Genomic DNA, 55318 nt, shown 5'->3' with positions numbered 1-55318 from the left:
TGCCCGACGGCGCGCATAACCGCCATGTCGTCCTCGCTCCAAAGGAACGGCTCGTTCCCCGCCGCCACGGCGCGCTCCTGCGCAGCGGGCAGGGCATGCTGCTCGATGAGGCGACGCTTTGCGCCACCTCCTGGATGCATGGCATCTTCGGCGCGCAGCTCACCATCGGCAACACCTCCTTCCACAAGCTGTTCTCGATCTCGCGCGATCCCTACAACATCACCCGCACCAGCGGCCTGCGCATCCTCGCCGATCTCGGCCAGGGCTGGCGGCTGCTGACCGTGCCCTCCGTCTTCGAGATCGGCCTGAGCGACTGCCGCTGGATCTATCGGACAGGCTCACGCAGCATCATCGTCGAAGCGGTCGCGGCGGGCAATGACGCGGCGATGCAATGGCGCGTCAGCGTCGAAGGCGAGGCCTGCCGCTTCCTCGTCTTCGGCCATCTCGTGCTCGGCGAGCGCGAGCTCAGCCATCAAGGCCGGGTCGAGATCGACAGGGAGGACAAGCGCATCCGCTTCCGTCCCGATCCGCAATTCCTCTGGGGGCAGCGCTATCCGCAGTCGGCCTATGATCTCGTGACCAGCACGCCCGATGCGGTCGAAGCGGTGGGCGGCGATGAATTGCTCTATGCCGATGGCGTCTTCCGCGGTGGCGCCTATGTGGCCCTGCGCACGGTCGCGACTAAGGAATTCCGCTTCGCCGTCACCGGCTCGCTCAGCGATGCGAGAGAGGCCGACCGGCTTGCGGCGAAATATGCGGCGGGCGTCGACGGCGCGGCCATGCTGGCGCCGGCCCGGCGCTATTGGACTCATGTCACGCGCGGGCTTCGCATCGAGGGCAGCGATCCGGGTCTTCAGGCGCTCGACACGTCATTCCCGTGGCTTGCCCATAATGCGATGATCCATCTCACCGTGCCGCATGGGCTCGAGCAATATACGGGTGCGGCCTGGGGCACGCGCGATGTCTGCCAGGGGCCGGTCGAGTTCCTGCTTTCGCTCGAGCATGACGCGCCGGTGAAGGCGATCCTGAAGATCGTCTTCGCCCAGCAATATGAGAAACGCGGCGACTGGCCGCAATGGTTCATGCTCGAGCCCTATTCGAACATCCAGGACCGCCATGCCCATGGCGACGTCATCGTCTGGCCGCTCAAGGCGCTGTGCGACTATGTCGAATGGACGAACGACCTCGGCTTCCTCGACGAGGAAGTGGCCTGGCGCAATGAGGAGACGCTTGCCCGTACCGAACGCAAGGATTCCATCGCCCGGCATATAGAGAAGCTCATCGCCACGGCGGAAGAGCGCTTCATCCCGGGCACGAAGCTCATCCGCTATGGCGAAGGCGACTGGAACGATTCGCTCCAGCCCGCCGATCCCGGCTTGCGCGACTCCATGGTGTCGAGTTGGACCGTGGCCCTGCTGTTCCACCAGGTGAAGCGTTACATCGAGGTGCTGCGCCAAGCGGGGCGCGGGCCGGAAGCGGAAAGCCTCAAGCGCCTCGCGCTGGAGATGCGGCGGGATTTCAACAAGCATCTCATCCGCGACAAGACCGTCGCCGGCTATGCGATCTTCGCAGCCGGCGAGGAGCGGCCCGAACTGCTGCTGCATCCGAGCGATGAGCGGACCGGACTCAAATACTCGCTCCTGCCGATGAAGCGCGGCATCATCAGCGGCTTGTTCAACGAGGAACAGACGCGGCATCATGTCGAGATCATTCGCGAGCATCTCCTCTTCCCCGACGGCGCCCGGCTCATGGACAGACCGGTCACCTATCGCGGCGGCCCTGAGCACATCTTCCGCCGCGCCGAGTCGGCCGCCAATTTCGGGCGCGAGATCGGCCTCATGTATACGCATGCGCATCTGCGCTATGGCGAAGCGATGGCGACGCTCTGCGAGGCCGACGCGCTGTGGGACGCGCTCCTGAAGGTCAATCCGATCGCCGTGACCGAGGTGCTGGAGCAGGCGTCGCTCCGGCAGCGCAATGCTTATTTCTCGAGCAGCGATGCGGCCTTCCCCGACCGCTATAAGGCGAGCGCCCAGTGGGCACGGGTCAAGAACGGCGAGATCGCCGTCGATGGCGGCTGGCGCATCTATTCATCGGGTCCCGGTCTCTATACCAATGTGCTCTTGCGCCTCGCCTTCGGAAGGCGCCGTCATTTCGGCGAGCGCGTCGATGCGCCGTTGCTGCCCAAGCGGCTCACAGGGGCGAAGCTCACGATGGCCTGATCAGGCGATGTCGAGAACGACATTGCCGAGAACGCGGCCCGCCCCGACCGCCTCATGGGCGGAGGCGATGCCGGCGAGCGGAAAGCGAGCGCCGATCGTATGGCTGAGCGCGCCTTTCTCGAGCAGGGCCTTGAGATCCTCAAGTGCCGCCTTTCGTTCCTCGGGCTTGAGCTCATAGACCAGGAAGAACTGAAGGGTGAGGCTCTTGAACAGGAGATCGCCGAAAGGCACGGCTTGGTCGCCGCGGATGTTGGAGCCATAGCCGACGAGCTTGCCATGCGGCGCCAGGATGCCATTAGCCAGCAAAGGGGCGGTGGTGGAGAAATCCATGTCGATGATGCCGTCGGCCCCCTTGCCGTCGGTCAGGTCGAGCATACGGCGCGCGACATTCTCGGCCTTGTAGTCGATGACTTGGGTGGCGCCGGCGCTCCGGGCGTGATCGGCCCGCGCGGCCGAGGCGGTGGCGATGACGCGGGCGCCGCGAAGGGTGGCGATCTGCGTGGCATAGTGCCCGACCGCCGATGCGCCACCGGTGACGAGCAGCGTCTTGCCCGCAACCGGCATGTGCAAATTGACGGCATGCATGGCGGTGAGGCCCGGTATGCCGAGACAGGCGCCGGCCGTGAAGTCGACGCTCTTCGGCAAGGGCACGGCCTGTTCCGCCGGCAAGGCGATGAACTCGGCGGCCGTGCCGAAAGCGCGCTGCCATTGTCCGTTCCACAGCCAGACGCGCTCACCGATGCGCGAAGCCGGCACATTGTCGCCAACGGCCGCGATCACGCCCGAGCCATCGCTGTGCGGCACCACCTTGGCGCCGGCGAGCGGCCGTCCGGCGCGGCTCTTCACATCGGAGGGATTGACGCCGGAGACATTGAGCTTGACCAGCACCTCGCCACGGGCGGGCTTGGGGTCCGGCAGGTCGCCCACGATCAGAACATCGCGCGCCGCTCCGTTTCTTTCATACCATGCTGCTTTCATCCTGGAGCCCGGGCGCCGCCTTTGAGGACATCGTCAAAAAGCTGCGTCATCGTCCGCCAGTGGCGTTCGCAGGCCGTCTCGTCATAGACCGGCGTGTCGCGCAAGACCAGGATCCCTTCCATGAAGACGAAGACAGCGGCCGGGGCCTTGTTTGGGGCCGATAGACATAGGACGGGCAAAACCCCATCGCGGATCTTGATCTCGATCTTTTGCATGGTCGGGCAGCCTAGCGCGCTTGGGGCCGCCGCGGAATCGCTCAAACGGAATGTGTCAGGATCAGGAGCCGCAGGGCTTCAACGCGCGGATCACGCTCTTTTTCCATGGCGATTGGACGAAGAGCGATATGCGCGTGATCATTTCGCCGGTCTTTTCCAGGCGAACGGTATAGGATTCGCCGGTGGCCAAGCCTTGCTGCTCGGGCCTGATCTCATAGAGTTTCCCCGGCTCGATCACATGCCTGGCGTGGGTCTGGCTCGGAGAAAGATTGGATCCGGAGCGCCCTCGCTCATCGAGCGCCCTGATGATGCAGGATGCTATGCTGTCCATGCTCCTCGAGGATGCCCAGACCCTGTCGGGTTTGTCGAGAAGCTCCGGGTGATGCGCACAGGCGGAGATCAGCAACAGCAAGGGCACCCCAGGCCAGCGCATGCCAACCGCTCGCTCAGCCGCCTTCTCTGTCCGAGTCGCCATTGACCTTACGCTATCCCTTCGAGACTCGCGATGCCAGCAGGAATGACGACCGACCCGATTGCCGTGGCTTCATTGAGAAGATAGGCTTCGCCCATGGACACATCACCCTTCGCCAATGGCGCCGCCTATGTGCGCGGCCGCTATGTTCCCATCGCCGAGGCCAGCATCCCGGTCACCGATTGGGGTTTCACCCGCTCGGACGCCGTCTATGACGTCGTCCATGTCTTCAAGCACGGCTTCTTCCGTCTGGACGACCATCTCGACCGCTTCATCCGTTCGATGGCAGCGCGCCGGCTCAAGCCGCCCGAAGATCGCGCGGCGATCGAAGCGGCCTTGCATCGCTGCGTGGCGCTGGCGGGCCTCGCCGATTCCTATGTCGCGATGGTGGCGTTGCGCGGCCGGCCGCGCGTCGCCGGATCAAGGCGCCCGGCCGATTGCGACAATCATTTCATCGCCTATGCGCTGCCCTGGATCGACGTCATCCCCAAGGACGTGCAGGAGCGCGGCGCGCATCTGTGGATCGCGAGCATTCCGCGCGTGCCCGATGCTTCGGTCGATCCGACGGTCAAGAACTATCAGTGGAGCGACCTGACCTCGGGACTGTTCGAGGCGCATGACCACGGCTTCGACACGGCGATCCTGTGCGACGCGCAAGGCTTCGTCACCGAAGGGCCCGGCTTCAACATCTTCATGGTCAAGGACGGACAAGTGCTGACCCCCGATCGCGGCAGCCTGCAGGGCATCACGCGCAAATCGGTATTGGAGCTGTGCGCGGACCAGGGGATAGAGGCCAAGGTCGCGGCGATCCCGCGCGCCCTGATCGAGGATGCGGACGAGGTCTTCGCCGCCACCACCGCGGGCGGCGTCATGCCGGTCTCGCGCATCGGCGCGCGCATCCTCGGCAATGACCGGCCGGGACCGATCTCGCTCGCCCTGAAGCAGGCCTATTGGCAGCGCCATGAGGAAGGCTGGCACAGGACGCCGGTGCGCCCGCTCGAGCAGGTCGCTGCGGAATGAATCCTGCTTCGCGCCTTATGGAGCTTCGCAGGACTGGAAGGCGGAGCCCTCCGGAGCTTCAGCGAAGGAGGGCGCGCAATGGCTGCCATATGGAGATGTCGCGTTCGCCGGTGAGGAGCGTCGGCAAGGCGTCGTGCCAGGCCTTGCGGTAGGAGCGGTGCAACTGCACCTGCAGCACGTCCTCATGATTTTCCCAGGTCTCATAGAGCATGAAGCGGTTCTGATCTTCGGGGTTCTGATGCAGGACCGCCTCATGGAACATCGGCTCATGCCGCATCTGATCGAGCACGCCATCGAGCAGCGTGAGGAAGGCGCCGCGCTGCTCCGGCCGGACATTGAATTTGATGACATAGGTGATCGCCATGGGCTCGCTCCTTCATCGATGCGTCATGCGGAGTCTGAGCCGCCGGCAGCGCTTGGTCGATTACCTTGGAGGTCATGCAGGGCCTGAAGTCATTCTACACGTTCGCGTATTGACTCCATACCAACTAGTGGGTATGGTCGGGAATGAGCCCGACAATCCTGGCCGAACACCGTTCGAAATCGAAGCTGCTCGCCGCAGCGCTCGATGTGGTGCGCGCCAAGGGCTACAACGCCACGCGCATCGACGATATCTGCGCTGCTGCCGGGGTGACCAAGGGCAGCTTCTTCCATCATTTCGAGAGCAAGGACGACCTGGCGCTCGCGGCGGCGGAGCTCTGGCGCATGCGGGCGAAGGCCTGTCTCGTCCAGACAGACCCCGAGGCGGCCGACCCGGTGGACCAGCTCTTCGCCTATCTCGACTCGCGGAAAGCGATGATGGCCGGCGAGCTTCCCGACTGGACCTGTTTCGCCGGCACGATGATCCAGGAAGTCTACGCCACTCATCCCGCGCTGCGCGACGCCTGCCAGAAGACCATGTCGGAGAACGCGCAAGCGCTGACCGAGATCATCATGGCCGCGATGCGACATCGCAAGATCGATGCCGGTTGGACGGCGGAGAGCCTCGCCCGATATATTCAGACCGTCATCCAGGGTGCCATCATCCTGGCCAAGGGCCAGGGCCAGGCCCAGACGGCGCATGAAAGCATGGATCACTTGCGGCGGTATGTGGAACTCTTGTTCCCCCGTCCGAACAAGAGCTGAAACCGGGAGGCTTGCGATGGAATCGTCCTATCGCTGGGTGATCGTCGCCTTGGGCGCGCTCATGACCTGTGTCGCCATCGGCGCCATGTTCTCGCTCGCCGTGTTCCTCGATCCCTTGTCGACCGACACGCACTGGTCGCGTGCCGGCATATCGAGCGCCATGACGCTCAATTTCATCGTCATGGGGCTCGGCGCCTTCCTGTGGGGCTCGGTCAGCGACCGCTACGGCCCGCGCATCGTGGTGATGATCGGCGCGGTGCTTCTGGGCCTCGCTCTGGTTCTGGCGAGCTATGCGCAATCGCTCATCGTGTTCCAGCTCACTTACGGCATCATCGTCGGCCTTGCCGCGAGCGCCTTCTTCGCGCCGATGATCGCCGCCGTCACCGGATGGTTCGAGACCAATCGCAGCCTCGCCGTCTCGCTGGTTTCGGCCGGCATGGGCGTGGCGCCGCTCACCATCTCGCCCTTCGCGCGCTGGCTCATCACCGCCTATGACTGGCGGACCGCGATGTTCATCATCGGGATCGGCGCCTGGGTGCTGCTCATTCCGGCGGCACTCTTCGTGCGCCGCCCGCCGCAGGCGGCGCCGGCCGCAGGCGCGCCGCAGGCGGCGTCAGGGCCGCCCAAGGGCGCTGTTGCGCAGGCGCTCAGGACGCCGCAATTCCTGGTGCTCGGCCTCACTTTCTTCGCCTGCTGTGCGGCGCATTCCGGCCCGATCTTTCATATGGTGAGCTATGCCATCATCTGCGGCATCACGCCCATGGCGGCGGTCAGCATCTATAGTGTCGAGGGCCTCGCGGGGCTCGGCGGGCGCGTCCTGCTCGGGGTGATGGCCGACCGGATCGGCGTCAAGCCGGTGCTGATCGCCGGTCTCCTCGTCCAGGCGATCGCCATCGGCACCTATCTCGCGGTCAGCGATCTCACGCACTTCTACATGCTCGCGGTGGTCTTCGGCGCCGCCTATGGCGGCGTGATGCCGCTCTATGCCACGCTGGCACGCGAATATTTCGGCCAGGAGATCATGGGCTCGGTGTTCGGCGCGGTGACGATGCTGTCGAGCCTCGGCATGGCCATCGGTCCCTTGGCGGGCGGCTGGATCTTCGACAATTACGGCGGCTATGCCTGGATGTTCATCGGCTCGCTTGCTCTGGGCCTCGGCGCCGCGGCGATCGCGCTCGCTTTCCCGCCGCTGCAGCGCATCAGACTGCAGGCCGCGTGAGCGCGTCCATGCTTGCGCTTGTCGCTCGCCTGACCGCTTTCGCATTGTTGAGCAGTGCCGGGGCAGCCATGGCGGGCGAAGCGCAAGACGGCAAATGCGGCGGTGTCACCGACAAGGCCTTCATCTGCGGGCCCGTCAATGCCGAGGACCTGGCGCGGATTCCGAGAACGGATTGGGTGATTGCCAGCCGCGCGGCAGGTCCGAAAGACACGCAAGGGATGTTCTATCTCTTGAACACCAGGGATCATACCTGGCGCGCGATCGAGATTGACGCCATGGCGGCCGCACCTGACAGTGCCGCCTATCCTCAGTGCGCGGAAAAACCCACGACGGCCACGTACCGTGGCCATGGCATTGCGCTCAGGCAAGATTCCGACGGCCTGACACTGCTGGCTATCGGCCATGGCGGGCGCGAGGCAGTTGAGGTCTTCCAGATCGAGGCCAAGAACGATGTCCCGGCGCTGCGCTGGAAGGGCTGCGTGCCCGCACCGTCAGGCGCCTTCCTCAACAGCGTGGCGGCACTGCCCGATGGCGGCTTCGCGGCGACGAAATTCTTCGATGCCGGCAACAAGAACTGGGGACCCGACCTTGTCGCCGGCAAGCCCACGGGCGCGGTGCTCGAATGGTCGCCGAAAGCGGGATGGCGCGAGATCGCCGGAACCCAAATGTCGGGACCTAACGGCATTGCTGCATCATCCGACGGCAGGATCCTCTTCGTGGCGGAATGGGGCGCCCGGAAACTGCATCGCATCCCGCGCGACGATGCAGCGCCGGCACGGGTGATCGGGACTGATTTCCTCCCCGACAATCTGCATTGGGACGATGACGGCCAGCTCCTGGTGACGGGGCAGTGGCTCACGGGCGCGGACTTCGTTGTCTGCGCCATGAGCGATGCCGCCTCATGCCCGCATCCCTTCAAGGTGATCAAGGTCGAGCCCGAAACCTTGATGGCCGAGACCGTCGTCAGCGAAGCCAAGCCGACCCTGTTCGGATCTGCCAGCACCGCGCTCGATCTCGGCCAGGAATATTGGGTCGGCACCTGGCGCGGCGACCGCATCCAGCGCGTGCCGAAGCCCTAAGCCGGACCGGACGTCGTTGCGGCGAGGATCGGCAGAGCGGAGGCGCCGAGCGCAGCACTACGCTCGCCGAGCTGGCTCAGGCGCAAGCGGTCGTCGCCGAAATCCTGGCGCACCGAGGGCCTGAGCAGGCGCAAGTGGCGGGCGAGCTCTTCGAGAAGGGCGACCGGTGCCGCACCGCCCAAGATGATCCGCTCCGGATCGAACAGGTTCTCGATGGTGGTGAGGCCGATCGACAGCGCCTCGGCGGCGCGCCTGATCCACGCATCGCGCGCGGCGGTCGCATCCTTGCCTTGCGCCTCGGCCAGAGCGAGATCGCGGCGCATCGCGCTCAGCGACAGATATTCGCCGAGGCAGCCGCGATTGCCGCAATAGCAGGAAGGGCCGTTGGGATCGATGACGGCATGGCCGAACTCGCCGGCATTGCCGCGATTGCCACGATAGGGCTCGCCCCTGATGACGATGCCGCCGCCCACACCCTCGCCGATAAAGACATAGAAGAAGTCATTGAGGCTCAAGGCCTCGCCATAGAGCTTCTCGCCCAAGGCCGCCGCCGTCGCATCATTCTCGAGCAGCACGTCGGTGCCGGTCTTGTCGGCAAGCGCCTCGGCAATGGCGCGGCTCTGCAACGCCGGGACGGCGCCCGGTGTCGGGACGCCGGGCCAGGTGACATCGAAGGGGCCGGGCGTGACCAGCCCCAGCCCCAGGCAGCGCTCGGCACCGAAACGTCCCGCGAAATCGGCATAGAGGGCGCTCAGGAAATCGAGCCAGTCGCCTTGCGCCGGAGCAGGGCCTTCGCGCGTTTCGATGATGTCGCCGCCGAGATCCGCAGCGGCTGCATGAAAATGCGACGAGTCGATGCGGATGCCCAGCGCATAGCCGCCGTCCTTGGCGATCTCGATCTCGATCGGCGGCTGGCCGCGCTTCGCCTTGCGCCGTCCGGCCTCGCGGACGAGGCCCGCGCCGATCAGGTCATCGACTATATTGGCGATCGCCTGCGGGGTGAGGCCGGTGGCGCGGGCGAGTTCGGCACGCGACAGGCTGCCCTCGAGACGCAAGGCGTGCAGCAGGACACGGCGATTGTGATGGCGCACCCGGCTGGCGGAATTGGCGCTGAAGCCGGGACGCGGGGAGGGGATTCCGTCAGGCATGGTGTGAGCTTACCTTATTAAAGTAAAACAATGGAATTGATTTATTGACTCGCTAAACGGCTTTTCCTAGTCTTTCTTATAGGAGGGGGAGCCATGGCTGACGGCGCGTTGGTCGAATTGACCGGCATCACCAAGAATTTCGGCGGTGTCAGGGCGCTGAAAGGCGTCGATCTCACGATCGGCCGCGGCGAGGTCGTGGCTCTTGTCGGCCATAATGGCGCCGGCAAGTCGGTGCTGGCGCAAATCATCTCGGGCGTCTTCCCGCCGACCTCGGGCGAGATCAAGGTCAATGGCGCGGCCGTCACTTTCGCCTCACCAAGCGATGCGCGCCGCCATGCCATCGAGACGATCTATCAGACGCTCGCTCTCGCCGACAATCTCGATGCGCCGGCAAATTTTTTCCTCGGGCGCGAATTGCGCACACGCTTCGGCTTCCTCGACAAGAAGACGATGGCGCGCGAAGCGGCGCAGGCGCTGACCGACCTCAATCCCAATTTCACCAATATCGAGCGCCCGGTGCGCCAGATGTCGGGCGGCCAGCGCCAGGCGATCGCCATTGCGCGCGCCATCCATTTCAAGGTCCAGCTCCTGATCATGGACGAGCCGACCGCGGCCTTGGGGCCGCATGAGACGGCGCAAGTCGGCGCGCTGATCCGCCGCCTGCGTGACCAGGGCATCGGCATCCTGCTCATCAGCCATGACGTGCGCGACGTTATCCGCCTCGCCGACCGCATCGTCGTCCTGAAAAACGGCGAGATCGTCGGCGCGCTCCAGGCCCGTGACACGCATGAGGACGAGGTGGTCGACATGATCATCCGCGGCCGCAAGCTTGTCCCTGAGAACGGCGCTTCGCCATGACGAGCGCCACCCTGCAGCATCCATCCTTTCGTCTGATCACGCCGATCTGGCCGGTGCTCCTCGTCCTGGTCGTGGCCGCCTCGCTGTGGTCGGGACCGTTCCTCACGCCCGCCAATCTTGCCGCGGTGCTGCAGCAGGGGGTCATCACCGGCATCGTGGCGCTCGGCATGACCATCGTGCTCATTGGCGGCGAGTTCGACCTGTCGACCGGCGCCACGGTGATGATGGCGGCGGTCATGGCGCTGCTGCTCGGCCCGTCCGACGGGCTAAGCACGCTCACCGCCATCCTCTTGCCGATCCTGACGGGCGGCGTCATCGGCCTCATCAACGGCCTCGCGGTCTATCGCGCCGGCGCCAATTCGATCGTCGCCACCATCGGCATGCAGTTCCTGGTGGTGGGCGCGGTGCTGGCGCTGGTCAGGGGCCAGCATGTGCGCGCCGATGATATCGATCCGCTCTTCACCGCGCTCACCACCGCAAGACTGCTGGGCGTGCCTTTCGCGGTCTATATCTTCGCCGGCCTCGTCATCGGGCTCGCCATCGTGATGAGCGAGACCGTCTTCGGACGGCATGTCTATGCGCTGGGCGGCGATCGCGAGGCGGCACGGCGTGCCGGCATCGGCGTCACGCGCACCGGCGTTGCGACCTATGTCATCTCAGGGATGCTGGCGGCGCTCGCCGGCGTGCTCATCGCCTCGCTCGTCGGCCATGTCGATCCGACGGCGATCCGCGGCTATGAATTCCCCGCCCTCACCGCCGCCGTACTCGGCGGGACGAGCCTCACCGGCGGCGTCGGGCGTCCGGCCGACACAGCGGCGGCGATCCTCGTCCTTGCCGTCATCACCAATGTGATGACGATCAACAACTACCAATATCCGGTGCAGCTCCTCGTCCAGGGCGTGGTGCTGACGGCGGCCGTCGCCTTCTACTCCTGGCAGCGGTCGGGGAGCGCATCATGACGCTCTCCCTTTCGCCCGTCGCGATGCGGCTCTTCATCAAGCCGCCCTTGATCCCGCTCCTGATCCTGGCGATCTTTGTTGACGGCTTCTGGTCCAGTGGAAACCTGCGCACGCTCGCCGAATCGATCTCGACCGACGGGATCATCGTCGCCGGCATGACCATCGTGATGATCGCCGGCGGCTTCGATCTCTCGGTCGGCGCCGTGATGGCGATGGGCGGCGTCGCGGCCGTCGTGCTCCTGCCTTACGGGCTCCTTCCGGCGGCTTTGGGCGCGGCCGTCATGGGCTCTCTCAGTGGGTCCTTGAGCGGCACGCTGGTGACGCGGCTCAGGATCAATCCCTTCATCGCAACGCTCGCCGTGATGGTCATGGTGCGCGGCGCGACGCTCGCTTACACCGACACACGCCCGGTCGTCAGCCTCGACGACACCTTCCTGGCGCTGGGCCAGGGCCGGCCCTTGCCCTATGCCTTCCTGATCATGATCGCCATCATGATCCTGGCGCATGTGCTGCTCTATCACCGCGCCTGGGGCCGCCATGTCTATGCGCTCGGCGCCGATGAGCGAGCCGCGCGCATGTCGGGCCTCGCCGTCAACCGCCTCAAGACCCAATGCTATGTGCTGTCGGGCGTGCTCGCAGGGTTAGCCGGCCTTCTGCTCGCGGCACGGCTCGGCACCGGCTCGCCGATCATCGGCGAGATGACGCCGCTCACCGCGGCCGCCGCGGCCCTCATCGGCGGCGCCTCTCTGCGTGGCGGCGAAGGCTCGATCCTCGGCGCGCTGGCCGGGCTCGTCTTCGTCGGTGCTTTGATCAACATCATGAATCTTCTGGGTGTGCCTTCCTACTACCAGCGCATGACCATTGGCGCCTTGCTGTTCGCTTTGGTCGTGATGGAGGGCCTCCTTGAGCGCTCGCGGCCGCGCTGAAGAAGAAATGCCGCCGGGGCCGGCGTTCCGGCCAGTGAAGTCAAAAACTGTGGAGGAAAGTGTGATGTCTGTAGTGAAGTATCTCAAGGGAGCAGCTCTCGCGGCGCTCGCCGCCGGGCTGATGGCCGCATCCAGTGCGGTCGCGGCGGACAAGATCGTGATCGGCCATTCGCAGCCCAATCTCGGTTGGCCCTATATCGCCGCCGTGACCAATGCGCTCGAGGCCAATGCCAAGGGCGTCGAAGGCGTCGAGGTGGTGACGCTCAGTGCCGATGGCGACATCGCCAAGCAGAGCAGCGATATCGCGACGCTCGTCAACCGCAAGGTGAATGTGCTGCTCGTCACTTCGCTCGACGGCAATGCCGTCATCCCGGCGCTGAAGCAGGCGCATGACGCCGGCATCCCGATCCTTGCCGTGTCGAACGAGCCCGCCGAGCCCGGCCAGGCTCTGCTCGCCGGCTATTCGGGACCCGACGACTATGTGCAAGGCGTGATCGCGGCAGAATTGCTGCAGGAGGCACTTGGCGGCGAAGGCGCCATCGCCATCATCGAAGGCTCGCCCGGCCAGAGCACGACGCTGTTGCGCACGCAAGGCCTCAAGGACGGGCTCGCCAAGCTCAATTCCAAGATCACCGTCATCGGCGCACAGACGGCGGACTGGAATCCGGTCAAGGCGAAGGACGTGGCGCAGGCCTTCCTCACCGCCTATGGCGACAATCTCAAGGGCGTCTTCGCGCAGGACGACAACAGCGGGGCGGCGGCGGCGGAAGTCTTCAAGGCGGCGGGACGCGGCGACATCAAGGTCGTCGGCACCGGCGGCACGATCAACGGCCTCAAGGCGATCCGCGACGGTCTGATGTATGGCACGATGGATCAGTCGCCCACCACCGATGCCAAGCAGGCGCTCGATTTCGCGGTGAAGCTCGCCAAAGGCGAGAGCCTGCCCGAGAAGCGCAACATCATCCCGATGCCCAAGATCACCAGCGCCAATGTGAACGAATTCAAGGGCGAGTGGTGACGCCCGTTAGGACTCTGCCGGCCGGCTCGCCCGGCCGGCACAACTCCCTCTGACAAAGGTTAGTGACCATGCTTGATCCGCGCGTCGGAATGAAGATCTATGACAATGTCTGGTACCTCCGGCACCGGCTCGAGCCCGAACAGGCGGCCGACCTATTGGCGGGCATGGGCGTCACCTATGTGATGGCGCAGAGCAAGCTCCTGCCGATGCAGGACACGGCGATCGAAAGCGAAGTCACACCGGAGGAGAAGGCGCGCTTCGCGACGCTCGACGACCGCGCCTTCCGCGATGCGCTGCGCGAGCGCGGGATATCGTATTTCGCCAGCCTCAATATCGGCTTCGATCCGGGCTTCATCGCTGCCCATCCCGATCTCCTGCCGATCGACCAGTTCGGCCGCCGGGAAGGGAAGACCGACTGGTATATCGGCCTGCCGCCCGATCGCGCCGCCAATATCGCGCACAAGCTGGCGCTCCTCGAAAAGGCGACGCAAGAGCTCGCGCCCGACGGCGTCCATCTGGGCTTCATCCGCTGGCCGGGCTTCTGGGAAATCTGGCTGCCCGATGTGACGCGGGCCGAAATGCCGGATTATTGCTATGGACCCGAGACGCTTCGGCGCTTTCGCCAGGAGACGGGCATCGATATCCCGGTTGATGATCCGGTCAAGGCAGCGCAGATGATCGCGGCCAGCCACAGAGCGGCTTGGCGTGACTGGAAATGCGCGGCCACCACACGCGCGGTCGGCTCCATCCGCACGGCACTCAGATCCATCAAGAGCGACATCAAGGTCGCCATCAACACGCTGCCTTTCTTCCTCGAAGATTTCGACAATGTGGCCGAAGAAGTGTTCGGCCAGAGCCCGGCGCGGCTCAAGGAGGTCGCCGATGTGTTCGAGGTGATGGGCTATCACCAGATCCTCAGGCGCGGGCCGGAATGGCCGGCCGCGATCGCCGATGACGTCAAGCGGCGCAGCCGCTCCACCACCGTCGCAACCATCCAGGGCAGCGCCCTCTATCTGGACGGCATGCATGCGAATCGCGGGCGCGCCACGTCGATCACGACCGAGGAGTTTCTCGACATTGTCGGGCGGGTCGAGGCGAGCACGGCGGACGGTGTCTGCGTCTTCACCTTCACCGATTTCCTCGACATGCGTGAGACCGCCGAGGGCAAGCGCCGCATCGCGCGGCTGAAGGCCTTCCGGCGGGCGTGAGCCGGGATCGCAAGAGCTTCGCCGATGCTATATCCTCAGCCTTGTGGTGAAAGCGAGCGAGGACCGGAAGGAAGGTGCCGCGACGCTGCCGGGACGCGCCGGCAGCTATGAAGAGGCTTTGCCGATCGCGCATCTGCGTCCGCATTTTCTCTGTGCCTGGGTGAATGAAGTCGCTGCCGATCATAAGGGTCCGATAGCGATCGTGCCTGATGGTTGCGTCGATCTCCTCTGGCGCAAAGATCGGTTCCTGGTCGTCGGTCCGGATGCCGTGGCGGCATACCCCGATCTCGGGGCCGGCAATAGGATCCTGGGCCTGCGCTTCACGCCAGGCTCGGCATGCCGGTGGCTCAATCTGCCCATGACGGAGCTTCTCGGCCGGGAGGTCGAGATGGCGGACATCTGGGGACGGAAGGCGCGCTTCATCGCGGAGCGGCTTGCTTCCATGGCCACGGACAAGGAGCGACTTCTCCTGCTGCAGCGGCTGCTCCTCGATCTGCCGGCCGCGCGTGACGCGCCGCCCCGCGATGCCGCTTTGATCTTCGGCCTGACCGGTGCGAATGTCGCCGAACAGCAAGGCGGGATAGCGCAGATACGCGCTGCGCTGGGCCTGAGCGAGCGGAGCTTGCGGCGCCGCTGTCATGATGCCTTCGGCTATGGTCCCAAGCGGCTGCATCGCATCCTGCGGCTGCAGGCTTTCATGGGCCTGGTGCGCCGGCATGAGGCCTTGGGCCTCGGCAATCTGGCGCTGGCGGCGGGCTATGCCGACCAGGCGCATCTGAACCGCGAGGTCCGCGCGCTGTGCGGCATGACGGCGGGGGAGTTCGCGCGCCAGCTCGCGTGACGCGCTGGCCGTTTTGTTCAAGACACGTGCCGTCGGGCCGAGGCATGATTGCCCGCGACCAAAAGGAGACCCCCAATGACTGCGCAGCACAATGACCGGCAGATCGACTATATCGAGTTCAATGTGAAGGACATCGCGCGGTCGCGGAAATTCTATGGCGCGGCCTTCGATTGGACATTCAAGGATTATGGACCCGATTATTGCGAATTCGCCGATGGCCGGCTGACCGGCGGCTTCACCACCTTCGGCGCGCCGCGCCCGGGTGGGCCGCTCGTCATCCTCTATGCCGACGATCTCGAAGCGACGCAGAAGCGCGTGGAAAAAGCGGGCGGCGCCATCGTCAAGCCGATCTTCGATTTTCCGGGCGGCAGGCGGTTCCATTTCACCGATCCCGACGGCTATGAGCTCGCCGTCTGGTCGGCACGCTAGGAGGCCGGCCAATGGACACGGCCGCTCGTGTCGGCTTCCTCCTCATGGGTGGCATGTTCGCTTATGAAGGCCTGGCGCATCTCCTCGACCTCAAGGCCCTCACCGCCTTTCTGGCCGAGCGGGATTTTCCGGCGCCGCGTCTCTTGGTGCCGGTGGGCTCTGCCGTGCAGATCACTGCCGGCCTCGCGCTCGCTTTCGGCATAGCGCGCCCTTATGCGGCTTGGGCGCTCATCATCTTCACCATCGTCGCCAGCCTGATGCTGCTCAATTTCTGGCGCTATTCCGGACCTGAGCGAAACTCGCTGCGCTCGGGCTTCATCGTCAATATCGCCGTCATCGGTGGATTGCTTACCGCTGCGGGTGCCGGCTGATCAATCGAGGTCGAAATACATCAGATCTTCAGATGCTCGAGGATGCGACCGCGCGAGCCAGACGCGACATCGCCGGTATCGTCGATCTGGCCGAGCTTCAGCACCGCCCAACGGTCGGCGACGCCCAATGCGAAATCGAGATTCTGCTCGACCATCAGGATGGTCGTGTTGTTGAGCCGGCGCTCTTCCTTGAGCGCGGCCGCGATCTTCTCGACCACTGTCGGCTGCAGGCCCTCCGAGATCTCATCGATGAGCAGGAGCTTGGGCCGCAGCATCAAGGCGCGGCCGAGGATCAGCATCTTCTGCTCGCCGCCCGATAGAGTGCCGGCCTTCTGGCCGAGCCGATCCTTGAGGAAGGGGAAATGGCGATAGACGCCCTCGAAAGCTTGCGTAAGGCCGGCATCGGAGCGCAAAGCGAGCCGCAGATTATCGCGCACGGTGAGATCCTGGAACAGCGCATGCTCCTGGGGGGCGTAAGCCAGCCCTGAGGCGATGAGGGAGGCGGGCGAGGTGCCGACGATCGAGGCGCCGTCGAGTCTGATCTCGCCCCCGCGCAAAGCGACGAAGCCCAGGATCGTCTTGAGCAAGGTCGTCTTGCCCATGCCGTTCTTGCCCATGAGGGCAAAGATCTCGCCCGTCGCCACCGAAAGCGACAGAGCGTTGATGATATCGATGGCGCCATAGCCGCTCGAAATCTCGGTGAGCGCGAGCTTGGCGGGCGATGGGGGCTCAGCGTCATACATGGGCGCCTCCCGAATAGACCGACTTCACCACGTCGGAATTGATGACGTCATCGACGGTGCCGTCGAGCACCAGGCGGCCCTGATGCAGCACGACGATGCGGCTCGAGATCTGGCGTACGAAATCGAGATCGTGCTCGACCAGGATGATGGCGAGGCCGAGCTCTTTGGTGAGCTTTTGCAGGATATGGCCGATGGTGGTGCGCTCGGTCTTGGTGAGCCCGGCGGTCGGCTCGTCGAGCAGAATGAGGCGCGGCTCGAGCGTTACCACCATGGCGAGCTCGAGGCTCTGCTTCATCCCATGCGAGAGCAGGGATACCGGGTGGTCGAGCAGGCGGTCGAGGCCGGTCAGCTTCAAGATGTCGGCGGCGGCCGGCGGCAGATCGAGATCGCTGGAGCGGCGCAAGGGACTGGGCGAGAGCCGCTTGGCGCGGGCGAGACGCAGGCAGTCGGCGACGCTCAGGCTGTCGAAGACGCTCGCCACCTGGAATTTGCGTCCTACCCCTAAGGCCACGATCTCGTTCGGCGTCAGGCCGGCGACATTCCGGTCGGCCATGACAATGGTGCCGCCCGTCATCTCGGTGCCGTCGCTGAGACAGCGCATGACCGTCGTTTTGCCGGCGCCATTGGGGCCGACGAGGCTGACAAGCTCGCCGGGGCGCACGTCGAGATCGAGGCCCTTCAGCACATTGAGGCTGCCATAGGATTTGCTCAGGTCCTTGACCTGGAGCAGCGGCTTTTCCTTGAAGGATCCCGCGGCAGAGGCCGCTTCATTGCCGAAGATCGCCGGGGTGCCGCTGGCCTCAATGCGCTTGCCGCCGGGCAGGAAGCGGTCGACCAAAGCGGCAAGGCCGTTCGGCAAGAGGATGATCATGATGACGAACAAGGCGCCGATGATCAGGTTCCACAGGAAAGGCAGTTCGCCCGACAGGCTGGCGCTCAGATAATCGATGCCGATGGTGCCGAAGATTGGCCCGATGATGGTGCCGCGCCCGCCGAGCGCCGTCCAGATGACGAGCTCGGTGCCGAAGACGAAGCCGGTATTCTCGGGCGCCACCACCCCCGTCGCATTGGCGAAGAGGAAACCGGCAATGCCGGCGACACCCGCGAGCACGGTGGTGAGCAGGATCTTGATGCGCTCGGGGTTGAGGCCGAGATAGGCGCAGCGCGCCTCATTGTCGCGAATGGCGACCAGGACCTTGCCGGCATCGGAGCGCACGAAGATGAAGGCCGCCGTCGCCACGACGAGGAGAGAAATGCCGGAGAGGCGGAAATAGCCCTTGAGGCCCAAAGGCAAGGTGCCGTAGCCGACGAGGCCGCTGCTCGATCCGGTCCAATGGCCGCCCGAGAAGGCGAGCTGGGTGATGACGATCGGCACGACGAGCGAGATCACGGTGGCGTAAAGCGGCGTCGCCTTGTAGCCGAAGGAGAGCCAGCCGACGATGAGGCCGACGAGCAGCGGCACCAGGAAGGCGAGCACGAAAGCCAGCACCATCAGCGCCGGCGAGGCGCCGATATGGGTGAGCACCATCGCCGTCGCATAGGCGCCAAGGCCGAAAAAGGCGGCCTGGCCGAAAGTGAGCACGCCGGTAAAACCCCAGAGCAGGTCGACGGTCACCGCCAGCATGGCGTAGATCATCGAGCGGGTCAGCACATTGATGGTGAAGCGGTCGAAGATCGAAGGCCCGAAGATCACCGCGAGAAGAGCGCCGAAGGCGAGGATCGCGAGCAGCGTGGCGCGCAGGTTGAGGCGGCGAAGCGCTGCGTCACTCACGGGCAAATCCTTTCGGGCTGACGCGCAACACCAGCGCGCAGAGCACGGCCACGGTGATGCTGCCGAAGATCGGGCTGACAAAGGTCGAGACCAGGACCTGGGCGCCGCCGAAGACGAGGCAGGCGAAAGCCAGCGCCGCGAAGGACGAGCCCGCCACCATCACCAGCATGAAGGCGCCGATCAGCCAGCCGACGCCCATATTGGGATCGACGCTGGTGAGCGGTGTCAGCAGCACGCCGGCGAGGCCGGCAATGCCGGTGCCGATCATGAAGGTCGCGAGCCTGACCTTGGCGGTGTCGATGCCGAGCGCCCGCGCCAAGGTCTCGTTCATGATCACGGCGCGGGCCGAAAGGCCGAGGCGCGTGCCGTCGAGCAGGAAGGCGAAAGTGAGACCGATGACGAGGGCGGCAACGATGGTGAAGAGGCGATAGACGGAATAGCTGATGCCGAAGAAGTCGATCGTGCCCGACAGGAGGTTCGGGATCATCTGCATATCGCGGCCGAACCACAAAGTGATGAGCTGGCCGATGACGATGCTCAATCCCCAGGTGGCCAATATGGCATCGAGCGGCCGGCGATAGAGCGGGCGCACGATGAAGAGCTCGGTCAGGGCGCCGAGCGCGGCGCCGACCATGAAGGCGAAGGGCAAGGCGAACCAGGGGCTCAAGCCCCAGGCCGTCGTCACGACGGCGCAATAGCCGCCGACCGTCAGCCAGGCGCCATGCGCGAAGTTGATGATCTTGAGCACGCCGAAGATGGCGAGCAGCCCGGCCGCGACGACGAAGAGAATGGCGGCGGTCGTGATCACGTCGAGCAGGATGATCATGGCGGGGCTCGCAGCGGGAAATGGGGCCGCGGCAGCGCAGCCCCATTCGATCCTGTCATGAGGTCAGAGGTTGGGGCACTGCTCGCCCGGATCGACGCCCTCGAAGGTCTGCACCACCTTCACCGAGCCGTCCGCCTCGACCTGGCCCAGATACATGGTGAGCGGCGCATGATGCTGCTTGTTCATGGTGATGACGCCGCGGGGCCCGGTATAGGAGACCTGCGGCAGGGCTTCGAGCACCGCCGCGGTGTCGGTCGTCCCGGCCTTCTCGACCGCCGCCTTGTAGAGATAGACGGCCTCATATTGCGGCACCGAGAGATCGTTGGGGGTGCGCAGCTCCGTGCCGAACTTCTTCTCGATGGCTGCGAGGAAGGACTTGTTGGCCGGGCTGTCGATGCTCGTCACATAGGAGGCGGCGATGAAGATGCCGGCGGCATCGGCGCCCATGCTCTTGGCGGTGCCCTCATCGACCGCGAGATTGCCATAGGGCAAGGTCACGCCCGCGGCGCGCAATTGCTTGGTCAAGGTCACGTTCGGCGTTCCGCCGGCGGTCGAGGTGATGAGCGCATCGGCGCCGGAGCCCTTGAGCTTGGTGATGATCGCCGTCCAGTCGGTGCCTTCCATCGGCAGGTATTCCTCACCGACCACTTCGCCGCCGGCCTTCGTTATGTAGGCGCGCGCGAATTCGAGCATGCCGCGGCCGAAGGCATAGTCGCTGCCGACGAGGAAGAACTTCTTGGCGTTCTGCGTCTTGATGAAATAATCGACGACCGGCGGCACCTGCTGCTCCGGCACCCAGCCATTGACATAGAGATTGGGACTGCAGGAGCGGCCCTCATAGAAGGACGCATAGATATAGGGAATGTCGCCCTTGGCGACGATCGGCAGGCCGGCATTGCGCGCGGCACTGGTCTCGGTCGCGATGATGGCGTTCACTTCCTTCTGGAAGACCAGCGAATCGAAGGCCTTCTGGGCACCGGCGGCGCCCGAGCCGTCATCGGCGACATGGAGCTCGAGCTTGCGGCCCAATATGCCGCCCGCCGCATTGATCTCCTCGACCGCGAGCTCGGAGGCTTGCACGATCGCCGGCGCGATCACGCTGTTGGCGCCGGAGAGCCCGACGGGCACGCCGATCTTGATCGTGTCCTCGGCCAAGGCCGAGGTGGCAAGCATCGTGCCGACGAGTATGGAAAATAGCTTCAGTTTCATGGTCGTTTCCCCTGTTGATGACGCCGGAATTTTTCGATCGCGACAACCGTCAGCCGTAGACATCCGGCCTACGGTCGCCGATCACGTCGTTTCGTTCGCTGAGCGTCCGGCTTGTTTTCAAGTCGCCAAGCGAAATGGTTGCAGACAGAATTTCCTCGGTGTCGTAGCCGGCGGGACCGGCGATCGGCTGGCCCGTCGGCCCGATGATCAGGCTTGCGCCGATGAAGGGCTGGCCGCGCTCGACGCCGATGCGGTCGGCGCAGGCGATGTAGATGGCATTGGAATGCGCCGCCGCCTTGTGGAGGATGTTGGCCATCGGCTCGACCGAGCGGTCCTGGCCCGGCATCGGCACCCAGTTCGTCGGTATGCAGACGATCTCGGCGCCCTTCAGCGCCATCTGCCGGAAGATTTCCGGGAACCAGCCGTCATAGCAGATGGCCATGCCGATCTTGCCGATGCCGGTGTCGAAGACCGGCAGACCGAGATTGCCCGGCTCGAAGAACAGCTTCTCGCGGTTCCACAGATGGAGCTTGCGGAACTTGCCGATATAGCCTTGAGGTCCGCACAGGATCGCCGAATTGTAGAAGCTCTCGCCGTCGCGCTCGGCGAGACCGCTCACGATGTGGAGCCTGAGCTCCTGGGCGAGCGCGATGAGATGCCGCGAACTCTTGCCTTCGGGGATGGGTGCGGCGAGCCGGCCCACTTCCTCGATGTCGTTGAAGACATAGCCCGAGTCGGCGAGCTCCGGCAGCACGATGACGGCGGCGCCCTCGCGATGCGCAGCGCGGATGCGCTCTTCCATCGCTGCGAGATTGCCGGCGACATCGCCGATCACCGGCTCGAATTGCACGCAAGCGATCTTGAGTGCCGGCCGCGTTTCCGCCTTGACCGTCAATGCTTCCTCCAAACGCAAAAAACCCCTGGCGCGGAAATCATCCGCAAACCAAGGGGCTGCCCAGCCAAAATGTATGCGGCATTCCTGCCGCCGAGCAAACTTGCTCGTGGGCGACGTTACACGGTCATGGGACCGAGTCAAGTCCGCGATGCACGGCGGTGAGGATCAGCTCTTGCCGGGCTTCGAGATCTTCATGCCGAAGGCGCGCATCGCGTCATTGGCGGCGATGATGCTTTCGGCGACCGAGACGATGGCGATGCGCTTCGCCGTCGCCTGGTCGCGGATCTGGCGATAGGCGACCTCTTCCTCGAGCCCGTTCAGCTCGGTCAGGATCCTGACCGCCTTCTCGATGGTGCGCCGGCCTTTCAGCGTGTCCTCGAGCTTGCGCACCTTGTTGGCGAGCCGCATCTCGTAGCTGTAGCGATAGCGGGCGAGGGCGAACTGCGTAAGGACGCCGAGCTGCCGCAAAGGCTTGGTGATCACGCCATGGGCGTTGAGATCGGCGATCGCCTTGAGCGAGGTCGGGCTTTCATAAGTCACGATGGCGATGATCGCCGCCGCGACATTCTCGACCAAAGGCGCCAGCGCCTCGGCGGAGGATTCGCCCACCTGGACGAAGACGGCATCGACATCGGAGGGGATGGACGCCGGCATGGGCCACACCGCCTTCACATCGCAGCCGAGCCGCTTCAGGTGATCGACGAGGGCAGCGCCATCCTCGTCGCGCGGATGGATGACCAGCACCTTGGCCTGCTGCAGGTCATCGAGGATGAATTTGAGCGTCGTCACGGCGGCGCCCTCAATTCTGCAGCCACGGCTCTTCGAGCCGGATGGAGGCCAGATAAGGATCGGGACGGATCTGCACTTTCGACTGCCAGGCGATCTCGAACTGGCCGTCCGCCTTGGCGACGCCGATGCGCGGCGTCGACCAGACATGGCGGTTCTCGGGATCGAAGCTCATGCGGCCCTCGGGCGAGGGATAGTCGACGGCGAGCGCCGCCTGGCCGAGCCTGTGAGTATCGAGCGTCTCGGTCTGCTCGAGGGCGCGGGCGAAGAGATGGATCTGCGAATAGGCGGTCTGCGACCACATGGTCGCCATGGCCTCATCGCCAAATCTTTTCTTGAGGGCGCGGACGAAACGCTGGTTCTCGTCATTCTCGACCGCCGCCAGATAGGGGGCGGCGAGCACATGGCCGGTGCATCTGTCGGGACCGATGACCCTGATCTCGCCCTCGGCCAGAGTGAGGCTCGCGATCGGGCGTTTGCCGCGGTCGATCTTGGCATCGGCATACATGCCGTAGAGCTTGCGGGCGCCACGGCCGATCAGGGTGGAGAAGACCGTATCGGCCTCGGCCTTCTCGATCTCCTTCATCAATTTGCGCAAGGCCGCGTCATCGGCATTGAGCGGCACATAGTGCTCGCCGACGATCTCGCCGCCCTTGCATTCGAGGAGATCGCGCATCACCCGGTTGGATTCGCGCGGATAGATGTAGTCGGAGCCGGCGAAGAAGATGCGCGGTCCATAGCGCTGGAGGATGAAGTCGGCGAGGGCGAAGGTGTTCTGGTTGAGGGTGGAGCCGGTATAGAGAACGTTCTCGGAGAATTCGAAGCCCTCATAGATCGAGGGATACCAGAGAAGGCCGTTATAGCGCTCGATATAGGGCAGCACCGCCTTGCGGCTGCCGGACATGGAGCAGCCGAAGATGACATTGATCTCGTCCTCGCGCAAAAGCTTGCGGGCATAGGAGCTGTAGAGCTCGGGCTCGCCGGCCGGATCATAGGCGACGGGCTCGATCTGGCGCCCGAGCACGCCGCCCTTGGCATTGATCTCCTCGATGGCGAGTGCTGTACCGAAGAAATGCTCGGTCCCCGTCACCGAGGCGACACCGCTGCGCGAAAACAGGATACCGATGCGCCATGTCGCATTCTTTGCCGGCACGTCCGCAGACCCTCCAACTTTCTCACTCACCAGGCACAGGCCTCTAGCAAATGAAAGGCCGCGAGCCTAGCGTGTCAAGGGCGGGCGGTTTCGCGACGATGGATGAGATTGCATGACAGGAACCGATTGGCACCTTCCCGAAAGCTTCGATTTCGGCGGGCAGGAGATCCGCTGGGGCGTCCAGGGCCAAGGCGACCCGCTGGTGCTGGTGCATGGAACGCCCTTTTCCTCCATCGAATGGCGGCGGATCGCGCCCTGGCTCGCCGCGCACGCCCAAGTCTTCTATTTCGATCTCCTCGGCTATGGCCAGTCGGAGAAACGGGCCGGGCAGGATGTCTCGCTCGGCGTCCAGAACAAGGTCCTCTCCGCGCTGCTTGATCACTGGAAGCTCGGCAAGCCCGATGTGGTCGCGCATGATTTCGGCGGCGCTACGGCATTGCGCGCGCATCTCCTCAACGGCCGCGACTACCGCTCGCTCACCTTGATCGATCCAGTGGCGATCCGGCCCTGGGGCTCGCCCTTTGTCCAGACGGCGCACGACTATGAGAAAGTCTTCGCCGGATTGCCGGCCTATATCCATGAGGCGATCCTGCGCGCCTATCTCGCCGGGACCGTGTTCCATGCGCTCCGGGAAGAGGAGTTGGCGCTCTATATGAAGCCGTGGCTCGGCGCCGAAGGCCAGGCCGCCTTCTATCGCCAGATCGCCCAGATGGATCAGCGCTTCACCGATGAGATCGAGAACCGCTTCGGCGAGATGCGCTGCCCGGTGACGATCTTGTGGGGCAAGGATGATGACTGGATACCGCTCGAGCGCGGCCAGGAGCTGGCGCGGCGCATTCCCGATGCCCAATTCCGGGTCGTGCCGGACGCCAAGCATCTGGTGCAAGAGGACGCGCCGGAGGCGATCGTCGCGACGGTCCTCGATTTCATCAGAAGATCTTGATGACGGCGACGCCGATGAGGAGGAGGGCGACGCCCGAGAAGCGCAAGGCCGAGATCGTGCGCCTGGGCAAGCGGAACCAGCCATAGCGGTCGACGAAGAGCGAGGCGATCTGCTGGCCGGCGACGGTGAGCCCGACGGTCGCAGCGGTGCCGATCACCGGGATCGCCGTGAACATGGTGGTGACATAGGTGGCGCCGCATACGGCGCCGATCCAGCCCCACCAGGGCATGTCTCTCAGTCCGGCGAAATCGGGCTTGGGCGCAGTGCCCAAGGCTTGCGACGCCACGAGCACGATCAGCATCGACAAGGTGGCGATGGCGAAGCTGAAGGCGCCGACGGGGAAGGGGGCGCCGATGCCGATGCGCAGCAGGCCGTTGATCGCGCCCTGGACCGGCAGCACTGCGCCGGCGACGAGAGCGAGCAGGATCCAGCCGAGCGTCAAGAGCGAGAGCTCGGCCGCGGCGCCCTTCTGGCCGAAGACGATGGCGCCGGCGCCGAAGAGGACCGCGAGCGTGCCGAGAAGGCTCGCGGATTCGAGCGGCTGGCGCGGCACGCCAAGGATGCCGAATGTGTCGAGGAAGAGCGAGGCCAGCATCTGGCCGGCGATGAAGAGCCCGACCGTCACCACCGCGCCGAGGCGCGGGAAGAGCAGGATGGTCGAGGCGACATAGATCGCGGTCGCGATGCCGCCCGTCGCATGCCACCAGACGGCACTCGGCAATTTGCCGAAAGCGGCGGCGGTGCCGGTCGCGAGGGCGACCAGCAGAAGCAACAGGCCGGCGATGAGCACCTGGATGGTGGTGGCGGCGAAGGGACTGCCGGTCGCCTTGGCGAGCTGGGTATTGGCGCCCGCCTGGACGGCGAGCAGGCCTCCGGCGACAAGCGACAAGGGAATGAACAGAGATTCCATTGCACGGATTCCTTTGAGTTGAGTACTGCCGTCAATCGGCAGCGATATGCGGTATGGCGATGCCGCGTCGGACCGCGGGCCGCGCGGCGATTGCGGCATGCCAACGCTTGAGATGCGGCGTGTGCGCCAGAGACCGGCCGAGCTTCGAGAGCGCATTGATCCACGGCCAGGTCATGATGTCGGCAATGCCGTACTGCGCGCCGACCAGATAGGGACGGCGGGCAAGCTCATGATCGAGAATGGCGAGGAGGCGGGTCGCCTCATTCTCATAGCGCTCGATGGCGTAGGGCAGCCTTTCCCGGGCGAAGACCTTGAAGTGCCAGAGCTGGCCCAGCATCGGTCCCAGATGCGCCGCCTGGAATAAGGTCCATTGCAGCGTCGTCAGGGCCTCGTCGGCATCGCGTGGCCTGAGTGCGCCTGATCGCTCGGCGAGATAGAAGAGGATGGCGCCCGTCTCGAAGACAGTGCGGTGGCGGTCGGGATCGACGATCACCGGAATCTTGTTGTTGGGGTTCAACCGCAAGAATTCCGGCTCATGCTGCCGGCCTTTGTCGATATCGACGACATGGACGCTGTAAGGCAGGCCCGTCTCCTCCAACATGATCGAGGCCTTGTGGCCGTTCGGCGTCTGATAGGTATGAAGTTCGATCGGGGTCATCGCGGCTTTCCTCAAGGTTGCTCCGCAGTGAGGTAAGCCGCGCTCTGCTCTATGCCGATCTGTGATTTTGCCGAGTGTCGTTGCGTGAATGCACAGGCGCTATTTCACCCTCTCCCCGCTTTCGCGCGGCGAGAGTGGCGCCTCACCTTCGAGAAGCGCCCGCTTCTGCGCCAAAGCCTGGGCGGCGAAGTCGGTGAAGGCACGGATGCGGGCCTGGTGGCGCAGATCCTCATGGGTCAGGATCCAGAGCGCCGTCTCCATCGCGGCGATCGGCCCCCCAAGGCGGACGAGTCCCGGCGTCGTATCGCCCAGGTAGCAGGGCAGCGCTGCCAGGCCGAGGCCGGCAAGAGCAGCGTTGCGCGCGGCGAGCAGCGAGTCGGTGCGCAGCGCGATATCGGCGCCCGGCAATTCGGCGCGCATCCATTGCGCGACCGAGGTCGCGGCGAGATGATCGTCAGGTCCGATCCAGGGATGATCGGCGAGCTTCCGGCCTTCATGCGCGGCGAGGTAGTCGGCACTGCCATAGATCGCAAAGGCGATCCTGGCGATGCGGCGGCCGATCAGCGTCTCCGGCGGATCGGGGGCGGGACGGATCGCCACATCGGCATCGCGCTTGGTCAGATTGAACATGAGATTGGAGACCGCGACCTCTATCGCGATGCCCGGATAGGCATCGCGGAACGCCGCCAGCACCTCCGGCAGGATCGAGCCCATCAGCGTGTCGGTCGTGGTGATGCGCACTATCCCTGAGAGCCTGAGATCCTGTCCGGCGAGCTTGCGTTCGAGCGCCGTCACCTCGTCATCGATCCGATGCGCCGCGGCGATCAATTCCTCACCGCCGGCGGTCAAGACATAGCCGGTGGGCAAGCGCTCGAAGAGGCGAAGCCCCAGCCGCTCCTCGAAGGCGCCGACGCGCCGCAGCACCGTCGTGTGGTTGACGCCAAGCCGCCGGGCGGCGCCCGCCAACGAGCCTTCGCTCGCCACCGCCAGGACATAGCGCAGATCATCCCATTCGAGCTTGGCCATGGATCTCTTGTGCGTTTCTGCAGCGAAAACCGCGGAAAGGGACAATAGGCCTATCTCCTTCGCACGGGAATGCTTCTTATTTGTGAGTTCATATCACAAATACTGTTCACTCATCCAAGCTACTTGACGAATGAAGGGGCACCTATCTCCGGGCCATTCGACATCTCTCGGAGGGAATATCATGCCTCTCGCACTCTTCGCCCTGACCGCCGGGGCATTCGGGATCGGCGTCACCGAATTCGTCATCATGGGCCTCTTGCTCGAGGTCGGCGCCAGCTTCGGCGTCAGCGTCTCTACCGCGGGCCTTCTCATCTCGGGCTATGCGCTGGGCGTCGTGGTGGGGGCACCATTGCTCACCGCCCTCACGCAGAAATGGCCGCGCAAGACCGTGCTGCTGGCGCTCATGGCCATCTTCATCATCGGCAATCTCGCCAGCGCCCTGGCGCCCACCTATGCGCTCTTGATGATCGCGCGCGTCATCACCTCTTTCGCCCATGGCAGCTTCTTCGGCATCGGCTCGGTCGTCGCCACCGGCCTCGTGCCTGAGAACAAGAAGGCCTCGGCCATCGCCATCATGTTCACCGGCCTCACCGTCGCCACCATATTGGGCGTGCCTTTCGGTACCTGGCTCGGCCAGCTCTATGGCTGGCGCGCGACTTTCTGGGCCGTGACGCTCATCGGCGTCGCCGCTTTCGCGGTGATCGCCCTTCTGGTGCCGAAGTCTTCCGCCCCTGCCGCCGAAAGCAGCTTGAAGAACGATCTCGCGACGCTGGCGCGCCCGTCCGTCGGGCTCGGGCTCCTCACCACCATCCTCGGCTATGCCGGCGTCTTCGCGATCTTCACCTATATCGCGCCCATGCTGACGGAGATCACCGGTTTCTCCGACGCCATCGTCTCGCCGGCGATGCTGGTCTTCGGCGTCGGTCTCCTCATCGGCAATCTCTTAGGTGGCAAGCTCGCCGATCGCTGGCTCAAGCCGACCTTGATCGGAAGCCTTGGCGTGCTGGCGCTCACCAGCCTCGCCATGACCTTCGCCCTCCATGACCAGATCGCGGCCATTGCTTTTGTCGGCCTTCTCGGCGCCACCGGCTTCGCCACCGTGTCGCCCTTGCAGATGTGGGTGCTGAAGACCACCGAGGGAGCGGGCCAGAGCCTGGCTTCGAGCCTCAATATCGCGGCCTTCAATCTCGGCAATGCGCTCGGTGCCTGGCTCGGCGGCGTGGTCATCGATCACGGTCCGGGCCTCGGCGCCATTCCGGCGGTCGCCGCCCTCGTGACGCTCGCCGGCATCGGCATTGCGACGCTCAGCCTGCGCGCCGGAACGCCATCCCGCATGCCCACTGCCGCCGCTCAACCCAAAGCCTGCTGAACCTCAAGCCGGAAGGACAAGACCCATGGATTATCGACAACTCGGACGTTCCGGCCTGAAGGTGCCGGTATTGAGCTTCGGCGCCGGAACCTTCGGCGGCTCAGGCCCCCTCTTCGGCAATTGGGGCACGAGCGATGCGAAGGAAGCCCGCCGCCTCGTCGACATCTGCCTCGAAGCCGGCGTCACGCTCTTCGACACTGCCGATGTCTATTCGAACGGCGCTTCGGAAGAGGTGCTGGGCGAGGCGATCAAGGGCCGGCGCAACGAGGTCCTCATCTCGACCAAGGCGGCGCTGCCGATGGGCGACGGGCCAAACGACTGGGGCTCCTCGCGGTCGCGGCTGCTGCATTCCATCGACGCGGCGCTGAAACGGCTCGGCAGCGATCACATTGATCTGTTCCAGCTCCACGCTTTCGATGTATCGACGCCGATCGAAGAGGTGCTGAGCACCCTCGATCATCTCGTGCGCCAGGGCAAAATCCGCTATGTCGGCGTCTCCAATTTCTCCGGCTGGCAGATCATGAAGTCGCTCGCCATCGCCGAGAAACATGGGTTTCCGCGCTATGTCGCCAACCAGGCCTATTATTCGCTCATCGGGCGCGATTATGAATGGGAGCTGATGCCGCTCGGGCTCGACCAGGGGCTTGGCGCCCTGGTGTGGAGCCCGCTCGGCTGGGGCCGGCTCACCGGCAAGATCCGCCGCGGCGAGCCTTTGCCGGAAGGCAGCCGGCTGCATGAGACGGCGAGCTTCGGCCCGCCGATCGATGACGAGCACCTCTATCGGGTCGTCGATGCCCTCGATGAGGTGGCGGCCGAGACGGGCAAGACCGTGCCGCAGATCGCCATCAACTGGCTGCTGCAGCGGCCGACGGTGTCGTCCGTCATCATCGGGGCGCGCAATGAAGAGCAGCTCAGGGCAAATCTCGGCGCCGTCGGCTGGACGCTGACGCCGGAACAGATGCGGCGCCTCGATGAAGCGAGCCGCCGGACAGCGCCTTATCCCTATTTCCCTTATCACCGCCAGGAGGGCTTTGCGCGGCTCAACCCGCCGGTCGTCTAGAAACCTGGATGCGACTTGGTGGCAGTGTTGCGATAATGTGTGTGAGAGGCTTTCATAGCCATAAGTGGCACGGATTGATCGACGGAGGAGACTGGGATGAGGGATCACAGCTTCATGACGGGTATTCAAACCGGAGAAACGATCTGGCATGAGGCGATGACCGGGACGAGCCCGGAAGGACGCCGAGTAGTCCTTGCTCTCTTCAAAGGGCGCGTCGAATTTGCCAATGACGAACACGGAACTTATGCCGGCGTAGAGACGATATCTATCTATGAAGAGACAGAGCCCTTCTCGGGCACTCACACCTTCATACTGGCCGACGGCTCAACCAGCAATCAAACATTCGAAGGTGTTGTGACGCGTCGCGATGCACCTGATCGCGTTGGTGGTATCGGCACGTGGAAGATCATAGACGGTACGGGGCGGCTCAAGGATTTGCGTGGTGGCGGCTCGTTTACCTGGTCAATCGAAGGGGAACGTTATTACGCGAAATTCGGATCGCGGACCTTGCAAAGCGTGGAACCGCAGACGTGACAGCAAGAAACGGGTGGCTCGGATGGGCCGGGCCGCCTAACTTCGCGTCTTCAACAATTGGAGGCAGCTATGGCGTTCCGCATTTCCGGTCTTTCTCCCGAGCCGTTCCGTCATCTCTATGGCCTGAGCGATGCCGAATTGGCGAAGCACGGCGTCAAGCGCTATGTCGTCGACACACCGACGGGCTATCCCGACCGTATCGAGATGCGCGACGCATCGCCCGGCGAAACCGTGCTCCTGCTCAATCATGTCTGCCAGCCCGCCGACACGCCCTATCGCGCGAGCCATGCGATTTTCGTGCGCGAAGGCGCGGAGGAAACCTACACCCAAGTGGACGAAGTGCCCGACGTCATCCGTCTCAGGCTCATGTCGCTCAGAGCCTTCGACAAGGACGGCATGATGCTCGACGCCGATATCGTCGAGGGCAAGGAGATCGAAGGCGTCATCCAGCGCTTCTTCGCTAATCCCGACGTCGACTATATCCATGCCCACAATGCCAAGCGCGGCTGCTACGCGGGCCGCATCGATCGCGCTTAACCGGCAGTTCAGATCGAGCGTTCGCGCCAGGTATTGAGGAACTGCTTCAGCCGGTCGCTTTCGGGCGCGGCGAAGAGCTTTCCCGGATCGCCCTTCTCGAGGATCTTGCCGCCGTCCATGAAGACGACCGTGTCGGCGACATGGGCGGCGAAGCCCATCTCATGGGTGACGACCAGCATGGTCATGCCCTCTTGCGCCAATTGCTTCATCACGCCCAGCACCTCGCCGACGAGCTCGGGATCGAGCGCCGAGGTCGGCTCGTCGAACAGCATTACCCTGGGCTTCATGGCCAGCGCGCGGGCAATGGCGACGCGCTGCTTCTGCCCGCCCGACAGCTGCTCGGGATATTTGTCGGCGAATCCCGCTATGCCGACCTTGCCCAGCATCTCGGCGCCGATGCGGTCGGCTTCCGCCGATCCGATCTTCTTCACCACCCGCAAGGCTTCGGTGACATTGGCGAGCACACGCAAATGCGGCCAGAGATGGAAATGCTGGAACACCATGCCGAAGCCCGAGCGGTCTTGATTGAGCTCCTTCTCGCTGGCGAGTCGCCGCTTGCCGGCCTCGTCGCGATAGCCGATCAGCCTGCCGTCGAACACCACATCGCCCGCATCATAGGCTTCGAGGAAGGCGATCGAGCGGAGCAGCGTGCTCTTGCCCGAGCCCGACGGCCCGATGATGCACAGCACTTCGCTGGGACGGACCTCGAGATCGATGCCCTTCAGCACCTCGATCTCGCCGAAGCGCTTGCGCAGGCCCTTCACCTGGATCAACGCCCTGTCGTTCTTTTCAGGCTTCATGCATGTCTCACTTTGCGTTCCAGCCAATGGCCCAAGGCGGCGAGGATCTCGATCAGCAGCCAATAGAGCAAAGCCACCGCGAGATAGGGTTGGATCACGGCGAAAGTCTCATTGGCGATCTGGGCGCCGATCTTGGTCAGCTCCGGCACGGTGATGATCGACAAAGCGGCCGATTCCTTGATGAGGACGATGATCTGGTTGATCGAGGGCGGCACCACCAGGCGCAGCGTCTGCGGCAGCTGGATGCGCCATAGAATGCGCATAGGCGGAATGCCCAGCATGCGGGCCGCCTCGATCTGGCCTTGCGCGATCGACTGCAGGCCGGCGCGGAGGATCTCGGCGAAGTAGCCCGCGCCATAGAGGCCGAGCCCCAATATGCCGACGGGCTCGGCCTCGAGCACCAGGCCGAAGCTCGGGCCGCCATAATAGAGCAGGAAGAGGACGACCAGGATGGGCGTGCCGCGCATCACCTCGACATAGGCGCGGGCGATCCATCGCGAGGCGGCATGCCGGCTTCTCAAGAGCAGCGCCACGACGAGGCCGAGCGGGATGGCGATGAGGGTAGCGAGGACGCAGATGCGCAAGGTGGCGAAGAGGCCCGAGAGCAGCAAGGGGCCGTAGGCCGCGATGAAATCCAATGTCGTCATAGCGACACCGCGCCTTGCCGGCGCAAACGGTTCTCGACGGTGAGCCCGGCGAAGGACACGAGAAGGCAGATGATGAGATAGATCACGCCGGCGGCGAGATAGCTTTCGAGCGGCCGGAAGGAATTGGAGGCCATCTGCTGGCTGACGCGGGTGAGCTCGGTGACGGCGATGACCGAGACGAGCGATGAATTCTTGATAATGATCACGATCTCGCTGACGATGGCGGGCAGCACAAGGCGGATGGTCTGCGGCACCAGGATGCGCCAGCGGACATGGCGTGTGCCGATGCCGAGCATGCGCGCCGCCTCGATCTGGCCATGAGGGATCGCCTGGAGACCGGCGCGATAGATTTCGGCCTGGAAGGCGGTGGTGTTGAGCGCGAGCGCCAGGATCGCGGCCAGCACCGGTGGCACCGAAATTCCGATGACCGGCAGGAGATAGAAGACGACGAGAAGCTGGACGAGGATCGGTGTGCCGCGCCAGAAGCTGCGATAGAGATTCGCGGCATAGCGCACCAACGGATGCTTCGACATCAGGCCGAAAGCCAAGGCCAGCGCCGGCACGGCGCCGAGCAGGATGGCGCTGCCCGACACGAAGATCGTGACCAGCATGCCGCTGAAGAAATCCGGCGCATATTTGACGAGGAGATCAAGCATCGCAGCGGTGAGTCGAATGTCACCCTCGCCCCGCTCTTCGCAAAGCGAGGGTGCTCACGTCACTTCGCGGGTTCGGGAAGCTTGTCGCTCGGCAGCTCCATCGGGGCGCCGAACCACTTCTTCTGCAATTCGGCAAGCTTGCCGCTCTCGCCGAGCTTGCGCAGTTCGGCATCGATGAGGTCATTCAAAGCGGCGCTGTCCTCGTCCTTGCGGCCGGCCCAGGAGAAATAGGTCTTGGGCCCGAAGGTCGGCAGCACGACCTCGAAGACATCGGGCCGCTGGCGCTGGGCTTCCAACAGATTGGGCAGGCTGTTGACGACGGCGGAAATACGCCCAGCGCCCAGATCCGCATAGGCTTCGGAGAAATCGACATAGGTCTTGGTGCCGCTGATCGGCGTTCCCTTGGTCGAAAGCTCGGCGGCGAAGGCCTCGAGCGCCTGCAACTGGGCCGAGCCCGTCTGCGATCCGACGACCTTGCCCGCGATGTCCTCCGGCTTCTTGATCGTGTCGTCATCCTTGCGCTTCAGGATCGCCATGGTGGCGTCGGCGATCGGCAGGCTCAGATGATAGGCGTCGTAGCGCTCCTTGGTCACCGTGACCGAGGTCACGACATAGTCGAAGCGCTTCGCCGCGAGGCCGGGCAGGATACCCTGCCAGGGCAGATCGAGGCGCTCCAGTTCGACGCCCGGCAAAGCTTTCATCACCTCTTCCATCATGTCGGTCGAATAGCCGACGATCTTGCCGCTCTCGACGAATTCGAAAGGCGGGAAGCGCGCTTCGGTGGCGACGGTGAATTTTCCCTTGGCCTTGATGCCGGCGAGGAGGTCTTCGGCTTGCGCCGAGTCTGCGAGCGACGCGCATAGGCCAAAGGCCAAGACGAAGGCGCCGAAGAGCTTGGTTCTGGCATTGATCATCATGTTCCACCCTGCTGTGAGAATTCTGGTTCTTCGAGGAGGCATCCAAGCAAAGGCCTTTGCTGCAAAAAATATGAAGTTGCTCGGCCTCATATCGAAAGAGTTGATATGAGTTGCAAATCTGCCAGAATGGCTTTTTCCATCCGGGAAAGGGAAACATGCGCTTCTCGCCCAGCGACCTCAGATCGCTCACCGTGTTCAGAGCCCTCGTCGAGCATGGCGGGTTCCTCGGCACCCAGCTGGCGCTCGGCATGAGCCAGTCGACGGTGAGCTTCCATTTGCGCGCGCTGGAGGAGCGGCTCGGCTTCGATCTCTGCCAGCGCGGGCGCAAGGGCTTCGTGCTCACCGAGCGCGGTCAGGCGGTCTATGACGGGTCGAAATCGCTCGTCGCCTCGATCTCGGCCTTCGAGGGCGTGCTGGGCGAGCTGCATCACAAGGTGGTGGGCACGCTCCGCGTCGGCATGGTCGACAACACCATCACCGATCCGCGCTTCGATTTTCCGAGCGTCATCAAGCAATGCGTCAGGAACTCGCCCGATGTCGAGATCAAGCTCACCGTGAGCTCGCCCGATGTGCTGATGGCGCAGGTCGCGACGGGCGGGCTCGATCTCGCGGTGATCCCGCGGCTCGACATTCCCGACGGCTTCGATCAGATCCTGTTCCACGAGGAGATGAATTCGCTCTATTGCGGCCATCTCCATCCCTTGTTCAAGGCAAAGCCGACGCGCGCCGAGATCGAGGCATCCGAATTCGTGGTCAGGCCCTATGCCAATAACCGCGAGCTGCATTTCTTCAGAAAGGCCCCGGTGCGCGCCCATGCCACGAATATGGAAGCCCAGGCCGCCTTCATCCTGAGCGGCGAGTTCCTGGGCTACCTGCCCGAGCATTATGCCAATCACTGGGTCGAGCGCCGCCAGATGCGGGCTTTGATGTCGCCCGAGACCCGCATCGTCAGGCCCTTCGTCATCGTGACCAAGAGCGACACGCCAAGCTCACCCTTGCAGCGATTGTTCATCCGCGGGCTGGTGGCGGAAGGGGTGCATGCGCAGGACGGGCGCCTCGCCGCGGCGGCCCAGGCGGTGTTCAACACGGCGCCGCAAGAAAAACTGGCCGGGCGGCGGAATAAATCGAAAAAATCGATATGATGATCACGAGTTTCAGCTTTTTTGCCGGAAAGCGGCGTGGCGAAATAGCGGACCTCAAGGACAAAGGGGAGAGAGCATGAGTCATGGATATGAAAGCGGCAGGCTCGATCTGCCCTTTGTCGGACATTGCACCTTCGGCAAGCGCCCGATCGCGACCGACTGGGACAAGATCGACGCCGATGTCGCGGTGCTCGGCATCCCCTATGACATGGGCACGCAATATCGCTCGGGCGCCCGCTTCGGACCGCGCGCCATCCGCGAGGCCTCGACCTTGTTCTCCTTCGGCCATGGCGGCGCCTATGACCATGAGGACGACGTCACCTATCTGCCGCTCGATCAGGTGCGCATCGTCGATGTCGGCGATGCCGATATGGTCCATACCGACACCGCCAAGAGCCATGCCAATGCCGAGAAGGCGGTGCGCAAGCTCCTCGCGCGCGGCGCCCTGCCGGTGATGCTGGGCGGCGACCATGCGGTCAACATCCCCTGTGTGCGCGCCTTCAGCGAGCATGGGCCGATCCATATCGTCCAGATCGACGCTCATCTCGATTTCGTCGATGTCCGGCACGGGGTGCGCGAAGGCCATGGCAACCCGATGCGCCGCGCGGCGGAGCAGAGCCATGTCTCTGGCCTCACCCAGATCGGCATCCGCAATGTCTCCTCGACCGCACGCGAAGGCTATGAGGATGCGCGCGCCCGGGGCTCGACCATCCTCTCCGTCCGCCAGGCACGCCGTCTCGGCGCCGAGGGCGTGCTCGCCAAGATCCCGCAAGGTGCGCGCTATTATGTGACCATCGACATCGACGGCTTCGATCCCTCGATCGCGCCCGGCACCGGCACGCCGAGCCATGGCGGCTTCCTCTATTACGAAGTGATGGAAATCCTGCAGGGACTGGTCAAGCGCGGCAAGGTCGTCGGCGTCGATCTCGTGGAAGTGGCGCCGGCCTACGATCCCTCCGGCATCACCGGCTTCCTCGCCGCCCAGGTCCTTCTCAACTTCATCGGCTATATCTTCGAGGCCCGCAAAAATGACAGCAAGTGACGTGAAACTGGTTCCAGCCCGCAAGGGGCGGGCCTGCCGCCTCGGCTCAGGCCAGGCGATCAAGATCATCAACACCCATGGCCACCAGGTGGTCGACACCTGGGCCTTCAGCGCCGAGGACCCGCATGAGTTCATGTCGATGGAGCATCTGCGCCCGACCATCGGCACGATCTTCCCGCGCAAAGGGCACGATCTCGTCACCAACCGCAGGCGCACCATCCTCCATTTCGAGGAGGACACCTCGCCCGGCGTCCATGACACGCTGTTCGCGGCCTGCGACGACTATCGCTACGGGCTCCTGGGCTGCACCGAATATCACGACAACTGCACCGACAATCTCAAGGCCGCCATGCGCCAGATCGGCCTCGAGGCGCCGGAGGTGCCGTCGCCGCTCAATCTGTGGATGAACATTCCGCTCAACAAGGACGGCACGACCGGCTGGGGCGAGCCGCTCTCGAAAGCGGGCGACTATGTGGTGCTGCGCGCCAAGATGGATTGCATCATCGCCATGTCGGCCTGCCCGCAGGACATGCTGCCGATCAATGCCGGCAATCCGGTCGAGGCGCATTACCAGATCCTGTCGTAAGGCGTCAGGCGCCATAGGTCAGGAAATAGGCGCTGTGATCGGCCTCGCTCTGGCCGGCGGCGACCAAGGCACGAAAGCGCTCGCGGATCGCTTCACCCAGATGCAGGCGAGGCTGCTCCGGAGCGATGAGATCGAAAGCAAGATCGAGATCCTTCAGATGCAGGCGGCACGTGCCGCCCGGCGCGAAGGATCGCGCCGCCATCTTCGCCCCATGCTGGCGCAGGATGGCGCTGTCGGCGAAGCCGCCCTGCAGGGCGCCGACCAGTGCTGATGCATCCAGGCCTTGCGCCTCGGCGAAATGCAGGCCTTCGGCCACGGCGCCAATATAGATCGCGACCATGATCTGATTGGCGAGCTTGGCCGTCTGGCCGGCACCGACCGGACCCAGATGATGCGGGGTCCCCAGCGCCGCCAGGAAGGGAGTGGCGGCGGCAAAATCCTCGCGCCCGCCACCGGCGAAAATGGTGAGCGTGCCGGCTTCGGCGCCTTTGACGCCGCCCGAGACCGGCGCATCGATATAGCGGAGGCCAAGCTTGGCCAAACGCGCGGCGTGATCGCGCGCCGCGTTCGGGCCGATCGTCGCCATGTCGATGACGATCGCCTCTTTTCCGATCGCCTGCGCAAGCTTCCGTCCGAACAGAAGCTCCTCCGTGGCATTGCCGTCCGAAAGCATCAGGATGACGGCGTCCGCGCCCGCGACCGCCGCCTCGGCGGTCGGCAAGAGCGTGATGCGCGCGTCACGCCGCATGTCGGGGCGCTCGGTGCGTGTCCAAGCGCGCACGGCAAATCCCTTGGCGGCAAGTGTCGCGGCCATGGGAGCGCCCATTCTTCCGAGACCGATGAGACAGACGTCCATTTTGTTCTTCATCATGGGGACAGGGGATGGATGAGGCTCAGATCGCGCAATTCCTGCCAAAAGGCCTCGGGGATAGGACAGGAGAAAAGCGCCATGTTTTCGAGAGCCTGGCTGCGGCCGATCGCGCCGAAGATGACGCTCGCCACCAAGGGATGGCGCAAGGGGAATTGCATGGCGGCGGCCTTGAGCGATATGTCATATCGGGCGCAGACCACCTCGATCGAGCGTACCTTGGCGATGATCTCAGGATGCGCCGGGGCATAGTTGAATAAAGGCTTCTGCGCCTTCGATCCGGTCGCCAGGATGCCTGAGGCAAAAGGCGATCCGATGATGATGCCGGCGGAGCGCTCGGCGCAGAGCGGAAATTCCGCGTCCAACGGGCGCTGGTCGAGAAGATTGTAGGGCATGGCCACCAGGAAGGCGTCGAGATCGAAACGCTTCAGCATCTCGGGGATAGTACCCAGGATGTTGACGCCGGCTCCGACGCCTTCGATCTCGCCCTCGCGCCGCAGCATCTCCAGTGCCCGCCAGCCGGAGCGCTCGAGGTCGCGAAAGTGATGGGCGACAAGATCGCCTGAGCCCATCTCGGCGATGTCGAGATCATGAATGAGCAGCAAGTCGAAGCGGTTGAGGCCGGTGCGCATCATGCTCTGCTCATAGGAGCGCATGACGCCGTCATAGGTGTAGTCGAAGCGCTGCTCGAAGGGTGAGCCGCCTTGCCAGAAGTCGCCGACAAAATTGTCGGGATCGCGCGGGCGATGGAATGTCCGGCCAATCTTGGTCGAGATCAGGAATTCGCGGCGCGGCTTCCGGCGCAGAAGCTGGCCCAGGCGCAATTCGCTCAAGCCCCGGCCATACCAGGGCGAGGTGTCGTAATAGCGAATACCGCCGTCCCAGGCGGCACAGAGCGTTTCCCGCGCGACGGCTTCCGGGATCGGCGCGTAGAGCTCGCCCAATGGCGCGCAACCGAGACCAAAGGCCGGAAGCGACAGCTGCGTCCGGCCGAGACGGCGAGGCATGAGGCTCACAAGTCCGGTTCCAGATTGCCGATGACGACGCCGATGTGATGGGCCCATTCGGCCTCGATGCGGGCGAGATCGCCTCCTCGCATGAGGGCGATCAGCTTCTCGTGATCGATGACCGACTTGTTGAAGTCGTAGCTGTCGTCACGCTCCTGCATGAGGAAGACCAGGACGCCGCGGGAGAGCGAGTCCCAGATCGGCTTGAGCATGGGCGAATCGGACAGCGTCACCACGCGTTCGTGGAAGGAGAGATCGGCGCGGCAATAGGACAGGCGGTCGGATAGGAGCGCGGCCCTTTTCATCGCGGCGATATTCTCCAGGAGCTCATCGAGGAGGCGGGGCTCGTTAGCGGCGCGGGCGAGGAGCCGCCGCACCGCGATACGCTCGACGCACAGCCTGATCTCGAGCAACTCCAGCGTCTCGCTCGATCCGAAATGGGTGATGAAGGTTCCGCGGTTGGGCTCGGAGCGCACCACGCCCTGGGTCTGCAGCGTGCGCAGCGCCTCGCGCGCCGGTATGCGGCTGACATTGAGCAGGTTGCAGATGTCCTTCTCATAGAGGCGCTGGCCGGGCTGCAATTGGCCCGTGGCGATGAGATTGACGATGTGATCGGCTATCGCATCCGGCAGGCTGCGATAGCCGAGCTCGAGATCCATTTTCGCGTTCATCATGCTTCACATCTATTTCACGATCGGGTTCCGGAAGGAAAGGGCGCTGAGGACGGCGGTCGTCATGGTCACCAGAAGGACGAGCGACACGAAGGCATTCACCTCGGGCGAGAAGCCGACCCGCATCATCGACCACAGTCTGATCGGGATGGTCATGTCGGAGCCGGAGAGGAAGAAGGTGACCAGTGTCTCATCGAAGCTCAAGGTGAAAGCGAGGAGCGAGCTGGTGATCAGGGCCGAGCGCAATTGCGGCAAAACCACGAAGAGGAAGGCCTGGCGGTGATTGGCGCCGAGATCGAGGGCGGCCTCGATCTGGCTGTCCTCGAGACTTTCGAGGCGTACCGTGATCATCCGATAGAGCACCGCCAGGATGATGGCGATGTGGCCCAAGGTGACGGTGAGGATGCCGCTTTCGATGCCGAGCTCGCGGAAGGTGATGAGGAGCGCGATGCCGGTGATGATGGCCGGGAGCACGAAGGGCATGAAGATGACGAATTCGACATAGCGCCGGCCGCGGCGCTCGCCGGTCTTCATGTAATAGGCGATGAGGAGCGCCAGGGACGCACTGACGGCGACCGCGGCGCAGCCGACGATCAGGGACGTTCCGAGGGCCGAGAGGATATCGCCATTGTCGAGAAGGGCCCGGTACCATTTGAGGCCGAAGCTGTCGAAAGCGATCGACCGGCCGGCGCGGTCGAAGAAGGACTGGAACACCACGAGAAGGGCCGGGAGATAGAGGGCGGCGAAGATCAGCCCGGTGATGCACCAGAGGACGATGAGGGTCAGGCGCTCGAGCCGGGTCATTTGACGCGCGCCTTTTTCGCGACCAGCGCGGCAAGCGCCACGATGGCGAGGCTTGCGGCGAGCAGGATGATGGCCAGCGCTACGCCCAGTGGCCAGTTATAGGCCATGCCGAACTGGCTCCAGACGACGCTGCCGAAAGTGAACCCCTGATTGCCGCCCACCATTTGCGGCGTCATGAAATCCCCCAGCGATAGAACCATGACGAACAGCGCGCCGACGATGGATCCGGGCAGGCTCAGCGACAATACCACATGGCGGAAGACCTGATAGGGCCTGGCACCGAGATCGGCGGCGGCATGGAGGAGAGAGGAGGGAATGCGCTCCAGCGACAGGAAGATCGGGAAGATCGCATAGGGCAGGTAGATGACTGCCATGGTGATCAGTACCGATTTCTGATTGTAGATGAAGAGCCGGCTGGGTGCCTCGATGAGACCGCTCGATACCAGGAGCCAGTTGAGATAGCCGTTGAAACCCAGAATGCCACGCATCGCATAGATCTTGACGATATAGCTCATGGCGAGCGGCAATATCGTCACCAGCAGCAGGAAATATTTGAGCCGCCCCTCGATGCGCCAGACGACATAGGCGACGATATAGCCGAGGACCAGGGCGATCAGCGAAACCGCAAGCGACAGGAGCAGCGAGGAGAGAAAGACGTCGAGATAGATCGGGCCGGTGAAGAATTCCCGGAAATTCTTCAAGGTGAAGCCTTTGACCACCTTGCCGTTCTCGACCGACCAGAAGGCATAGATGAGGAAAGAGCCGAGGGGGAGGACGATGAGGAGCGAGGGCAGCCCATAGACGAGGAGGGCGGCGATGTGCCCGCCCCGCCCTGGCAAGCGCAGCCGCGAGGGTTCGCTTTGGGTTCGCGCTGCCGCCGTGATCTCTGTGGTCATCGACACCATGGGCTAGCTCGCGAGCAGGCTGATGTCCGAGCGCGACCAGGCAAGGGTAACCTTTTCGCCAATGGCCGGCAGCGCCGCGAGGCTGCCATCGGCCAACCGGAGCTTGAGCGCTTCCGGCGCACCTTCCGGGCGCAAGATGAGCTCCGTCACCGGGCCCAGAAAGGTGCGCTTCTCGACTATGGCCGAGAGGCTGTCATGTCCGGGCGCGCCGGAGCGGCCGGCAAGCGACAGGCGTTCGGGGCGGATGGCGACGTGGAGGGTGGCGCCCAACGCCGGGGGCCTCGCGACCGCATGGCGGCCGAGAATGCTCCTCACCGCGCCGTCGTCCAAAGCGGCGGCGAGCACATTGTTCTCGCCGAAAAAGCGGGCGACGAATTCGCTGTGCGGGCGGTAATAGACATCCTCCGGCGTGCCGATCTGCTCGATCCGTCCCTGGTTCATCACCGCGATGCGGTCGGAAACGGCGATCGCCTCTTCCTGGTCGTGGGTCACGAAAATGAAGGTGGTGCGGATCTGCCGCTGCAGGTCCTTGAGGAAAACCTGCATGGAGCGGCGCAATTCGGCATCGAGTGCCGCAAGGGGTTCATCGAGCAGGATCAGGCGCGGCGCGCAGATGATGGCGCGGGCGAGCGCCACGCGCTGGCGCTGCCCGCCGCTCAGATCGGATGGAAAGCGCCGGGCCTTGTCGGTGAGGCCGACGACGGAGAGGACCTCGGCGACCCGCCGGGCGACCTCGGCCTTGGGGCGCTTGCGGACCCTGAGGCCGAAGCCGACATTCTGTGCCACCGTCATATGCGGGAAGAGCGCATAGTCCTGGAAGACGGTGTTGAGCGGGCGCGCAAAGATGGGCAGGCGCGATATGTCCTCGCCATCGAGAAGGATGCGGCCGCCGCTTGGCGGCGTGAAGCCGCCAATGAGGCGCAGGATCGTCGTCTTGCCGGAGCCCGAGGGACCCAAGAGCGTCAGGAACTCTCCGTCCTTGACGGCGAGATCGATGGGCTTCAGCACCTCGACGGGACCATAGACCTTGCTCACGCCCGCCAGCGTGATGATGTCGCGATTCTTTTCCGTCATTGCACCGGCGTCGCCTTGACCTCGTTCCACAGATTGACGCGCTTGGCGAAGTCCTCGGGCGCGTCGAGGAAGGTCAGCCGATCGGCATAATCGAGGCCGATCGCTTCATTGGCCGCCTGATCGACGCTGTTGCCATATTCATGCGTCGCCGAGAGCGCCGCGCCGACCTCCTTGCGCGTGAAGAAGTCGATCCAGGCATAGGCCAGGTCCATGTCGCGGGCACCTGCCGTGATCGCCCAGCAATCGAACCAGCCGATGGCCCGCTCCTTGGGAATGACGAGACCGACATCGACGCCTTTGGACTTGATCATCTTCACTTGCGGCTCGGCCATCGCGGCCATGAGGTCGATGCCACCCTGCGCGAAGATGCTGGCGCCTTCATCGAAGCCCGCATAATAGGTCACGACATTGCGCTTGACCTCGAGCAGCTTGGCCTTGATTTGGGCGAATTGCTCGTCGGTGAGATTGAACGGATCGGGCAGGCCGAGCGCCAGCGCCATGGTGACGACATTGTTGTTGGCATCGTCGAGGACGATGACCTTGCCGCGATAGCGCTCGTCCCACATGATCGACCAGCTGTCGGGCGGGGTCGGGAAAGCCGCCTTGGCATAGATGAGCGGCACCGAGCCCCAGGCATAGGGCACGCCATAGAGCTTGCCGTCGACATTGAGGGCGCGAAGGTTCTGCATCGGCGGCAGCAGATTGGCGAGATTGGGAATCTTGGCGCGGTCGAGCGGCTGGATGAGGCCCTGTTCGATGAGGCGCTTGTAGGACGAGGTCTCGATCGCCAGCACGTCATAGTCCTGGCCCTTCGAGGCCGTCATCTTCGCAGTGATCTCATCGACGCTGTAGACATAGGTGATGCTGACCTTGGCGCCGGTCTCTGCTTCGAAGGCCTTGACCCATTTCTCGTCATTATAGCCTTCCCAGGTGAGCACGCGCAGAACGCGCTCCTCGGCAATAGCGCCCGAGGCGAGCCCGGCGAACAGAGCGATCTGCGCGCCTGCGGCTTTCAACACTGTTCTTCTGTTCATGTTCGTTTCCTCTCCTTTGCTTGTTTTTAGAGAACCTGGAGAAGGGCGCGCCGGCCGCGGAAGAAATCGGCGACGGCTTCCGTGATCAGGTCGAATTCGCGCACACCCATCGGCAGGCTCAGATTGATCTGGCCGCGCGCCGCGGCATAGAGGCCGCGCGCCAGCAGGTCGAAATGGAAGAGACGGAACAGCGATCTGGGTTCGCCGGCGAGATCGCCGGGCCGTCTTATCGGTCCCTTCACGAAATGGATGTTCATGATCGAACCGACGCCGGTGAACTGGATCGCCGGGGAAATTTCGGCCGCCATGGCATTGAGTCGCGCCCGCAAGGCTTCACCATCGTCGAACAGTTTCCGGGCGCGCGCGGGCGTGAACAAACTGCTCAAGGCGGCATAGCCGACCGCCATCGTATAGGGATTGTTGTTGAAGGTGCCGGCATGGATGAGCGCGTCCGGCCGCGCCGGATCCATGAGATCGAGGAGATCGGCCCTGCCGCCAAAGGCGCCGGCGCTGAAGCCGCCGCCGAGGAACTTGCCGAGCGTCGTCAGATCGGGCGTCACCGCGACGATGCCCTGCATGCCGCCATCACCCATGCGGGCGGTGACGATCTCATCGAAGATGAGCAGCGCGCCGACGGCGCTGCATTCCCGGCGCAGAGCGGCCAGGAATTCCGGTGCCGCCGGCAGGCAGCCGCCGTTGCTCATCATCGGCTCGACGATGACGGCGGCGAGATCGGCGCCGACGCGGCGGATTGCCGAGACGCAGGCCTCGATGTCGTTATAGGGGCATTTCACGAAATCATAGGGCGCGTTCATTGCGCCGCCGGCGGTGCCGAAATTGAAGACGCCGCCATGATAGGCGCCGGCGAAGCAGATGAATTTCGATCGCCCGGTGGCGGCTTTCGCCAAGGCCAAGGCAAAGAGATTGGCCTCGGTGCCCGAATTGCAGAAGCGCACCTTCTCGATGCCGGCGAAGCGGGCGCACACCCATTCGGCGAGCTTGATCTCGCTTTCGCCCGGCGCGCCATTGACCATGCCCTGCCGGGTCGTCTCGGCGATCGCCTGGGTGATGACAGGATCCTGATGGCCGAAGAGGCCGGCGGTGAATTCGCCCAGCACGTCCAGATAGTCATGGCCATCGCGGTCGGTGAGGTGGCAGCCCGAGCTGTTCTCGACATAAAGAGGGAAAGGGTCGAAATGGAGCGCGCTTCTGGTATTGCCGCCGGGCATCGACAGATGGGCGCGCTCGAAGAGAGCACGGCTCGTCGGATTGGCGCCGGCATAGGTCTGGACAGCCGTCTCGACAGCCGAGACCAGGAGATCGTTTCGTTTGACTTCCCTGTTGGGCGCCTGCATGTCCTGCTCGCTCCGTGTTTCGTGCAATAATGTATACATTATTGCACGAGTCAAGAGGCAGTCGGGATCGAGCAGAATGGATTGAGCGCCAAAGCTTGCTATCAAGGTCGGAGTGATGCCTCATGAGCATCTATCCGACCTCATTGAACCAGGCCAATGTCGATCGAGATCCGTCATTTGCGTGCCTTCGTCGCCGTCGCCGAGGAGCTGAATTTCCGGCGCGCCGCGGAGCGGCTGCATCTCGCCCAGCCGGCCCTCAGCCGGACGATCCGCGACATGGAGAGCCTGATGGGCGTGACGGTCTTCGAGCGCTCGACCCGCAGCGTCCGCCTGACGCCCGCCGGCGCCTCCTTCCTTGCCGAGGCGCGCGAGATGCTGGAGCAGCTCACGGCGGCGATCCGCAACGCGCAACGCTTCGAGCATGGCGAGCTCGGCAGCCTGACCGTCGGCTTCAATGATTTCGCCATCAATGACGCGCTGCCGCCGATCGTCATGCGCTTCCGCACGCGCTATCCCGATATCAGCGTCAATCTGCAATCGATGTCGTCACCCGAAATGGCCGACGCGATCCGCAAGCGCCGCCTCGATATGGGCTTCCTCACCGGCGCGCATCTGGTCGGCGACCTTTCCCATATCGTGCTGCGCCGGGAGCGCCTGGTCTGCCTCCTGCCCAAGGGCCATCGCCTCGCGGCGCAGAACGAGATCGCGCTCGCGAGTCTCGCCTCCGAGCCCTTCGTCATCGGGTCGGCGGCCGGCTGGCGGTCCTTTCTCGACGTCGTCGATGCCTATTGCATGCAGGCGGGTTTCCTGCCGCGCGTGGCGCAAGAGGCGTCCCACAGCGACAGCATCGTCAACCTGGTGGCGGCCGGCATGGGAGTCTCGATCTATATCGACGCCGACTGGGTCAAGGAGCGCCGCGATGTCGTCATGCGGCCCTTGGCCGAGAAGCCGCCGATCGTGGTCAGCGTCGCCGCCTGGCATCCGCAGCTCAAATCACGGGCGCTCGAGAATTTCGTCAATGTGACGCGGGAAGTGGTGAGCGGATCTGCCGCCGCCCCGCGCAAGACGCCTGTGGCCAGCCGGCGGCGCGTACCGGCCAAATGAGCTTCGGCAATTGATGCTTTTGAGGTCTCAATCTGTCCTCAATCGGTATTAGAAATGCAATTAAGCAATGCCTAAGGTCGAGGCTGCCGGCGCGCTCGCGGCGGCCCACCAGTTCAAAAAAGTTCAGGGGAGAAAACATGCTGAAATCACATATCCTCAAGGCGTTCGCCGCCGCCGCCGTCATCGCCACGGCCCTGTCCGGTCCCGTTTTGGCCGGCGCCGACAAGGGCGTCTTCCGCATGATCGTCGGCGAGCCGCGCTACATGGATCCCAATCTCGCCACCGACTTCGCCATTTATGTCAATGCGCAGCTCTTCCAGCCTCTGGCGCGCACCGACAAGGACGGCAATCTCGTCCTGCTGCAGGCCAAGAGCATCGAGCTCGCCCCCGACGGCCGCACCTGGAAGGTGGAACTCAATCCCGATTACAAATGGTCGAATGGCGAGCCCATCACCGCGCAAGACTGGGTCTATTCCTGGAAGCGTATTCTCGATCCCAAGGTCGGCAGCGAGGCCGCGAGCTTCCTGAGCGATGTCGAGAATGCCATGGACTACAACAAGGGCACGATCACGGACCCCGAGAAGGTCGGCATCAAGGCGACCGGCGATTTTAGCTTCGAAGTGGTGACGGCGCTGCCGGCACCGCAATTCCGCGCCAAGCTGGCGCTGCCCTATCTGACGCCAGTGCCTAAGAAAGTGGTCGAGGAGTTCGGCGAGAAATGGGTGCTGCCGGAGCATATGCTCTCTAACGGGCCCTACAAGCTGGTGAGCCGCGTCAACGACCAGTCGATCGTGATGGAGGCCAATCCGCATTATGGCGGCAAGAAGCCCGCCATCCCGCGCATCGAGATGACGATCGCGTCAGGCGATCAATGCACCGCGCAACTGCGCGCCTATGAAGCCGACGAGATCGACTTCACGACCTGCGTGCCGTCGCAGGATATCGCGCGCATCCGCAAGGACCCGGTTTTAAGCAAGGAGCTCGACCCGTTCCCGCTCGCCGCCACCGAATGGGTGCAATATGACATGACGCAGGCGCCGTGGAACGACAAGCGCGTGCGCCACGCGTTGGCTCTGGTGATCGACCGGCAGCCGATCGTCACCGCGACGAGCGACGGCACCAACCGCATCGCCAATACGATCATCCCCGACTCCATACCGGGCGGCAACTCGGCCGATGCCCTCAAGGGCACGGTCGCAGATGCGAAGAAGCTCCTCGCCGAAGCGGGCTTTCCGGACGGCAAGGGTTTTCCGCAATTCACCATCTCGACGACGGCAACGCGCGAGCGCCCGCTCATCGCGCAACTGCTGCAGCAGATGTGGGCCGACAATCTCGGCATCCAAGCCAACATCAACGTGCTCGAGGCCAATGCCTTCCGCGCCTGGGTGCAGACGCGCAAGAGCGAGAAATACGATCTCATGATCAATGGCTGGTGGTCGGACTATGCCGATCCCGCCAACTGGTTCGGCGACCTGATCACCGCCGATGTGCGGCAGAACCATTTCGCCAATGACGCCTTCGCCGAGATCGTCAAGAAGGGCGACGCCGAGACCGATCCCGCCAAGCGGGCCGAGGCCTTTCGCGCCGCCAACAAGATCCTGGAGGAAGAGCAGCCGATGACGGCGCTGCAGAATCCGACCGATCTGTGGATGGTGAAGCCCGACGTCGAGGGCCTCGCCCATGAGGGCGTGCTCAACATGTATCATATCGGCGAGGCCGCCTTTAAATAGGGCGGATCGAAGTCACTGCGGGCAGGGTGCTGTCATGCTTTCCTATCTCTTCAAACGCATCCTGTCCGCCATCCCGACGCTCCTCATCGCCTATACGCTGGTCTTCTTCATCGCCCATGCGACACCGGGCTCGCCCTGGGATTCGGGCGGCAACCGGCCGATGGAACCCTCGGTCAAGGCGGTGCTCGATGCCAAATACAACCTCGATAAGCCGCTCCATGTGCAATATGCGAGCTATCTGTGGAATGCGCTGCATGGCGATCTAGGCCCGTCCTATCGCGACCGCAGCCAGTCGGTGAACGACATCGTCGCACGCTTCCTGCCGGTATCGCTCAAGCTCGGCGCCGCCGCCATGGTCCTCGCCATCCTGCTCGGCCTGCCGCTCGGCGCGCTCGCGGCCCTGACGCGCCACCCCGCGGTCGACGGCCTCATCCGCATGCTGAGCACGCTCGGCATCTCCATGCCGACCTATGTCGTGACTTCGATCCTGATCGTGTCCTTGGGCGTGGGCTTGGGCCTCGTGCCGACTTTCGGTTGGAAGGGGCTGTTCACGACGTCCTCCATCGTGCCGGTCTTCTCGCTGGCGCTGGCGCCGCTCGCCGCCGTCATCCGCTGCTTCAGGACCAGCATGCTCGAAGTGATGAATCTCGATTTCGTGCGCACCGCCCGCGCCAAGGGGCTGAAACCTCTTTCGATCATTATCCACCATATGGGCCGCAATGCGCTGATCCCGGCGGTGACGGTCGCCGGCTCCTATATGACCTATGTGCTGGTGGGCTCGTTCTTCGTCGAATCGATCGCCGGCATCCCGGGCTTCGGGCGCTATTTCGTGCTCGCCATCGCGGCGCGCGACTATCCCGTCATCATCGGCACGACGCTCATCTATGCGGTCTTCGTCGTGGTGATCAACCTCGTGGTCGACCTTCTCTATTTCGTGCTCGACCCGCGTACCCGCCTGGAGCGCACCTCATGACCGCGCTCGATGCCGTTAGCTCAGATCGCATCGGCCTCGCCCATGGCCTGAGGCGGCTCGGGGCCTTCGTCCGCCGCAACCCGGGGCTCGCGGTGAGCCTCGCTTTTCTGCTGGCGGTCTTCCTCTTCGCGCTCCTCTCGCCCTTCCTGCCGCACGACGCCTATCGCCAGAATGTACTCGCCCGCAATGCCGGGCCGTCGCTCAAAAACTGGCTCGGCACCGACGAGCTCGGACGCGACGTGCTGGCGCGGCTCGCGGTCGGTGCCCGCGTGTCGCTCACCGTCGCCATCGCTTCGACCGTGATCGCGGTGGCGATCGGCGTGCTCGTCGGCACGATCGCCGCCTATGCCGGCGGCTTCATCGACAATGTCATCATGCGCTTCGTCGACAGCATGTATGCCTTCCCCGACACGCTTTTCGCCATCTTGTTCGCAGCCCTCGTCAAAGGGCAGCTCGGCGGCGAGGCTTCCGGCCTCCTGGCGCCGCTGGCCGAGGCCTACCGCCTGTCGGGCGGCCTTCTCGGCGTGCTCCTGACGCTCGGCCTCACCGGCTGGGTCACGACCTCGCGACTCGTGCGCGCGCAAGTGCTGTCGCTGAAGCATGCCGAATATGTGCTGGCCTGCCGCCTCGCCGGCGCCTCCGACAGCTTCATCATCCGCAAGCACCTGTTGCCCAATACGGTGCCGGTGATCCTGATCGCGGTGACCTTCGTCGTGCCCAATGCGATATTGCTCGAGGCGGGGCTGAGCTTCATCGGCGTCGGCGTGGATCCGCCGACGCCGAGCTGGGGCACGATGATCGCCACCGGCGCGCAGTCGCTCCAGTCCTATCCGCATCTCCTGGTCTTTCCGGCGCTCGCCATCGGGCTCACGCTGCTCGCCCTCAATGTGGTCGGCGACGCGCTGCGCGACCTCCTCGATCCGGCGGTGAGCGCCTCGCGCGGGGCCGCGACATGACCGATACGCCCTTGCTCCAGGCTCGCGACCTCCATGTCCGCTTCAATGCGGTGCGGGCCGTCGATGGCGTCGATCTCGACGTCCAGCCGGGGGAGACGCTGGCGATCGTGGGCGAGAGCGGCTGCGGCAAGACCACGCTCGGCCGCGCGCTCGCCATGCTGCAGAAGCCGAGCACCGGCAGCATCAGCTTTGCCGGGACCGAGCTGACCGGGCTGTCGGCGCGCCGGCTGCGCGATGCGCGGCGCCAGCTGCAAATGGTCTTCCAGGATCCCTATGCCAGCCTCGATCCGCGTCAGCGGGTCGGCGACATCGTCGGCGAGCCCTTGCTGATCGCCGGCGTAGCCAAGGCGGCGCGCCGGAAAAAAGTGGCCGAGCTTCTCGACATGGTGGGCCTCGGCGCCGACATGGCGCTGCGCTTCCCGCGCGAATTCAGCGGCGGGCAGCGCCAGCGCATCGGCATCGCCCGGGCGCTCGCCATCGAGCCCAGGCTCATCATCTGCGATGAACCCTTGAGCGCGCTCGACGTGTCGATCCAGGCGCAGATCGTCAATCTGCTTATCGATCTGCAGCGCCGCTTCCGCCTGACCTATGTCTTCATCTCGCATGATCTCGCGGTGGTGCGGCAAATGGCGAGCCGCGTCGCCGTCATGTATCTGGGCCGGATCGTCGAGCTCGCCGAGACGGAAGCCTTGTTCCAGGCGCCGCGCCATCCTTACACCGTGGCCTTGCTCTCGGCGGTGCCGACGCTCGCCGGCACGGAGGGGCTGGTCAAGGAAGAGATATTGCTCACCGGCGACCCGCCGTCGCCGGCGCGCGTGCCGCTCGGCTGCCGCTTCCATACACGCTGCTGGCTGCGCAAGAAGCTCGACGATCCCTCGCAATGCCTGGCAAGCGAGCCCAAGGCGGAAGGCGAAGGGCACCATGTCGCCGCCTGCCACTTCGCGGACAAGGTCGCTTCCGTCATGCCGGCCTCATCGCATATGCGCAAATCCAAGGGGGCAGCTTAGATGTCGGCGGAAATCAGAGCCCTCCCCGGGCGGCCGCTCCTCACGATCGAGGACCTTCGTGTCGTGATCCCGAGCCGGCGCGGCGAGATCAAGGCTGTCGACGGCGTATCCTTCGGCGTCCAGCCGGGTGAGGTGGTGGGCGTCGTCGGCGAATCGGGATCGGGCAAATCCATGATGGCGCTGTCGATCCTGGGGCTCATCCCGAAGCCCGGCCGCATCGCCCAAGGACGCATCGCGCTCAACGGCCGCGACCTCGTGGGCCTCTCGGAGCGTGAGCTGCGCCAGGTTCGCGGCAATGACATCGGCACGATCTTCCAGGATCCTTCGGCCTCGCTCAATCCGGTATTGCGCATCGGCCGCCAGGTCGGCGAGACGATCGAGGCGCATCATCGGGTCACGGCTGAGCAATCCTGGCGCCGCTCGGTCGCGATGCTGAACGGCGTGCGCATTCCCGATCCCGAGGCCCGGGCGCAGGATTATCCGCATCAATATTCGGGCGGCATGCGGCAAAGGGTGATGATCGCCATGGGCATGGCGAACGCGCCCAAGCTCCTCATCGCCGACGAGCCGACGACGGCGCTCGACGTCACCGTGCAGGCGCAGATCATGGACCTGCTCGGCCGGATGAACCGCGAGACGGGGACCGCCATCCTTCTCATCTCGCACAATATCGCGCTCGTCTCGCGCTTCTCGACCCGCGTTCTCGTCATGTATGCCGGGCGCATCGTCGAAACCGGCGCGACCAAGGACGTCTTCGCCGAGCCTTCCCATCCTTACACGAAAGCGCTCCTCACCGCCGTGCCGCGCATCGACAAGCGGGTGGAAGAGGGGCTGGCAACGATCGCCGGGCGACCACCCGATCTGGCGCAACTGCCGGAAGGCTGCGCCTTCGCGCCGCGCTGCCAGGTGCCCATCGGCATCTGCGCGACGAAGCGGCCGCCCGCCTTCGCCCTTGGCCCCGAGCGCTTCGCGCGCTGCTGGCTGAAGGGCGAGGCCCCTCAGAACCACCAGTAATGAACAAGGAATTGCCAACCATGAGCGCCGACCAGCCTGTCCAGCCGACCATCTATCTCGACGCGACCGCGCCCATGCTGCAGCCCCGCGATCTCGGCAAATATCTGCCGGGCGTCGTCGCCGGCGGCATCGACGCGGTGCTCACCTCGGCGGGCGCCATCGAAGATTTCCGCACCACGATGGAGATCGTCGCGCGCTGGCTCGAGATCGATAGGTCCAGCAGTGAGAAGATCAGGATCGCCAGGTCGGTGGCCGATATCCGCGCCGCTAAGCGAGCGGGCGAGACGGCGATCGTGCTGCATTTCCAGGGCGCCGATCCGATCGAGGACGAGCTCGACTTCCTCAATGTCTTCCACGCTGCGGGCCTCAGGGTCATGCAGCTCACCTATAATTCGCGCAACCGGCTGGGCGACGGCTGCTTCGAGCCGACCGATGCGGGCCTGAGCAAATTCGGCCGCAAGGTCATCAGGCGCATGGAAGACCTCGCCATGGCGGTCGATCTCTCGCATGCGGGAGCCCGCACCGCCCTCGAGGCGACCGAGGCCGCGACACGTCCGCTCGTCGTGACCCACGCCAATGCTAGGGCCCTTCTCGATACGCCGCGCAACATCTCGGACGATCTCATCCGCGCGGTCGCGGCCTCGGGCGGCGCCATCGGCGTGTGCGCGGCACCCTTCTTCCTGGCACGCGACAAGCCGGCGACGCTCGACATGCTCATCGATCACATCGCCCATATCGCCGATCTGGTCGGCGTCCAGCATGTCGGCATCGGCTTTGATTTCGCCGATGAGGATGCCGACGACTATGTCTATTTCGGCTATGACGAGCGCTATATCCCGATGCCGCCCTGGGACTTCCCGATCGGCATCGCGAGCCACGCCGAAGCAGGCAATGTCGCCTCGGCGCTCAAAGCGCGTGGATTTTCGAAAGACGAGATCACCGGCGTGCTGGGCGAGAATTTTCTTGGCGTCTTCAAGCGCATCTGGGGCGCCTGAAGCCCATGGACAAATTCCGCGCCGCCCTCGCCGGCGACGCCTCGACGCCGGCGCTGTTTCCGGAAGAGGCGATCGTCCTCAAGACCGTCTTCGTCGCCATGCGCGACGGTTGCCGCCTTGCCGCCCATCTGCACCTGCCGCCCAAGCTGCCGGCGCCCGTCATCGCGGTGCGCAGTCCCTATGGTCGGGCGCGCTATGCGGAGATCTCGATGGCGCTCGCCCGGCGCGGCCATGTCGTCATCTGCCAGGATGTGCGCGGCACCGGCGACAGCGAGCCCGACAGCTGGGACTTCTATATCCACGAGAGGGAAGACTCTTACGATTTCGTCGACTGGGTCGCGGCGCAAGCCTGGTGCGACGGTTTCATCGGCGCGATGGGCGGCTCCTATGACGGCGGCACGCAATTCGGCATGGCCACGAACCCCAAAATGACGGCGATCATGCCGGAGGTCGCCGGGCTTGGGATCGCGCTCAGCCACGGCGTGCGCTTCCATATGTTCCTCAACGCCTATTCGCGCACCGTCGGCAAGGGCAAGGACAAGGTCAAGATCGACCGCGCGCTGCTCGAGGAGCAGATGAAGGAGGAGACCTGGGCGACGGGCTATTTCAACGATCCCTTGCACGCGGCGCTGCCCGAAACGGTCAGAGCCCTTTTTCCGCAGCTCGAGATTCTGGCGCCGCCGGAACGGCGCGACTGGCTCTGGAAACATTATAACGGTCTCGATCCGGCCGGCCGTGTCGATTTTCTCAAGAGCGCGCTCGGCGAGGAGACGATCACCTTCGTCACCACGACCAAGCTCAACCCGCTCTTTGGTGCGGACATTGATCCGGACGCGCTGATGCTGCCGCGGGCAAGCGTCCCGGATCTCTGCGGCGCCATCCAGGCGCCGGCCCTTCTGGTGACGGGATGGTATGACTGGTGCCTCGGCGACACGCTCGAAAGTTTTGCGCAAATCATCCGCCAGGGCGGCGGGCGGGCGCGGCAAAGCCGGCTCCTCGTCACACCCGGCGCTCACAATGTCACGGGCTATCACGAGGGTGAGGAAAAGCATGCGGCACTCCGGCGGACCTACCGATCCGCCGACAATCTCGAACTGCTGCTCCATTGGCATGGCGCTGTACGCGATGGCCGCCATCAGGAACTGCCGGCGGTCACCTATTATCTGATGGGCGCCAATGAATGGCTGAGCTGTGCCGCCTGGCCGCCGCCGGAGGCTCGGGAGAAGCGGCTCTATCTCGCCGAGAAGGGAAAGCTCGCCGCCGATCCACCGCCGGCGAGCGCGTCGCCCGACACTTATATCTACGACCCCGACGATCCGACCCCGACGCTGGGCGGCAGCATCCTCTCGGCGGTCTATCGCGCCGGCAGCGTCGATGTCTCATCCGCGCAAGCGCGCCCCGATGTGCTCACCTATACGACCGAGATATTGACGGAGGCCCTCGATGTCGTCGGACCGCTGAGACTCATTCTCCATGCGAGCTCATCGGCGGTCGAGACGGATTTCTATGGCCGCCTGAGCGATGTGTTCCCGGATGGCCGCGCCATCCAGCTGCAGAACGGGATGCTCAGGACGCGCTACCGTCCGCTCGCCGGCGATGAGAGCGAGCTCATCGAGCCCGGCCGGATCTATCGTTTCGAGATCGACATGTGGGCGACGGCCAACCGCTTCGCCGCGGGTCATCGCCTGAGGCTCGACATCTCCTCGGCCGATTTCCCGAAATTCGAGCGCAACCGCAATCGCGGCGGCAGTCCCGGGCCCTCGCTCAAGGCGAAGCAGACGATCTTCCACGATGCGGCGCATCCCTCGCATCTCGTCATCCCGGTGATCGATCGGTCCTGACCGGGCGGTCAGCCTCAATTCGCCATGGCGGCGGCCTGCATCTTCCTGTCGTCGCGGGCGCGCATGCCCTTGCGGATATGCTCCTCGAGCACCCTGACCGCGAGGCCGGACGGATAGCAGACGGCGAAATAGAGCAGCGCCGTCACCGTATAGACGGTGAAATACTGAAAATTCCGCGCCGAGATGATCTGCCCTGAGAACATCAGCTCCTGCACCGTCACGACGGAGGCAAGGGACGTGTCCTTGAACAGCGAGATCAGATAATTGGCGAGCGTCGGCAGCACGGCGCGCGTCGCCTGCGGCAGCACCACCTTGCGGAAGGCAAGCCAGCGCGACAGGCCGAGGCTCAACGCCGCTTCCTGCTGGCCCTTATGGATGGACTGGATGCCGCCGCGAAACACCTCACTCAGATAGGCGGAGTAATGAAGGGTCAGTCCGGTAATGGCGGCGACGATCGGGTTGAGCTTGATGCCGGCGCTCGGCAGCACGTAATAAATATAGATCAATTGCAGGATCAGCGGCGTCGCCCGCATGAATTCGACAAAGACATTGGCCGGCCAGCGGAAGAGGCGGCTCATCGAGAGGCGCGCCATGGCGAGCGGAATGGCGAGCAGCGTCGCCAGGATCATCGTGACGACGGTGAGGAAGATGGTGAGACCGAGGCCGCGCAGGAACACATGCCAGTAGTCGGCGATGACCTCGAAATTCAAGAGATCCATGGGCCTCTCCTCTCTAGATGCAGAAAGCTGAGCGGGTGATGTTCGTCACCCGCTCAGCGGCCATGCCGTTACATCGCTATTTGTTGTTCAGCGGGAAGAAGAACAGATTGGCGTCGGAGAAGCCGTATTTCTTCAAGATCGCCGACACTTCGCCATTGCCGCGGACTTCGGCGAGGCCCTGGCTCAAGGCGGCGCGCAGCGAGCAATCCTCCTTGCGCAGGCCGGCGCGCACATAGCCATAGCCATATTGGAAGATGAGCTCGTCCGGCACTTTCACGCCCTGCAACAGCTCGAGCGGCGACTCCTTGTTGGCGGCGAGGAAGAGATTGATCTTGGTGTCGTCATCGACGATGGCGCTCACCCGGCCGGTGGCGACGGCGCTGAACTGCTCGGCATCGGTCTGGAAGGGGACGACCTCGGCGCCGACCTTGCGCAGATATTCATCGGCCGCGGAGCCGGCAATGGCGCCAATCTGTTTGCCCTTGAGATCGTCATAGGACTTGATCCCGTCGGGATTGCCCTTCTTCACCATGATGGCGGGGCCATACCAGTAGGCGGGGCCGCCGAAGGAGATCACCTTCTTGCGGTCGGGCGTGATGTGGAGCGCCGTCACCACGTCGATGCGCTTGGCGAGCAGAGCGGGAATGAGCTGGCCGAAAGGCATGACCTCATATTTGAGCTTGTCGATGCCGGCCCATTTATAGGCCGCTTCGTTGATCTCGACCTCGAGACCTTCCGCCTTCTGGCTGTCGGGATTGAGCGAGGTGAAAGGCGGGGAGGGCGAAATGCCCACGGTCAGGCCTTCGCTCTTCGCCTTGTCATAGGACGCATCGCCGCAAGCCTCGATCGAGGGTGAGGCCTCGTGCTTGAATTCCTGCGCCTGGACCATGCCGCCGCTCAGGCAGAGCAGCAGGGCAGCGGTCAAAACCCCGCCGCGGGCAAAAGACATCCTTTTCATGTTGC

Annotated in this window: 58 protein-coding genes (1 of these 58 cut by a window edge); 29 read left to right on the top strand and 29 right to left on the bottom strand. The window is 64.2% G+C overall.

Annotation, left to right across the window (positions count from 1 at the left end; all coding sequences use genetic code 11):
* A protein-coding gene (locus tag DS839_RS14910; protein ID WP_119271139.1) for a GH36-type glycosyl hydrolase domain-containing protein crosses the window boundary here: on the top strand, positions 1–2222 show its 3' portion. The gene continues 1030 nt to the left of window position 1, outside the view; 2222 of the gene's 3252 nt are visible here — the last part of the coding sequence; its start codon lies beyond the left edge, outside the window; its stop codon occupies positions 2220–2222.
* On the opposite strand, the gene DS839_RS14905 is transcribed toward DS839_RS14910, so the two are convergent.
* From DS839_RS14905 to DS839_RS14895, 3 genes are all read right to left on the bottom strand, one after another.
* Positions 2223–3200 carry an NADPH:quinone reductase gene (locus DS839_RS14905; RefSeq protein WP_119271138.1) on the bottom strand — a complete coding sequence of 326 codons (978 nt, stop codon included), beginning with the start codon at positions 3198–3200 and terminating at the stop codon, positions 2223–2225.
* Positions 3197–3415 (bottom strand): hypothetical protein, encoded by a 219-nt coding sequence (locus tag DS839_RS14900; RefSeq protein ID WP_119271137.1) that lies wholly within the window; start codon positions 3413–3415, stop codon positions 3197–3199. The genes DS839_RS14905 and DS839_RS14900 overlap by 4 nt, the downstream gene beginning before the upstream one ends.
* Before the next feature lie 61 nt (positions 3416–3476).
* Positions 3477–3848, bottom strand: a complete 372-nt coding sequence (locus tag DS839_RS14895) for a hypothetical protein (RefSeq protein ID WP_119271136.1) — start codon at positions 3846–3848, stop codon at positions 3477–3479.
* Positions 3849–3983: 135 nt separating this feature from the next.
* Here DS839_RS14895 and DS839_RS14890 point away from each other — a divergent pair, with 135 nt between their 5' ends.
* Positions 3984–4907, top strand: coding sequence for an aminotransferase class IV (locus DS839_RS14890; RefSeq protein WP_119271135.1), 924 nt, complete (start codon positions 3984–3986; stop codon positions 4905–4907).
* A 58-nt stretch (positions 4908–4965) separates the two neighbouring features.
* On the opposite strand, the gene DS839_RS14885 is transcribed toward DS839_RS14890, so the two are convergent.
* A complete protein-coding gene (locus DS839_RS14885) occupies positions 4966–5271 on the bottom strand; it encodes a putative quinol monooxygenase (protein WP_119271134.1) in 306 nt (101 codons plus the stop codon).
* A gap of 143 nt (positions 5272–5414) precedes the next feature.
* On the opposite strand from DS839_RS14885, the gene DS839_RS14880 reads away from it, so the two are divergent.
* From DS839_RS14880 to DS839_RS14870, 3 genes are read left to right on the top strand one after another with little or no spacing between them, the layout of a single operon-like run.
* Positions 5415–6032, top strand: a complete 618-nt coding sequence (locus DS839_RS14880; RefSeq protein WP_119271133.1) for a TetR/AcrR family transcriptional regulator — start codon at positions 5415–5417, stop codon at positions 6030–6032.
* 16 nt (positions 6033–6048) lie between these two features.
* Positions 6049–7251, top strand: coding sequence for an MFS transporter (locus tag DS839_RS14875; RefSeq protein ID WP_119271132.1), 1203 nt, complete (start codon positions 6049–6051; stop codon positions 7249–7251).
* 8 nt (positions 7252–7259) lie between these two features.
* Complete coding sequence (locus tag DS839_RS14870; protein WP_119271131.1) at positions 7260–8330, top strand: SMP-30/gluconolactonase/LRE family protein; 1071 nt, start codon at positions 7260–7262, stop codon at positions 8328–8330.
* Here the strand turns inward: DS839_RS14870 and DS839_RS14865 are convergent.
* Positions 8327–9478 (bottom strand): ROK family transcriptional regulator, encoded by a 1152-nt coding sequence (locus tag DS839_RS14865; protein WP_119271130.1) that lies wholly within the window; start codon positions 9476–9478, stop codon positions 8327–8329. The two genes, DS839_RS14870 and DS839_RS14865, sit on opposite strands and share 4 nt — an antisense overlap.
* A gap of 93 nt (positions 9479–9571) precedes the next feature.
* Between DS839_RS14865 and DS839_RS14860 the strand changes: the two genes are divergently transcribed.
* The 8 genes from DS839_RS14860 (at position 9572) to DS839_RS14825 (ending at position 16088) form a co-directional block, all read left to right on the top strand.
* Complete coding sequence (locus DS839_RS14860; protein WP_119271129.1) at positions 9572–10336, top strand: ATP-binding cassette domain-containing protein; 765 nt, start codon at positions 9572–9574, stop codon at positions 10334–10336.
* The gene (locus DS839_RS14855) at positions 10333–11295 is read left to right on the top strand and encodes an ABC transporter permease (RefSeq protein WP_119271128.1); all 963 of its coding nucleotides are present in this window, start codon (positions 10333–10335) and stop codon (positions 11293–11295) included. Before DS839_RS14860 ends, DS839_RS14855 begins: the two co-directional genes overlap by 4 nt.
* Positions 11292–12221: an ABC transporter permease gene (locus DS839_RS14850; RefSeq protein WP_119271127.1), complete on the top strand. Its 930-nt coding sequence runs from the start codon at positions 11292–11294 to the stop codon at positions 12219–12221. Before DS839_RS14855 ends, DS839_RS14850 begins: the two co-directional genes overlap by 4 nt.
* Before the next feature lie 64 nt (positions 12222–12285).
* Entirely contained in the window at positions 12286–13239 is a 954-nt protein-coding gene (locus tag DS839_RS14845) for a sugar ABC transporter substrate-binding protein (RefSeq protein WP_162918539.1), read from the top strand.
* A gap of 68 nt (positions 13240–13307) precedes the next feature.
* Positions 13308–14447 carry a glycoside hydrolase family protein gene (locus DS839_RS14840; protein ID WP_119271125.1) on the top strand — a complete coding sequence of 380 codons (1140 nt, stop codon included), beginning with the start codon at positions 13308–13310 and terminating at the stop codon, positions 14445–14447.
* A 46-nt stretch (positions 14448–14493) separates the two neighbouring features.
* Positions 14494–15288, top strand: a complete 795-nt coding sequence (locus tag DS839_RS14835; RefSeq protein ID WP_162918538.1) for a helix-turn-helix domain-containing protein — start codon at positions 14494–14496, stop codon at positions 15286–15288.
* A gap of 75 nt (positions 15289–15363) precedes the next feature.
* Positions 15364–15717, top strand: coding sequence for a VOC family protein (locus DS839_RS14830; protein ID WP_119271123.1), 354 nt, complete (start codon positions 15364–15366; stop codon positions 15715–15717).
* Between the two features lie 11 nt (positions 15718–15728).
* On the top strand, positions 15729–16088 hold the full coding sequence (locus DS839_RS14825; RefSeq protein ID WP_119271122.1) for a DoxX family protein: 360 nt from the start codon (positions 15729–15731) through the stop codon (positions 16086–16088).
* Positions 16089–16108: 20 nt separating this feature from the next.
* On the opposite strand, the gene DS839_RS14820 is transcribed toward DS839_RS14825, so the two are convergent.
* From DS839_RS14820 to DS839_RS14790, 7 genes are all read right to left on the bottom strand, one after another.
* Entirely contained in the window at positions 16109–16831 is a 723-nt protein-coding gene (locus DS839_RS14820) for an ABC transporter ATP-binding protein (protein ID WP_119271121.1), read from the bottom strand.
* Positions 16824–18608, bottom strand: a complete 1785-nt coding sequence (locus DS839_RS14815; protein WP_438816523.1) for a branched-chain amino acid ABC transporter ATP-binding protein/permease — start codon at positions 18606–18608, stop codon at positions 16824–16826. The genes DS839_RS14820 and DS839_RS14815 overlap by 8 nt, the downstream gene beginning before the upstream one ends.
* The gene (locus DS839_RS14810; RefSeq protein WP_119271119.1) at positions 18595–19428 is read right to left on the bottom strand and encodes a branched-chain amino acid ABC transporter permease; all 834 of its coding nucleotides are present in this window, start codon (positions 19426–19428) and stop codon (positions 18595–18597) included. Before DS839_RS14810 ends, DS839_RS14815 begins: the two co-directional genes overlap by 14 nt.
* 63 nt (positions 19429–19491) lie before the next feature.
* Positions 19492–20637 carry a substrate-binding protein gene (locus tag DS839_RS14805; protein ID WP_119271118.1) on the bottom strand — a complete coding sequence of 382 codons (1146 nt, stop codon included), beginning with the start codon at positions 20635–20637 and terminating at the stop codon, positions 19492–19494.
* Between the two features lie 49 nt (positions 20638–20686).
* On the bottom strand, positions 20687–21532 hold the full coding sequence (locus DS839_RS14800) for a nitrilase family protein (RefSeq protein ID WP_119271117.1): 846 nt from the start codon (positions 21530–21532) through the stop codon (positions 20687–20689).
* A 165-nt stretch (positions 21533–21697) separates the two neighbouring features.
* Positions 21698–22321: an ANTAR domain-containing response regulator gene (locus tag DS839_RS14795; protein ID WP_119271116.1), complete on the bottom strand. Its 624-nt coding sequence runs from the start codon at positions 22319–22321 to the stop codon at positions 21698–21700.
* 10 nt (positions 22322–22331) lie between these two features.
* Positions 22332–23471: a transporter substrate-binding domain-containing protein gene (locus DS839_RS14790; RefSeq protein ID WP_119271115.1), complete on the bottom strand. Its 1140-nt coding sequence runs from the start codon at positions 23469–23471 to the stop codon at positions 22332–22334.
* A 112-nt stretch (positions 23472–23583) separates the two neighbouring features.
* On the opposite strand from DS839_RS14790, the gene DS839_RS14785 reads away from it, so the two are divergent.
* Positions 23584–24414 (top strand): alpha/beta fold hydrolase, encoded by an 831-nt coding sequence (locus DS839_RS14785; RefSeq protein ID WP_119271114.1) that lies wholly within the window; start codon positions 23584–23586, stop codon positions 24412–24414.
* Here DS839_RS14785 and DS839_RS14780 read toward each other — a convergent pair.
* From DS839_RS14780 to DS839_RS14770, 3 genes are all read right to left on the bottom strand, one after another.
* The gene (locus DS839_RS14780) at positions 24401–25324 is read right to left on the bottom strand and encodes a DMT family transporter (RefSeq protein ID WP_119271113.1); all 924 of its coding nucleotides are present in this window, start codon (positions 25322–25324) and stop codon (positions 24401–24403) included. The two genes, DS839_RS14785 and DS839_RS14780, sit on opposite strands and share 14 nt — an antisense overlap.
* A 31-nt stretch (positions 25325–25355) precedes the next feature.
* A complete protein-coding gene (locus DS839_RS14775; protein WP_119271112.1) occupies positions 25356–25982 on the bottom strand; it encodes a glutathione S-transferase family protein in 627 nt (208 codons plus the stop codon).
* A 99-nt stretch (positions 25983–26081) separates the two neighbouring features.
* Complete coding sequence (locus DS839_RS14770; RefSeq protein ID WP_119271111.1) at positions 26082–27008, bottom strand: LysR family transcriptional regulator; 927 nt, start codon at positions 27006–27008, stop codon at positions 26082–26084.
* A gap of 181 nt (positions 27009–27189) precedes the next feature.
* Between DS839_RS14770 and DS839_RS14765 the strand changes: the two genes are divergently transcribed.
* The 4 genes from DS839_RS14765 (at position 27190) to DS839_RS14750 (ending at position 30508) form a co-directional block, all read left to right on the top strand.
* Positions 27190–28377, top strand: coding sequence for an MFS transporter (locus DS839_RS14765; RefSeq protein WP_119271110.1), 1188 nt, complete (start codon positions 27190–27192; stop codon positions 28375–28377).
* Between the two features lie 25 nt (positions 28378–28402).
* Positions 28403–29437: an aldo/keto reductase gene (locus tag DS839_RS14760; RefSeq protein ID WP_119271109.1), complete on the top strand. Its 1035-nt coding sequence runs from the start codon at positions 28403–28405 to the stop codon at positions 29435–29437.
* Between the two features lie 96 nt (positions 29438–29533).
* Complete coding sequence (locus DS839_RS14755; RefSeq protein WP_119271108.1) at positions 29534–29971, top strand: hypothetical protein; 438 nt, start codon at positions 29534–29536, stop codon at positions 29969–29971.
* Between the two features lie 69 nt (positions 29972–30040).
* Positions 30041–30508 (top strand): DUF1203 domain-containing protein, encoded by a 468-nt coding sequence (locus DS839_RS14750; RefSeq protein ID WP_119271107.1) that lies wholly within the window; start codon positions 30041–30043, stop codon positions 30506–30508.
* Positions 30509–30516: 8 nt separating this feature from the next.
* Here the strand turns inward: DS839_RS14750 and DS839_RS14745 are convergent, their stop codons facing one another.
* From DS839_RS14745 to DS839_RS14730, 4 genes are read right to left on the bottom strand one after another with little or no spacing between them, the layout of a single operon-like run.
* Entirely contained in the window at positions 30517–31308 is a 792-nt protein-coding gene (locus DS839_RS14745) for an amino acid ABC transporter ATP-binding protein (protein ID WP_119271106.1), read from the bottom strand.
* Complete coding sequence (locus tag DS839_RS14740) at positions 31305–31955, bottom strand: amino acid ABC transporter permease (protein WP_119271105.1); 651 nt, start codon at positions 31953–31955, stop codon at positions 31305–31307. The genes DS839_RS14745 and DS839_RS14740 overlap by 4 nt, the downstream gene beginning before the upstream one ends.
* On the bottom strand, positions 31952–32611 hold the full coding sequence (locus tag DS839_RS14735) for an amino acid ABC transporter permease (RefSeq protein ID WP_119271104.1): 660 nt from the start codon (positions 32609–32611) through the stop codon (positions 31952–31954). The genes DS839_RS14740 and DS839_RS14735 overlap by 4 nt, the downstream gene beginning before the upstream one ends.
* Positions 32612–32670: 59 nt before the next feature.
* Entirely contained in the window at positions 32671–33528 is an 858-nt protein-coding gene (locus tag DS839_RS14730; RefSeq protein ID WP_119271103.1) for a transporter substrate-binding domain-containing protein, read from the bottom strand.
* A 155-nt stretch (positions 33529–33683) separates the two neighbouring features.
* Between DS839_RS14730 and DS839_RS14725 the strand changes: the two genes are divergently transcribed.
* From DS839_RS14725 to DS839_RS14715, 3 genes are all read left to right on the top strand, one after another.
* A complete protein-coding gene (locus DS839_RS14725; protein ID WP_119271102.1) occupies positions 33684–34670 on the top strand; it encodes a LysR family transcriptional regulator in 987 nt (328 codons plus the stop codon).
* A 76-nt stretch (positions 34671–34746) separates the two neighbouring features.
* Positions 34747–35712 carry an agmatinase gene (gene speB / locus DS839_RS14720; protein ID WP_119271101.1) on the top strand — a complete coding sequence of 322 codons (966 nt, stop codon included), beginning with the start codon at positions 34747–34749 and terminating at the stop codon, positions 35710–35712.
* Entirely contained in the window at positions 35699–36298 is a 600-nt protein-coding gene (locus tag DS839_RS14715; protein WP_119271100.1) for a DUF1989 domain-containing protein, read from the top strand. The genes speB and DS839_RS14715 overlap by 14 nt, the downstream gene beginning before the upstream one ends.
* A gap of 4 nt (positions 36299–36302) precedes the next feature.
* Here DS839_RS14715 and DS839_RS14710 read toward each other — a convergent pair whose 3' ends face one another.
* The 8 genes from DS839_RS14710 to DS839_RS14675 are packed head-to-tail and all read right to left on the bottom strand — an operon-like array spanning position 36303 to position 44016.
* Positions 36303–37154, bottom strand: a complete 852-nt coding sequence (locus tag DS839_RS14710; RefSeq protein ID WP_162918537.1) for an NAD(P)-dependent oxidoreductase — start codon at positions 37152–37154, stop codon at positions 36303–36305.
* A gap of 11 nt (positions 37155–37165) precedes the next feature.
* Positions 37166–38173, bottom strand: a complete 1008-nt coding sequence (locus tag DS839_RS14705; RefSeq protein WP_119271248.1) for an aldo/keto reductase — start codon at positions 38171–38173, stop codon at positions 37166–37168.
* Positions 38174–38178: 5 nt separating this feature from the next.
* Positions 38179–38847, bottom strand: coding sequence for a GntR family transcriptional regulator (locus DS839_RS14700; protein ID WP_119271098.1), 669 nt, complete (start codon positions 38845–38847; stop codon positions 38179–38181).
* 9 nt (positions 38848–38856) lie between these two features.
* Positions 38857–39648, bottom strand: a complete 792-nt coding sequence (locus DS839_RS14695) for an ABC transporter permease (RefSeq protein WP_119271097.1) — start codon at positions 39646–39648, stop codon at positions 38857–38859.
* Positions 39645–40553 (bottom strand): ABC transporter permease, encoded by a 909-nt coding sequence (locus DS839_RS14690; RefSeq protein WP_119271096.1) that lies wholly within the window; start codon positions 40551–40553, stop codon positions 39645–39647. The genes DS839_RS14695 and DS839_RS14690 overlap by 4 nt, the downstream gene beginning before the upstream one ends.
* 3 nt (positions 40554–40556) lie before the next feature.
* Positions 40557–41627: an ABC transporter ATP-binding protein gene (locus tag DS839_RS14685; RefSeq protein ID WP_119271095.1), complete on the bottom strand. Its 1071-nt coding sequence runs from the start codon at positions 41625–41627 to the stop codon at positions 40557–40559.
* Positions 41624–42661, bottom strand: a complete 1038-nt coding sequence (locus DS839_RS14680; protein ID WP_119271094.1) for an ABC transporter substrate-binding protein — start codon at positions 42659–42661, stop codon at positions 41624–41626. The genes DS839_RS14685 and DS839_RS14680 overlap by 4 nt, the downstream gene beginning before the upstream one ends.
* A 26-nt stretch (positions 42662–42687) precedes the next feature.
* Entirely contained in the window at positions 42688–44016 is a 1329-nt protein-coding gene (locus tag DS839_RS14675; protein ID WP_162918536.1) for an aspartate aminotransferase family protein, read from the bottom strand.
* A gap of 156 nt (positions 44017–44172) precedes the next feature.
* Here DS839_RS14675 and DS839_RS14670 point away from each other — a divergent pair, with 156 nt between their 5' ends.
* The 8 genes from DS839_RS14670 (at position 44173) to DS839_RS14635 (ending at position 53636) form a co-directional block, all read left to right on the top strand.
* Complete coding sequence (locus DS839_RS14670) at positions 44173–45120, top strand: LysR family transcriptional regulator (protein WP_119271092.1); 948 nt, start codon at positions 44173–44175, stop codon at positions 45118–45120.
* Between the two features lie 137 nt (positions 45121–45257).
* Positions 45258–46850 carry a peptide ABC transporter substrate-binding protein gene (locus tag DS839_RS14665; protein ID WP_119271091.1) on the top strand — a complete coding sequence of 531 codons (1593 nt, stop codon included), beginning with the start codon at positions 45258–45260 and terminating at the stop codon, positions 46848–46850.
* 34 nt (positions 46851–46884) lie between these two features.
* Positions 46885–47823, top strand: coding sequence for an ABC transporter permease (locus DS839_RS14660; RefSeq protein WP_119271090.1), 939 nt, complete (start codon positions 46885–46887; stop codon positions 47821–47823).
* Positions 47820–48779 carry an ABC transporter permease gene (locus DS839_RS14655; RefSeq protein ID WP_119271089.1) on the top strand — a complete coding sequence of 320 codons (960 nt, stop codon included), beginning with the start codon at positions 47820–47822 and terminating at the stop codon, positions 48777–48779. Before DS839_RS14660 ends, DS839_RS14655 begins: the two co-directional genes overlap by 4 nt.
* Positions 48776–49786, top strand: a complete 1011-nt coding sequence (locus DS839_RS14650) for an ABC transporter ATP-binding protein (RefSeq protein WP_119271088.1) — start codon at positions 48776–48778, stop codon at positions 49784–49786. The genes DS839_RS14655 and DS839_RS14650 overlap by 4 nt, the downstream gene beginning before the upstream one ends.
* Positions 49787–50800 carry an ABC transporter ATP-binding protein gene (locus DS839_RS14645; RefSeq protein WP_119271087.1) on the top strand — a complete coding sequence of 338 codons (1014 nt, stop codon included), beginning with the start codon at positions 49787–49789 and terminating at the stop codon, positions 50798–50800. It abuts the gene before it with no gap.
* 20 nt (positions 50801–50820) lie between these two features.
* Entirely contained in the window at positions 50821–51795 is a 975-nt protein-coding gene (locus tag DS839_RS14640) for a dipeptidase (protein ID WP_162918535.1), read from the top strand.
* Between the two features lie 5 nt (positions 51796–51800).
* A complete protein-coding gene (locus DS839_RS14635; RefSeq protein ID WP_119271085.1) occupies positions 51801–53636 on the top strand; it encodes a CocE/NonD family hydrolase in 1836 nt (611 codons plus the stop codon).
* Positions 53637–53650: 14 nt separating this feature from the next.
* On the opposite strand, the gene DS839_RS14630 is transcribed toward DS839_RS14635, so the two are convergent.
* Entirely contained in the window at positions 53651–54355 is a 705-nt protein-coding gene (locus DS839_RS14630; protein ID WP_119271084.1) for an amino acid ABC transporter permease, read from the bottom strand.
* Between the two features lie 76 nt (positions 54356–54431).
* Positions 54432–55313 (bottom strand): transporter substrate-binding domain-containing protein, encoded by an 882-nt coding sequence (locus DS839_RS14625; RefSeq protein ID WP_368911658.1) that lies wholly within the window; start codon positions 55311–55313, stop codon positions 54432–54434.
* Between the last annotated feature and the right edge of the window lie 5 nt (positions 55314–55318).

Source organism: Taklimakanibacter deserti, from assembly GCA_003574785.1.
The sequence above is the reverse complement of the archived record's forward strand: the minus strand, read 5'-3'. Positions and strand labels throughout refer to the sequence as shown.

Coding starts and splice junctions, on each gene's coding strand:
- DS839_RS14905 (WP_119271138.1), bottom strand. CDS start 3,200: ATGAAAGCAGCATGGTATGAAAGAAACGGAGCGGCGCGCGATGTTCTG.
- DS839_RS14900 (WP_119271137.1), bottom strand. CDS start 3,415: ATGCAAAAGATCGAGATCAAGATCCGCGATGGGGTTTTGCCCGTCCTA.
- DS839_RS14895 (WP_119271136.1), bottom strand. CDS start 3,848: ATGCGCTGGCCTGGGGTGCCCTTGCTGTTGCTGATCTCCGCCTGTGCG.
- DS839_RS14890 (WP_119271135.1), top strand. CDS start 3,984: ATGGACACATCACCCTTCGCCAATGGCGCCGCCTATGTGCGCGGCCGC.
- DS839_RS14885 (WP_119271134.1), bottom strand. CDS start 5,271: ATGGCGATCACCTATGTCATCAAATTCAATGTCCGGCCGGAGCAGCGC.
- DS839_RS14880 (WP_119271133.1), top strand. CDS start 5,415: ATGAGCCCGACAATCCTGGCCGAACACCGTTCGAAATCGAAGCTGCTC.
- DS839_RS14875 (WP_119271132.1), top strand. CDS start 6,049: ATGGAATCGTCCTATCGCTGGGTGATCGTCGCCTTGGGCGCGCTCATG.
- DS839_RS14870 (WP_119271131.1), top strand. CDS start 7,260: ATGCTTGCGCTTGTCGCTCGCCTGACCGCTTTCGCATTGTTGAGCAGT.
- DS839_RS14865 (WP_119271130.1), bottom strand. CDS start 9,478: ATGCCTGACGGAATCCCCTCCCCGCGTCCCGGCTTCAGCGCCAATTCC.
- DS839_RS14860 (WP_119271129.1), top strand. CDS start 9,572: ATGGCTGACGGCGCGTTGGTCGAATTGACCGGCATCACCAAGAATTTC.
- DS839_RS14855 (WP_119271128.1), top strand. CDS start 10,333: ATGACGAGCGCCACCCTGCAGCATCCATCCTTTCGTCTGATCACGCCG.
- DS839_RS14850 (WP_119271127.1), top strand. CDS start 11,292: ATGACGCTCTCCCTTTCGCCCGTCGCGATGCGGCTCTTCATCAAGCCG.
- DS839_RS14845 (WP_162918539.1), top strand. CDS start 12,286: ATGTCTGTAGTGAAGTATCTCAAGGGAGCAGCTCTCGCGGCGCTCGCC.
- DS839_RS14840 (WP_119271125.1), top strand. CDS start 13,308: ATGCTTGATCCGCGCGTCGGAATGAAGATCTATGACAATGTCTGGTAC.
- DS839_RS14830 (WP_119271123.1), top strand. CDS start 15,364: ATGACTGCGCAGCACAATGACCGGCAGATCGACTATATCGAGTTCAAT.
- DS839_RS14825 (WP_119271122.1), top strand. CDS start 15,729: ATGGACACGGCCGCTCGTGTCGGCTTCCTCCTCATGGGTGGCATGTTC.
- DS839_RS14820 (WP_119271121.1), bottom strand. CDS start 16,831: ATGTATGACGCTGAGCCCCCATCGCCCGCCAAGCTCGCGCTCACCGAG.
- DS839_RS14810 (WP_119271119.1), bottom strand. CDS start 19,428: ATGATCATCCTGCTCGACGTGATCACGACCGCCGCCATTCTCTTCGTC.
- DS839_RS14805 (WP_119271118.1), bottom strand. CDS start 20,637: ATGAAACTGAAGCTATTTTCCATACTCGTCGGCACGATGCTTGCCACC.
- DS839_RS14785 (WP_119271114.1), top strand. CDS start 23,584: ATGACAGGAACCGATTGGCACCTTCCCGAAAGCTTCGATTTCGGCGGG.
- DS839_RS14780 (WP_119271113.1), bottom strand. CDS start 25,324: ATGGAATCTCTGTTCATTCCCTTGTCGCTTGTCGCCGGAGGCCTGCTC.
- DS839_RS14775 (WP_119271112.1), bottom strand. CDS start 25,982: ATGACCCCGATCGAACTTCATACCTATCAGACGCCGAACGGCCACAAG.
- DS839_RS14770 (WP_119271111.1), bottom strand. CDS start 27,008: ATGGCCAAGCTCGAATGGGATGATCTGCGCTATGTCCTGGCGGTGGCG.
- DS839_RS14765 (WP_119271110.1), top strand. CDS start 27,190: ATGCCTCTCGCACTCTTCGCCCTGACCGCCGGGGCATTCGGGATCGGC.
- DS839_RS14760 (WP_119271109.1), top strand. CDS start 28,403: ATGGATTATCGACAACTCGGACGTTCCGGCCTGAAGGTGCCGGTATTG.
- DS839_RS14755 (WP_119271108.1), top strand. CDS start 29,534: ATGAGGGATCACAGCTTCATGACGGGTATTCAAACCGGAGAAACGATC.
- DS839_RS14750 (WP_119271107.1), top strand. CDS start 30,041: ATGGCGTTCCGCATTTCCGGTCTTTCTCCCGAGCCGTTCCGTCATCTC.
- DS839_RS14745 (WP_119271106.1), bottom strand. CDS start 31,308: ATGAAGCCTGAAAAGAACGACAGGGCGTTGATCCAGGTGAAGGGCCTG.
- DS839_RS14740 (WP_119271105.1), bottom strand. CDS start 31,955: ATGACGACATTGGATTTCATCGCGGCCTACGGCCCCTTGCTGCTCTCG.
- DS839_RS14735 (WP_119271104.1), bottom strand. CDS start 32,611: ATGCTTGATCTCCTCGTCAAATATGCGCCGGATTTCTTCAGCGGCATG.
- DS839_RS14730 (WP_119271103.1), bottom strand. CDS start 33,528: ATGATGATCAATGCCAGAACCAAGCTCTTCGGCGCCTTCGTCTTGGCC.
- DS839_RS14725 (WP_119271102.1), top strand. CDS start 33,684: ATGCGCTTCTCGCCCAGCGACCTCAGATCGCTCACCGTGTTCAGAGCC.
- speB (WP_119271101.1), top strand. CDS start 34,747: ATGAGTCATGGATATGAAAGCGGCAGGCTCGATCTGCCCTTTGTCGGA.
- DS839_RS14715 (WP_119271100.1), top strand. CDS start 35,699: ATGACAGCAAGTGACGTGAAACTGGTTCCAGCCCGCAAGGGGCGGGCC.
- DS839_RS14710 (WP_162918537.1), bottom strand. CDS start 37,154: ATGGACGTCTGTCTCATCGGTCTCGGAAGAATGGGCGCTCCCATGGCC.
- DS839_RS14705 (WP_119271248.1), bottom strand. CDS start 38,173: ATGCCTCGCCGTCTCGGCCGGACGCAGCTGTCGCTTCCGGCCTTTGGT.
- DS839_RS14700 (WP_119271098.1), bottom strand. CDS start 38,847: ATGATGAACGCGAAAATGGATCTCGAGCTCGGCTATCGCAGCCTGCCG.
- DS839_RS14695 (WP_119271097.1), bottom strand. CDS start 39,648: ATGACCCGGCTCGAGCGCCTGACCCTCATCGTCCTCTGGTGCATCACC.
- DS839_RS14690 (WP_119271096.1), bottom strand. CDS start 40,553: ATGGTGTCGATGACCACAGAGATCACGGCGGCAGCGCGAACCCAAAGC.
- DS839_RS14685 (WP_119271095.1), bottom strand. CDS start 41,627: ATGACGGAAAAGAATCGCGACATCATCACGCTGGCGGGCGTGAGCAAG.
- DS839_RS14680 (WP_119271094.1), bottom strand. CDS start 42,661: ATGAACAGAAGAACAGTGTTGAAAGCCGCAGGCGCGCAGATCGCTCTG.
- DS839_RS14675 (WP_162918536.1), bottom strand. CDS start 44,016: ATGCAGGCGCCCAACAGGGAAGTCAAACGAAACGATCTCCTGGTCTCG.
- DS839_RS14670 (WP_119271092.1), top strand. CDS start 44,173: ATGTCGATCGAGATCCGTCATTTGCGTGCCTTCGTCGCCGTCGCCGAG.
- DS839_RS14665 (WP_119271091.1), top strand. CDS start 45,258: ATGCTGAAATCACATATCCTCAAGGCGTTCGCCGCCGCCGCCGTCATC.
- DS839_RS14660 (WP_119271090.1), top strand. CDS start 46,885: ATGCTTTCCTATCTCTTCAAACGCATCCTGTCCGCCATCCCGACGCTC.
- DS839_RS14655 (WP_119271089.1), top strand. CDS start 47,820: ATGACCGCGCTCGATGCCGTTAGCTCAGATCGCATCGGCCTCGCCCAT.
- DS839_RS14650 (WP_119271088.1), top strand. CDS start 48,776: ATGACCGATACGCCCTTGCTCCAGGCTCGCGACCTCCATGTCCGCTTC.
- DS839_RS14645 (WP_119271087.1), top strand. CDS start 49,787: ATGTCGGCGGAAATCAGAGCCCTCCCCGGGCGGCCGCTCCTCACGATC.
- DS839_RS14640 (WP_162918535.1), top strand. CDS start 50,821: ATGAGCGCCGACCAGCCTGTCCAGCCGACCATCTATCTCGACGCGACC.
- DS839_RS14635 (WP_119271085.1), top strand. CDS start 51,801: ATGGACAAATTCCGCGCCGCCCTCGCCGGCGACGCCTCGACGCCGGCG.
- DS839_RS14630 (WP_119271084.1), bottom strand. CDS start 54,355: ATGGATCTCTTGAATTTCGAGGTCATCGCCGACTACTGGCATGTGTTC.
- DS839_RS14625 (WP_368911658.1), bottom strand. CDS start 55,313: ATGAAAAGGATGTCTTTTGCCCGCGGCGGGGTTTTGACCGCTGCCCTG.